The sequence below is a fragment of the Rhizobium mesosinicum genome, assembly GCF_019511345.1.
Taxonomy (GTDB): Bacteria; Pseudomonadota; Alphaproteobacteria; order Rhizobiales; family Rhizobiaceae; genus Rhizobium; species Rhizobium mesosinicum.
In genome coordinates, this window is record NZ_JAEUAK010000004.1 from 668479 (window position 1) to 712109 (window position 43631).

Genomic DNA, 43631 nt, shown 5'->3' on the forward strand with positions numbered 1-43631 from the left:
GGGCTGAACCTTCTTCCGTAACGCGCGGAAATCGAAAGTGACCGCCGTACCAATTGAGAAATAAGCGGGAATCGCTAGGACTGGCGTCGATATTGAGGCCTGAGGGGATGTTTGCATGTGCGGAATTGTAGGGATCGTCGGAAATGCGCCAGTTGCAGGCCGTCTTGTCGATGCGTTGAAGCGGCTGGAATATCGCGGTTACGATTCCGCCGGCGTCGCCACGATCCATGAGGGCGTCATGGATCGCCGCCGTGCCGAGGGTAAGCTCTTCAATCTGGAAAAGCGTCTCGATAGCGAGCCGCTGCCGGGAACGACCGGCATCGCCCATACACGCTGGGCAACCCATGGCGTGCCGAACGAGACCAACGCCCATCCGCATTTCGTCGAAGGCGTAGCCGTCGTCCACAATGGCATCATCGAGAACTTTTCTGAACTGCGCGATGAACTGAGCCGTGAAGGAGCGAGCTTCGAAAGCCAGACTGACACGGAAGTCGTTGCTCATCTGATGGCGAAGTATTTGCGCGAGGGTCTTTCTGCGCGCGAAGCCATGCTGAAGATGCTGAACCGCGTCACCGGCGCCTATGCGCTCGCCGTCATGCTGAAGAGCGATCCCGGCACCATCATGGCTGCGCGATCCGGCCCGCCGCTTGCTGTCGGCTACGGCAAGGGGGAGATGTTCCTTGGCTCGGACGCCATTGCGCTATCGCCCTTCACCAATGAGATTACCTATCTCGTCGATGGCGATTGGGCGATCATCACGCGTGATGGTGCGACCGTGCTCGATTTTTCCGGCAAGGTGGTTAAGCGTCCGCGCCAGATTTCGCAGGCGACCGTCTATGTCGTCGACAAGGGAAATCACCGCCATTTCATGGAAAAGGAAATCTACGAGCAGCCGGAGGTCATCTCCCACGCGCTGAGCCACTACGTGGACTTCGCTGCCAACACGATCAGCCCGAATGCATCTGCCATCGATTTCAAAGCCGCGACCGGCCTTGCTATCTCGGCCTGCGGCACGGCCTATCTTGCCGGCTTGATCGGCAAATACTGGTTCGAGCGCTATGCGCGCCTGCCTGTCGAAATCGATGTTGCCTCTGAGTTCCGCTACCGCGAAATGCCGCTGCAGCCGTCGCAGGCAGCGCTCTTCATCTCGCAGTCGGGCGAGACTGCCGATACTCTGGCGTCGCTTCGCTACTGCAAAGACAACGGCCTGAAGATCGGTGCAGTCGTCAACGTGCGGGAATCGACCATCGCCCGCGAATCCGACGCCGTCTTCCCGATCATGGCCGGGCCGGAAATCGGCGTCGCCTCCACCAAGGCCTTCACCTGCCAGCTTGCCGTGCTTGCTTCGCTCGCAATCGGCGCCGGCCGCGCCCGCGGCACCATAAGCGCCGACGACGAGAAGCCGATGGTGCGCCATCTGGCCGAAATGCCGCGCATCATGAGCCGGGTCCTGAACCTCATCCAACCGCAGATGGAAGGCCTGTCGCGCGAGCTCTCAAAGTGCAAGGACGTGCTTTACCTCGGCCGCGGCACCAGCTTCCCGCTTGCCATGGAAGGTGCGCTGAAGCTCAAGGAAATCTCCTATATCCACGCGGAAGGCTATGCCGCCGGCGAGCTGAAGCATGGGCCGATCGCGTTGATCGACGAAAACATGCCCGTCATCGTCATCGCACCCTATGACCGTTTCTTCGAAAAGACCGTCTCCAACATGCAGGAAGTCGCAGCCCGTGGCGGCCGGATCATCTTCATCACCGATGAGAACGGTGCAGCTGCTTCGAAACTGCCGACGATGGCGACGATCACGCTTCCGAATGTCGATGAGATCATCTCGCCGATGATCTTCTCGCTACCGATCCAACTGCTCGCCTACCATACGGCGGTCTTCATGGGCACGGACGTCGACCAACCACGGAATCTCGCAAAATCGGTGACTGTGGAGTAAGTCTTCACAAGCTGAAACAGGTTGTGTGGTAGCACGAATTCTGGCAATTTTGAGCCTGCAGACACAGGGGGAAGGCCGGTTGCCCCGGCCCGTCTAAAGACAGAAGCGGAGTTCATCAGGAAAGATGACCGAGAAGCCCCCCCGAGTGCCGGTCGCAATGCGGCTGAGGAATAATTTTCTCGCCGGCCTTATCATCTGCGCACCGATCGCGATCACCATCTGGCTGACCTGGACCTTCATCCATTGGTCGGACAGTTGGGTGCGACCCTATATCCCGGCGCGCTGGAATCCGGAAAGCTACATAAATTTCGCCATTCCCGGCTTCGGTCTGCTGACCGCGGTGATTATCATCACGATCGTTGGCTTCCTCGGCAAAAACCTCATCGGTCAGAGCATCGTCCGCTTCGGCGAATCTATCGTTCAGCGTATGCCGCTGGTGCGCACCATCTACAGAAGCGTGAAGCAGATATTCGAAACGGTGCTGAAGGAACAGTCGAATTCCTTCAAGAAGGTCGGCCTCATCGAGTATCCGGGGCCGGGGCTCTGGGCGCTCGTCTTCATCGCTACCGATGTCAAGGGTGAGGTCGCGTCGAAATTCAATGCGATGGGGCAGGATATGGTAGCCGTTTTCCTGCCGCCGACGCCGGTGCCGACAGCGGGTTTCCTTATCTTCGTGCCCCGCGAGAAGATCGTCATGCTCGACATGAACCCGGAGGATGCCGCCAAGTTCCTGATATCTGGCGGCCTCGTCGCTCCTGAACATCTGCCGGTCGTCCGCCCCAAACCAAAAGCAATATCCAAGGTCGACTAACCGGCTCTGAGGAACCGGATCGCTTCATCTCGACGGAAGAGGTAGAGCAGGGTGCGAACTGCCTCGCCGCGCTCGCTCGTCAGTTCCGGATCGCGCTCGATCAGATAGGCCGCGTCCCTGCGAGCGATTTCCAAGAGATCGGCATGCGCCTCGAGGCTTGCGATACGAAAGCCCGGCGTGCCCGATTGCCGCGTACCCAGAAGTTCACCTTCGCCGCGCAGCTTCAAGTCCTCTTCCGCAATCCGAAAGCCGTCTTCCGTCTCGCGCATGATGGAGAGCCGCGCATGCCCCGTCTCGCCGAGCGGTCCCTTGTAGAGTAGGATACAGGTCGAGGCCTCGTCGCCACGTCCGACACGCCCGCGAAGCTGGTGTAGCTGCGCCAACCCGAAACGCTCCGCATGTTCAATCACCATGATCGTCGCGTCAGGCACGTCGACTCCGACTTCCACGACGGTCGTCGCCACCAGCAGCCGCAATTCGCCGTTCTTGAAGGCAAGCATCACCGCATCCTTTTCCGGCCCGCTCATCCGTCCGTGAATAAGACCGATGCCGGGGCCGAGCGCCGAGACGAGCGTCGCATGTCGCTCCTCCACCGACATCAGATCGACTTCTTCGGATTCTTCGACCAGCGGGCAGATCCAGTAGGCCTTCTTGCCTTCCGAGAGCGCACTCTTCAGCCGGCCGACGATCTCACCGGTCCGCTCGGTCGGAATGGTGATGGTGGTGATTGGCTTTCGTCCGGCGGGTTTTTCGGTCAGCTTCGAGACATCCATATCGCCGAAGGCTGCCAGCACCAGCGTGCGCGGAATCGGCGTTGCCGTCATGACCAGCATATGCGGGGAGATGCCCTTTGCTGTCAGCCGCAGGCGCTGGTGTACGCCGAAACGATGCTGCTCGTCGACAACGGCCAGCATCAGGTTCTTGTAGTTGACACTATCTTGGAAGAGAGCGTGCGTGCCGATAATGATTTGTGCTTCGCCCGACGCAATACGTTCGAGAATATCTTCCCGCTCGCGGCCTTTGGTGCGGCCCGTCAGCACCTCGACGCCAAGGCCCGCGGCATCAGCGAATTTTGAGATCGTTGCATGATGCTGGCGGGCAAGAATTTCCGTCGGCGCCATCAGCACCGCCTGTCCGCCACTCTCGATGACGGCGGCCATCGATAGCAGCGCGACGAGAGTCTTGCCGGAGCCGACATCGCCTTGCAGCAGCCGCAGCATGCGCTCATCGCCGGCCATGTCCTTCAGGACGTCGGCAACAGCCTCCGTCTGGCTGCGAGTCGGTGAAAAAGGAAGGCTTTGCAATATCTTGCCGCTGACTTTTCCAGTGGGATGTACGGGTTGCCCGGCGACTTTGCGCAGTCGCTGGCGCACCAGCGCAAGCGACAGCTGGCCGGCCAGAAATTCGTCATAGGCTAGCCTGCGGCGGGCCGGGGTCTGCGGATCTATGTCAGAGGTATCCCGCGGCTCGTGCAGCATGTGGAAGCTGTCGCGGATCGACGGCAGGCCCTGTTTCTGCGCCAGTGAAAGGTCGATCCATTCCGGCAGCTCCGGCATGCGCGGCAGCGCCGCCTCAATGATCTTGCGCAGCATCTTCGGTGAAAGCCCCGCCGTCAGCGGATAGATCGGCTCGACCAGCGGCAGGTTCTCGCCCTCGCTCGCCTTGACGATATAATCCGGATGGACCATCGAGGCGCGGCCATTGAACCAGTCCACCTTGCCGCTGACAGTTACTTCCTCATCGATCGGCAACTGTTTTTCCAGCCATGCTGCCTGCCCGCGGAAGAAGACGAGGGTCAGCTCGCCGGTCTCGTCATGCAGGAAGACCCGGTAGGGAACGTTGCGATTGCCGCGCGGCGGTGCCTGATGCCGGTCCACGCGCGCTGTAATCGTCACAATGGCGCCTTGCGGCGCGCGGGCGATACCCGGCTGGTTGCGCCGGTCGATCAGCGAGGAGGGCGCATGGAACAGGAGATCGATGACCCGGCAATCTTCGGGCGTCTCGCGTCCGAGCAGCTTGACGAAGAGCTCCGAGATCTTTGGGCCGACGCCAGGAAGGCCCGAAACGGGGGAAAATAGCGGATCGAGAATGGCGGGGCGCATAGGCGCCAAAATGCGATGAACAATAGGGCCTTGGCAAGGCTGACAAGCCGCTTTTGAGAGTCTATAGAGGCGCATCAACAAAGAAGGTGAATGCCATGACAGGTGTAACGCTCACGAGCGCCGGTCTTGACCCGCGCCGCCGCCGGATTCTTTTCCGCTGCTGGCATCGCGGTATCAGAGAGATGGATCTTGTCTTCGGTCAGTTCGCTGAAAACGAACTTCCCACCATGAGCGAAGCCGAGCTCGACGAGTTCGAGACGATCATGGCCGAGGAGGACAATGATCTCGTGCGCTGGATCATGGGAACCTGGCCGACGCCCGAGCATTTAAAGACACCCATGTTTGCCCGCATCGCCGCCTATAAGCCCGATTTCGACACGCCCCGGATGCCTGAATGATCCCTGGTTTTGACGCCAAGAAGCTCGCAGCCGCCGCCGAGCCGCTGACGATCGGCAACGTGCCTGCGGGCATGGAACCGCTGCTGCTTGCCGAGCTCGCCCGCAACGGCGAACCCGTTGCCTATGTGCTGTCGGACGGTCATCGCATGGCCGACCTGGAGCAGATGCTGGGCTTCGTCGCTCCCGATATCCCGGTCCTGACACTGCCAGCCTGGGATTGTCTTCCCTATGACCGTGTGTCGCCGAGCGCTGATACCTCGGCACGCCGTCTGGCTGCACTCTCTGGTTTGATCGCGCACCGTAAGAAGCCGCATGCTGCAATCGTGCTGGTGACAGTCAATGCCATGTTGCAGAAGGTGGCGCCGCAGGACATCATCGAAAGCCTGACTTTCTCGGCGCGCCCTGGCAATCAGGTCCGCATGGACGATATTGCCGGCCGGCTGGAGCGCAACGGCTTCGAGCGCGTGGCAACCGTGCGCGAAGTCGGCGAATATGCCGTGCGCGGCGGCATTCTGGATGTGTTTGTTCCTGGGTCGGAAGAGCCCGTCCGCCTCGATTTCTTCGGTGATACGCTGGAGAGCATCCGCAGCTTCGATCCAGCCAGCCAGCGCACGATCGGCCAAGTCCGCTCCCTCGATCTCAACCCGATGAGCGAGGTGACGCTGACGCCGGATACGATCAGCCGATTTCGCAAGAACTACCTCTCCACCTTCGGTGCTGCCACCCGCGACGATGCGCTCTACCTCGCCGTATCAGAAGGTCGCCGCTATCCCGGCATGGAACACTGGCTGCCGCTGTTCTACGAGAAGCTGGATACGGTGTTTGACTACCTCTCCGGCTTCAGCATCGTCACCGATCATACCGTGCGTGAGGCGGCCGAAGAGCGTTCCAAGCTCGTCTATGACTACTATGATGCGCGCTTGAATTCCGGCCAGCCGGGCAAGGGCCAGATGGCGCAGGGCACGCCCTATAAGCCGGTCTCGCCCGGTCAGCTCTATCTCGACAGCAAGACCTTCGCGCGCACGCTCGATGCGATCAGCACTATTAGGGTCTCTCCCTTCAACGAGCATGAGGGCGAGGCACGCCACGTCGTTAATCTCGATGCGCGCCAGGGGCCGCGATGGGCGCGCTCCAATGCCGAAGGCGGCGGCGATGCCGAGCGCATCAACGTCTTCGACGTGGTCGTCAAGCACATCGCCGATAGACGTGCCGGCGGTGCGAAGATCGTCATCACCGCCTGGACCGAGGGGTCGCTCGAGCGCCTGCTGCAGGTGCTGAACGAACACGGTCTCGAACGCGTCAAGCCGGTTACCGCGCTGAAGGATGTTTCGGGCCTCGCGAAAGGCGAGGCGGCAGCAGCCGTTCTCAGCCTCGAATCCGGTTTCGAGACCGGCGATCTTATCATCATCGGCGAGCAGGATATTCTCGGCGACCGTATGGTGCGCCGCTCTCGCCGCAGGAAGCGTGCGGCAGACTTCATCTCCGAAGTCGCCGGCCTGGACGAAGGATCGATCGTCGTTCACGCCGAACACGGCATCGGCCGTTTCGTTGGCCTTCGCACCATCGAGGCCGCCGGTGCGCCGCATGCCTGCCTCGAGCTGCAATATGCAGATGATGCCAAGCTCTTCCTGCCGGTCGAAAACATCGATCTCCTGTCACGGTTTGGTGGTGAGGGCACGGAGGTCCAGCTCGATAAGCTCGGCGGCGGCGCATGGCAGATGCGCAAGGCCAAGCTCAAGCGCCGCCTGCTCGATATGGCCGACGCGCTGATTCGCATCGCCGCCGAGCGTCTGACGCGCCAAGCGCCGGTGCTGACGACGCCGGAGGGGCTCTATGACGAATTCGCTGCCCGTTTCCCCTATGACGAAACGGAAGATCAGGAGAACGCCATCGAGGCCGTGCGCGGAGATCTCGGTGCCGGCCGGCCGATGGATCGCCTCGTCTGCGGCGACGTCGGCTTCGGCAAGACCGAGGTTGCACTGCGCGCTGCCTTCGTTGCGGCCATGAATGGTGTGCAGGTCGCCGTCGTCGTGCCGACGACGCTGCTCTCCCGCCAACATTTCAAGACTTTCTCCGAGCGCTTCCGCGGTCTGCCGATCCGCATCCAGCAGGCCTCGCGCCTTGTCGGCTCCAAGGACCTGGCGCTGACGAAAAAGGAAGTGGCCGAAGGCAAGACGGATATCGTCGTCGGCACGCATGCGCTGCTCGGCGCCGGCATCAAGTTCGCCAACCTCGGCCTGCTGATCATTGACGAGGAGCAGCATTTCGGCGTCAAGCACAAGGAACGGCTGAAGGAGCTGAAGAGCGACGTGCACGTCCTGACGCTCTCGGCAACGCCGATCCCGCGCACGCTACAGCTTGCCATGACCGGCGTGCGCGAACTCTCGCTCATCACTACGCCGCCGGTCGACCGCATGGCGGTGCGCACGTTCATCTCGCCCTTCGACAGCCTCGTCATCCGCGAAACGCTGATGCGCGAGCACTATCGCGGCGGCCAGAGCTTCTATGTCTGCCCACGCCTCGCCGATCTGGAAGACGTTCACGCCTTTCTGCGGTCCGATGTGCCGGAATTGAAGGTTGCCGTCGCCCACGGCCAGATGCCGGCCAGCGAGCTGGAAGACATCATGAACGCCTTCTACGAAGGCCGCTACGATGTGCTGCTCTCGACGACCATCGTCGAATCCGGTCTCGATGTGCCGACGGCCAATACGCTGATCGTCCACCGCGCCGATATGTTCGGCCTCGCGCAGCTCTACCAGTTGCGCGGCCGTGTCGGACGCTCCAAGGTGCGCGCCTTCGCGCTCTTCACCCTGCCGGTCAACAAGGTGCTGACCGCAACTGCCGAGCGCCGCCTCAAGGTGCTGCAGTCGCTGGATACGCTCGGCGCCGGATTCCAGCTGGCAAGCCACGACCTTGATATCCGCGGTGCCGGCAACCTGCTCGGCGAGGAACAGTCCGGCCATATCAAGGAAGTCGGTTTCGAGCTTTACCAGCAGATGCTGGAAGAGGCGGTCGCCGAGGTAAAGGGTGTCGACGAGATCCAGGATACCGGCTGGTCGCCGCAGATATCCGTCGGCACGACCGTGATGATCCCGGAAGGTTACGTGCCCGACCTGCATCTGCGCATGGCGCTCTACCGCCGCCTTGGCGAACTCACGGATCTGAAGGAGATCGACGGCTTCGGTGCGGAGATGATCGACCGCTTCGGCCCGATGCCGGTAGAGGTCCAGCACCTGCTCAAGATCGTCTACATCAAGTCGCTCTGCCGTACTGCCAATGTCGAGAAACTCGATGCCGGCCCCAAGGGTGTCGTCGTGCAGTTTCGCAACAAGGAGTTCCCGAACCCGGCCAATCTCGTCGGTTATATCGGCAAGCAGGGTGCCATGGCGAAGATCCGCCCCGACCACAGCCTGTTCCTGACCCGCGACTTGCCAACCCCCGAGAAGCGCCTGCAAGGTGCTGCCGTGATTATGACGCAGCTTGCCGAGCTCGCGAAAAGCTGAGGGCAGTCCAGCAAAAACCGGACTGCCCCGACTGCGTTTTCAGTTTACCTATGATCACGCGCGTCAATTCATCCCGGCGCGTGCTTCGGCCTTCGCTGCGGCAATTTCCCTGAGAGCGCCTGCCAGCACATCCGGTGTCTGTGCGCCGCTGACGGCATACTGCTGGTCGAAGATGAAGAATGGCACGCCGTTGACGCCCATGCGCTGCGCTGCGTCGATTTCCGAGAGAATGACGCTGCTGTCGGCGTCCGAAGCGAGCAGCGCGGCAATGACGGGACGCTGCAGACCGGCCTTTTCGGCGATATCGAGCAACACGTCGTGATCGCCGACGTTGCGGCCCTCCTCGAAATTAGCCTTGAACAGCGCCGAGACGACGGCCTCCTGCTTCTGCCGGTCCTCGACACCAGCCCAGTGGATCAGGCGGTGCGCATCGAGCGTGTTCGGCCCTATCTTGATAGCCTCGAAATTGAACTTGATGCCGACGTCGCGGCCATAGCCGGTCAACATCTTGTGTGCTTCGGCCACGCGTTCTGCGCCACCGAGTTTCTGCTCCAGCATCTTTTTCTGGTCGACTCCTTCGGGCGGGTAATCCGGGTTGAGGCGATAGGGACGCCAGTTGATATCGACGCCGATTTCATCCTGCACCTCAGCGATCGCCAATTCCAACCGCGCCTTGCCGAGATAGCACCAGGGGCAGACGACATCGGAGACAACGTCGATGGTGATGCGTTCCATTGTAATTCCTTATTCTGCCATCCCTCAATGACGGTTGGCTCGATCGCATAGAAGATGTTCTCGACGACCTTTAGAGGAAGGTCGAGATAAGAGAAAGAAAATAGAAGGACGCATCTGATGATGTGATTATTGCGCGCTCGTATCCCACCATGTCTGCAGCTGATAGCCATAGAGCGGCACCGCATCCGGATGACCGATGCGCTTGTTGCGCGCAACCCACTGCTGATCGATGTGGTATAAAGGTAACACATAGTGATTGGAGATCAGCAGCCGATCAAAGGAGCGCACGGAAGCCGTGAAATCCTCGGCCGAACGCGCCCGCAACAGATGGTCGATCAACGTGTCGAGACCGGGATCATTGGCGCCAGCAAAGCTGTCTGTACCCTCGCGCGTGCGTGCGGCCGACGACCAGCGGCCAAGCTGCTCGTTCCCGGGCGACAGCGAGGAAGTATAGGCTTTCATGATCATGTCGTAGTCGAAACTGTTCGTCCGGCTCTGATATTGAGAATCGTCGACGGTGCGGATCGATGCCGCGACGCCGATCGTCTGTAGCGATCGCTGGTAGGCGACGGCGAGTTTTTCCTGATCGGGATTTTGCGTCATGATCTCGAAGGCAAGCTGCTTGCCGCTCGCATCCGCCATCTTGCCTCCCTGGATCGTATAGCCCCCTTGTTTGAGGAGGTCGACGGCCTGCTTCAGCACCTTGCGGTCGCGTCCCGAGCCGTCTGTCACCGGCAGCTTATAGCTGCCGTCGAGGATCGCGGGGTCGATCTGGTCCTTGATCGGCCCGAGCAGCGCCAGCTCACGCGCATCCGCCGGCACGCCAAAGCTCGATAGATCGGAATTCTGCCAGAAGCTCTGTGTGCGCTTATAGGCGCCGGAATAGAGGTTCTTGTTGGCCCATTCGAAATCGAAGACCAGCGACAGACCTTCGCGCACCTTGATATCGCTAAAGATCGGCCGCCGCGTATTGAAGACGAAGCCGAGCATGCCGCTCGGCAGTTTCGGCTTGAACACATCCTTCACGACCACGCCCGACGTTGCCGCCGGGAAATCATACGCGTTTGCCCAATGCCCCGGATTGCCTTCCAAATAGATATCAACGTCGCCTTTCTTGAAGGCCTCGAAAAGCGTTGTGTCCTGCAGGAAATACTGCACGGTAAGCCGGTCGTAATTGTCCATGCCGACCTTGGCCGGAATATCCTTGCCCCAATAGTTCGGGTCGCGCTCGTAGGTGATGCTTTCTCCCGGCTTCAGGCTCTTGATCTTGTAGGGACCGGAGCCGATGGGTGGCGTGAGCGTGCTGCGGTCGAAGCTATCGAGGTCGATCGCATGCTTCGGCAGGATCGGAAACAGGCCGAAGATCATCGGCGTTTCGCGGTCTGCCTTGTCGTTGAAGGTGAAACGCACGCTGTGATCTCCAACCTTTTCCATCTTGGAAACGAGATTGAGGCGGCTGGAGAACGGCACACGTCCCTTGTCGCGCAGCAGCTCGAAGGAAAAGATCACATCTTCGGGCGTAACCGGCTGCCCGTCCGACCACTTGGCTTTTGGATTGAGATTGAACTGAATGAAGGTGCGGTCTTCATCCCATTCCACCGTTTCCGCCAGCAGGCCGTAGAGTGTGAAGGGCTCGTCACTCGAACGCTGCAGCATGGATTCATAGACGAGGTTACCGAATTGCGGATCCCACATGCCGCGCGCCGTTGTGCGCATGCTTTTCAGGATAAAGGGATTCAGGCTGTCGAAAGTGCCGACCACGCCATAGGTGATTTTCCCGCCCTTCTTCACATCGGGATTGACGTAAGGGAAGTGCTTGTAGTCGGCAGGCAGCGCCGGCGTGCCGTGCATGGCAATACTATGCACGGGCTCTGCAACGGCGGCGCCGGCTATAAGCGTGAAAGCGGTGAGGAGGGTGATCCGAAGCATTCTGTAATTCCTCGATGCGTGGCGACGGGCACGATTCGCCGGAAGGGTAGCATGGGAGCACCCAATTCCAACCGCGGCCGCCGCTTTCTTTACCTATGTGCCAAAATGCCCGCGAAATTGCCAAAGAAATGCTGGATATCTTCAACGCTGCGATGTAACAGGTGACCCGAAGTTTTGGGGTCATGCATTTGCCTTAATTTTTTAAGAGGTGGAGTGCCGAACGACCCGGTGGTAGGGGCGGCCGAACGTAGCCCCGAAACGGATATCAGGAGACGGAATTCGTTATGATGTTCAAGTCTGAAAAGAAAATGCGGGCAGCACTGTCCGTTATGGCAGTGATCTTCGGCGCTTCGGCTCCGGTTTCGTCCTTCGCACAGGATGCAGCCGCCCAGGCTCCGGCAGCGTCGGCTGACGCGCCCGCACAGGCCGCAGGTGCACCGCGCCTCGGCTGGTACAAGACCTGCAGCAAGCAGGAAGACAACGACATCTGCGTTGTTCAGAACCTGGTTCTCGCCAATGGCGGCCAGCTGGTGACGGCTGTTGGTCTCATCTCGGTTTCCGGCAAGATCAACCGCAAAATCCTTCAGGTTTCTGTTCCGGCCGCACGCCTGATCCCGCCGGGCATCGCTATGCAGATTGACGGCGGCAAGGCTCAGAAGCTCGACTACGCCGTCTGCCTGCCGGACAAGTGCACGGCTGAGATCCCGCTGACGGACGCCATGGTCACAAGCCTCAAGAAGGGCACGGACGTGGTCTTCACCTCGATCAACTTCCGCCGCGCTCCGAACCCGATCAAGGTTTCGCTCGAAGGTTTCACCGGCGCTTATGACGGCGAACCGGTTTCCGAATCGAAGCTCGCCGAAAGCCAGCGCAGCCTGCAGGACAGCATGCAGAAGAAGGCCGAAGAAGCCCGCAAGAAGCTGGAAGACGCCCAGAAGGCGGCAAAGGCCCAGTAATCGGGCCTTTCATGAATTGACGAAAAACCCGGCTTCAGGCCGGGTTTTTTTGTCGCTAAAGCATGTCGCGCGAAAGTGTGCAGCGTTTTTGCGATAACATGTGAGAAAAGAAAGGGCCCCGACATGCGGGGCCTTTCCATGCCGGTTATGTGATCCGACTTAATGGGCGAAGCTCATCTTGGGTTTGAACTGGCCTGTCGGGCTGCGGTCGAAGATCTGCTCGACCTGCGGATTGCGAAGCGGCATATCGCTTTCGTCGCTTATCAGGTTCTGCTCGGAGACGTAGGCGACATATTCGCTATCGTCGTTTTCGGCAAGCAGATGGTAAAACGGCTGGTCTTTGCTGGGGCGGACTTCCGCGGGAATGGAATTCCACCATTCTTCCGTATTCGCGAACTCCGGATCAACGTCGAAGATGACACCGCGAAACGGAAAAACCTTGTGCCGGACCACTTCGCCTATACTGAACTTTGCAACTCTTTCTTTCATGGTACGACTTCCTTTCTCACCCAATTTGGTGATCGGCCCCCCGCAAATCAAGATTTTCGCAGGATTTCGTCACATGACTGTCATCTCTGCCCATCGGCCCTTATGGCCTCAGGATCGAAAAAAGCCCCGGCGAACCAGGGCTTTCAACTCTTGCCTTATGCCGAGTAGTACATGTCGTATTCGACCGGATGCGGCGTCATTTCGAAGCGCATCACTTCGGCCATCTTCAGTTCGATAAACGCATCGATCTGATCGTCATCGAAGACGCCGCCTGCCGTCAGGAACTTACGGTCCTTGTCGAGGCTTTCGAGCGCTTCGCGCAGAGAGCCGCAGACGGTCGGGATCTTCTTCAGTTCCTTCGGCGGCAGGTCGTAGAGATCCTTGTCCATGGCCTTGCCGGGATGAATCTTGTTCTTGATGCCGTCGAGGCCGGCCATCAGCATGGCGGCAAAGGCGAGATAGGGGTTTGCGGTCGGATCCGGGAAGCGGACTTCGACGCGCTTTGCCTTCGGGTTCGAGCCGAACGGAATGCGGCAGGAAGCCGAGCGATTGCGGGCGGAATAGGCGAGCAGCACGGGAGCTTCATAACCCGGGACGAGACGCTTGTAGGAGTTCGTCGACGGATTGGTGAAAGCGTTGATCGCCTTGGCGTGCTTGATGATGCCGCCGATATAGTAGAGGCAGGTTTCGGAAAGGCCTGCATATTCGTCGCCGGCGAAGGTCGGCTTGCCGCCCTTCCAGATCGACTGGTGCACGTGCATGCCCGAGCCGTTGTCGCCGAAGATCGGCTTCGGCATGAAGGTCGCCGTCTTGCCATAGGCGTTGGCGACCTGATGAACGACGTACTTGTAGATCTGCATCTTGTCGGCGTTGCGAACGAGCGTGTCGAACTTGATGCCGAGCTCATGCTGGGCAGCAGCCACTTCGTGGTGGTGCTTTTCGACGACGACGCCCATTTCCGAGAGAACCGTCAGCATTTCCGAACGCATATCCTGAGCGCTGTCGACAGGCGGAACCGGGAAATAGCCGCCCTTGACGCGCGGACGGTGACCAAGGTTGCCGGTCTCATAGTCGGTGTCGTCGTTCGACGGCAGTTCGGTCGAGTCAAGCTTGAAGCCGGTATTGTACGGATCGGCCTTGTACTTAACGTCGTCGAAGACGAAGAATTCGGCTTCCGGGCCGACGAAGATTGTGTCGCCGATGCCGGATGCTTTCAGATAGGCTTCGGCCTTTTTGGCGGTGCCGCGCGGATCGCGGTTATAGGCTTCACCGGAAACCGGATCGAGGATGTCGCAGACGATGACCATGGTCGACTGAGCGAAGAACGGGTCCATATGCACCGTTTCGGTGTCGGGCATCAGCACCATGTCGGACTCGTTGATCGCCTTCCAGCCGCCGATCGAGGAACCGTCGAACATGACGCCGTCGGCAAACATGTCTTCATCGACGCAGGATACGTCCATCGTTACGTGCTGCAGCTTGCCCTTGGGATCGGTGAAGCGCAGGTCGACGAACTTGACGTCGTTTTCCTTGATCTGCTTCAGGATTTCGCTTGCACTCGCCATAAGATGCTTCCTCTATTTTGTGATGACGTTAGGTTATGTACGATGAGGATGGGTGAGCTTCGCCGAAAGGCAAAGCCGGTCAGATGGCATCGATACCGGTTTCACCGGTGCGGATGCGGATGACCTCTTCGACATTGGAAACGAAAATCTTTCCGTCGCCGATGCGCCCCGTCTGCGCGGCCTTGCGGATCGCGTCGATGACGGCCTCCGCGTTTTCATCTGCGAGCACGACCTCAACCTTCACCTTCGGCAGGAAATCGACGACATATTCGGCGCCGCGGTAGAGTTCGGTATGGCCCTTCTGACGACCGAAGCCCTTCGCTTCCGTGACAGTGATACCCTGCAGACCGACTTCCTGAAGGGCTTCCTTCACCTCGTCCAGCTTGAAAGGCTTAATGATCGCTTCGATCTTTTTCATGAGAAAATGTCTCTCCGCTTCTCCCGTTACAGCAGGAACCTTCCCGCTCGCGGGATATGATGCAGATATCGTGCCAGTTTGAAATCCGTCTCGCGCAAAAAATCGCGGAATTTGGTGCGCGAGACCTTGTTTGTCCGCGATTCAGTGTCGTTTTGATGAAAGATGAGGTTAACTCCAGGGCGCTTTGATCAAAAATGACGCGAAAATTGAAAAAAGCCCGGGAGTCGTAATTTCCTTCGGTTCATGGCGGATGGTTTAGAAAATAGGCAAATGCATAATATTTGCTCTTTCATTTTGCTGATGATGCGGTTGTTTTTTAGGCGCTTTTTGAATTGAATAGGGGCATGAGCAAACGCCTCGCCGATTTTCTTCTGACACCTGCAGAAATGGCTGCCGCCGATTCGGCTGCAGCCGAATCCGGAATCAATTCCTATCGTCTCATGGAAAAAGCAGGTGCCGCGGTCGCCGCTGCGGCATTGCGTCTTTATCCCGGCGCACGACGTTTCGTAGTGTTCTGCGGCCCCGGCAACAATGGCGGTGACGGTTATATCGTTGCCCGACTCCTGCAGGAGAGTGGCGGACAGGTGGATATCTTCCACCTTGGCAACCCGGAAAAGCTGAAGGGCGATGCGGCCCGCGCCAGGGCGGCCTTTGTGCTGAAGGGGCAGGATATCGGTCGCTATGAGCCGCAGCGGGGCGACGTCGTCATCGACGGCCTCTTCGGAGCCGGCCTTGCACGTGATGTGCCATCCGAGGTCGCCGATCTGATCCACAAGGTCGGCAAGGCAGGAACTCCCGTCATCGCCATCGACCTGCCGTCTGGCCTCGACGGCCGCACCGGCGCCGTGCTCGGCGGCGCCTTCCGAGCGGCGCATACGGTGACCTTCATGACCCGCAAGCCCGGCCATCTGCTGATGCCGGGCAGGGAGCTTTGCGGCACACTAGAGGTCTTCGACATCGGTATCCCCGCACGCATCATCAGGGCGCAGACGGATGGTCGTGTCGATGAGAACACCCCTGCCGCGTGGCGCGCTGTCATTCCGACCGAGCAGGTGGAGACCCACAAATATAAGCGTGGCCACCTTGTTGTATTTTCGGGTGATGCGAGCAAGACAGGCGCCGCCCGCATGTCGGCCATGGCGGGGCTGAGGGCCGGGGCCGGGCTTGTCACCATCGCCGCGCCGAGCGAAGCGCTTTCCGCCAACAGCGCCCATCTGACCGCCATTATGCTGCACGCGATTGACGACGCGGCGACATTGAAGGGCTGGCTTGAAGATGCACGTCTTCAGACCTTCGTTCTCGGCCCTGGCTTCGGCATCGGAAAGAAGGCCCGCAAATTCGTTTCCCTACTGCGCGACCGTCATCTCGTTCTCGATGCTGACGGCATCAGCTCATTCAAGGATGACCCGCAGGCGCTGTTCGATCTGTTCAGGGGAGAGCCGCGCCTCGTTCTAACGCCACATGACGGCGAGTTTGCGCGCCTCTTTCCTGATATCGCAGCCGAGAAGAGGGCAGGAAAGGTGGATAAGGCACTGGCCGCCGCCGGTCGCTCTAATGCAGTGATCATCTACAAGGGTGCAGATACCGTCATCGCCTCCCCGGACGGACGGGCGCTGATCAACACCAACGCACCGGTCTGGCTCGCGACCGCCGGTTCCGGCGATGTGCTGGCAGGCATTATCGGCGGCTTGCTCGCCCAAGGCTTGCCGGCATTCGAGGCAGCGGCTGCCGGCGTCTGGTTGCATGGAGAGGCAGGCCATCGCGCCGGCAAAGGCCTGACGGCCGAAGATCTCGCCGCCCACGTGCTGCCCTACTGAGTTATTTGTCGACCCGCTTCTGCAGGGCGATCGCCCCATGCGGCGCATTGACTTTGCCCTCATGGATCATGAAAGCAAAGACGTCGCGCGGCTCGACCTTGACCTTCCTGTCTTTGTCGATCAACGGCAGGTCGTCAGGCACTTTTCCTTCGGCCCAGGTCTCAAGCCGTTTGGCCCAGTCCTTTAACTCCGGTTCCGGATAGCAGGTCGGAATGTTATCGGATCCCTTCTGAAGCCGCGTATAGACAAAATCCGCCGTCACATCGGCAATCATCGGATAGTCGAAATGCTCTGCGCAGACAGGCGCCACACCGTATTTTTCAAGCAGTGCGACGAATTCCGGCACCTTGAAGGAATCGTGCCTGACTTCGACGACATGGCGCAGCTTCAGTCCGTCCTGCTTCTCCGGCAGCAGCTTCAGGAACGCCTCGAAATCATCGGGTTCGAACCTCTTCGTCGGCGCAAACTGCCAGAGCAGGGGGCCGAGATGATCGCCGAGTTCGCTGATGCCGGATGAGAGGAATTTCTCCATCGATTCCCAGGCCTCGGCAAGCACACGGCGGTTCGTCGTGTAACGCGTCGCCTTCAGCGAAAAAACGAAGCCATCGGGCACATCAGCGGCCCATTTGGCAAAGACCGCCGGCTTCTGCGTGCTGTAGTAGGTGCCGTTGACTTCGATGACCTTCAGCTGGCGGCTGGCATAGTTCAGCTCGTCCTTCTGCTTGAGATCGGCGGGAAAGAAATGGCCGCGCCACGGCTCGAACGTCCAGCCGCCAATGCCCACGCGGATCGTGCCCGATTTACTCATCTGTTCCTCCTCGCGTGCGACCTCTCAGATCGCACCAACCTTTTTCATCATGTCGACAATGGTCCATCCTGGCCGATAGGGATTCGGTCGGCGACCCGTTTCCTGAAAACCGAAGGCGGAATAAAGCGCTATGTTTCGCTCCATCCGCGCATTGGTATAGAGCCGCATCTCAGGCGTTTCCCACTCCCGCGCCTTGTCCTCCAGCCAGCGCAGCATGGCTGCGCCATGCCCCGCTCCCTGGAAATCCGGTGATACCGCGATGCTGAAAAGCATAACGTGGTCGGCATGGTGCTCGACGACCAAGAGCCCCACCACGGTATCACCAGCCTCCCGCAGCCAGACTTCGCCGCGCTCAATCCGCGGCGCGTAATCTTCTGTCACCGGGATCGGCGGATAGCCGAGAAGATCCGTGTGGGGCTGATAGGCAGCCGTCGTCAGTGCCACGACCGCAGGCAGTTCCGCAATCGTGGCGAGCCGCATCGTCATTCCGCTGCTGCGACCGCCTTTTTGACCGGCCGCCGCTCCAGTAACTCCCTCAGGAACTGGCCGGTATAGGATCGCTTCTCCTTGACGATCGTCTCAGGCGTGCCGACAGCCACGATCTCGCCGCCGCCGTCACCACCTTCGGGGCCGAAATCGAGGATCCAGTCGGCGGTTTTGATGACTTCGAGATTGTGCTCGATGACAACGACCGAATTGCCTTGATTAACCAATTCGTGCAGCATTTCCAGTAGTTTGGCAACGTCATGGAAATGCAGGCCAGTCGTCGGCTCGTCGAGGATATAGAGCGTGCGGCCCGTCGAGCGCTTCGATAGTTCCTTGGCGAGCTTGACGCGCTGCGCCTCGCCACCCGAAAGCGTATTGGCCTGCTGGCCGACCTTGATATAGCCAAGCCCGACATCGAACAGAGACTGCAGCTTGTCGCGTACGGCCGGAACAGCTGCGAAGAACTCGACGCCTTCTTCCACCGTCATGTCCAGCACGTCGGAGATCGACTTGCCCTTGAAGGTGACATCGAGCGTTTCGCGGTTGTAACGCTTGCCGTGGCAGACGTCGCAGGTAACATAGACGTCAGGCAGGAAGTGCATCTCGATCTTGATGACGCCATCGCCCTGGCAGGCTTCACAACGGCCGCCCTTGACGTTGAAGGAGAAACGGCCCGGCTGATAGCCGCGTGCCTTTGCCTCCGGCAGGCCGGCAAACCAGTCACGAATCGGTGTGAAGGCGCCTGTATAGGTGGCCGGGTTCGAACGCGGCGTGCGGCCGATCGGCGACTGGTCGATGTCGATCACCTTGTCGATATGCTCAAAACCATCGATGCGGTCGTGATCGGCAGGGATTTCGCGCGCGCCCATGACGCGCCGTGCCGCCGACTTGTAGAGCGTTTCGATCAGGAAGGTGGACTTGCCACCGCCGGACACACCTGTCACCGCCGTGAAGACGCCAAGCGGGATTGCCGCCGTGACATTTTTCAGATTGTTTCCACGGGCGCCAACGACCTTGATCTCCTTGCCCTTCTTCGGCTTGCGCCGCTCGTCAGGCAGGGCCACGCCGAGCTCGCCCGACAGATATTTGCCGGTCAGTGACTTCGGATTGGCCATGATTTCCTGCGGCGTGCCATGCGCCACCACCTGGCCGCCATGCACGCCCGCCGCAGGGCCGATATCGACCACGTCATCTGCCGTCAGGATCGCATCTTCGTCATGCTCGACCACGATAACCGTGTTGCCGATGTCTCGCAGGTGTTTCAGCGTGTCGAGCAGGCGGGCGTTGTCGCGCTGATGCAGGCCGATCGACGGTTCGTCGAGCACGTAGAGAACGCCGGTCAGGCCCGATCCGATCTGCGAGGCAAGCCGGATACGCTGGCTCTCGCCGCCCGACAGCGTGCCGGAATTGCGCGACAGGCTGAGATATTCGAGACCCACATCATTGAGGAAACGCAATCGGTCGCGGATTTCCTTGAGAATGCGTACGGCAATCTCGTTCTGCTTGGCGTTGAATGTCGCCGGCAGTTCCTCGAACCAGTCGCGGGCGATGCGGATCGACATTTGCGTGACTTCGCCGATATGCAGCTTGTTGATCTTGACCGCGAGCGCTTCCGGCTTCAGGCGAAAACCGTTGCAGGCCGGGCAGGGGGCTGCCGACATGAAGCGCTCGATATCCTCGCGCGCCCAGGCGGAATCCGTTTCCTTCCAGCGCCGCTCGAGATTGGGTACGATGCCTTCGAAATTCTTCGAGGTCGTATAGGAGCGCGCACCATCGGCATAGTGGAATTCGATCCTCTCCTCGGTGCCGTTCAGGATGACATCCTTGGCTTTTTCGGGAAGGTCGTTCCAGCGGCTGCCGAGCTTGAAGCCGAAATGCTTGCCGAGCGCTTCCAGCGTCTGGTTGTAATAGGGCGAGGTCGACTTGGCCCAGGGCGCGATCGCACCGTCGCGCAGTGTACGCTCCGGCTCGGGTACAATCAGGTCAGGGTCGATCTTCTGCTGCGAGCCGAGACCGTCGCAGGTCGGACACGCGCCGAAAGGATTGTTGAACGAAAAGAGCCGCGGTTCGATCTCCGGAATCGTGAAGCCGGAAACCGGGCAGGCAAACTTCTCCGAAAACAGCACCCGCTCGTGCGTCTCGTTGAGCGACTTGTTGGCCGAGCCGCCGGCCGAGGTTTCCTCAGGCGGCAGCGGCTTGTCGGCGAATTCGGCAACGGCTAGGCCATCGGCAAGCTTCAGCGCTGTTTCGAAACTGTCGGCCAGACGCGACGCCATGTCGGGTCGCACGACGATACGGTCGATGACCACGTCGATATCGTGTTTGTATTTCTTGTCGAGCGTGGGGGCATCGGCGATCTCGTAGAACTGGCCGTCCACTTTGACGCGCTGGAAGCCCTTTTTCATGAGCTCAGCTAGTTCCTTCTTATACTCCCCCTTTCGGCCGCGGATCATCGGCGCCAGGACATAAAGACGCGTGCCTTCCTCGAAGGCCAGCACACGGTCGACCATCTGGCTCACCGTCTGGCTTTCGATCGGCAAGCCCGTTGCGGGCGAATAGGGAACGCCGACGCGCGCAAACAACAGGCGCATATAGTCGTAGATTTCGGTGACGGTGCCGACGGTCGAGCGCGGATTGCGCGAGGTCGTCTTCTGCTCGATCGAGATTGCCGGCGACAGGCCGTCGATCTGGTCGACATCAGGCTTCTGCATCATTTCCAGGAACTGGCGCGCATAGGCCGAAAGGCTTTCGACATAGCGGCGCTGGCCCTCGGCATATATCGTATCGAACGCGAGCGAGGATTTGCCGGAGCCGGAAAGGCCGGTCATGACGATCAGCTTGTTGCGCGGCAGATCGAGGTCGATGCCCTTCAGATTATGCTCACGCGCGCCACGGATGGAGATCGTCTTCAGTTCGCTCATCGTCTCTGCTTCAAGTGGTTTGGGGATCACAGCCCTTATTTAGTGATGCCTGCGGGCGAGTCGAGGCTGAATGTCCGGAACAACTAAGGTTTTCGATTCTGTTGACAGGATCATAGCGAATAATTAGAACAAATAAAGAACAAAATTCCTTGTGGATTAAGAGGGCCTGGATGCGCATCGCTTGTCCTCTATGGTTTAAGGTGCGCCGATGATTTTTGAGCGCCGCCGGTCAGGGCGGCAGTAAGGTGAGCGATATGGCTGGCAGTGTGAACAAGGTAATTCTTATCGGAAACGTGGGCGCCGACCCCGAAATCCGGCGCACGCAAGATGGCCGGCCGATCGCCAATCTTCGCATCGCGACCTCGGAAACCTGGCGTGACCGCAACTCCGGCGAGCGCCGCGAGAAGACCGAATGGCACACCGTCGTCGTCTTCAACGAAGGCCTCTGCAAGGTCGTCGAACAATATGTGAAGAAGGGCGCCAAGCTCTATATCGAGGGCGCTCTGCAGACTCGCAAATGGCAGGATCAGAACGGCAACGACCGCTACTCGACGGAAATCGTGCTGCAAGGCTTCAATTCGACGCTGACGATGCTTGATGGTCGTGGCGAAGGCGGCGGCGCAAGCTCCAGCTTCGGCGGCGGTCGCGGCGGCGATGATTTCGGGGACGACGACTACGGCGCTGGTCCGTCGTCGGGCGGTGGACGCAGCAGCGGTGGCGCCCGTGGCGGCAGCGGCAGCGGTGGCGGCAACTTCTCGCGCGATCTCGACGACGATATCCCGTTTTGATCGATCGTAACCGATGGTTTGAGGATTGCGCTCTAACTTTCTGAATCCACACATCGGCCCGTAAATCGATTTCCGATTTTCGGGCCGATGTGTAAGTGCCGTTTTCAGGTCGGCGTCGCGCTGATCAGGTTGAGGGCGGATTTCGCACCGTCCACGACGAACTGGGCGGCAAGAGCCGCCAGGATGACGCCGAGAAGACGGGTCAGGATCGCCCGGCCAGTGACGCCGAGGAAGCGGTCAAGCCGGTCGGCGAGGAACAGCACCACCAGCGTGATCAGCAGGCAGCCGGCAATGACGCCGATCAGCTGCGCACGTTCGACGGTGGAGGGCAGGGTGCCTCCTAGCAGGATCGTCGCCGAAATGGCCCCTGGTCCGGCGATCAGCGGCAGTGCCAGCGGGAAGACGGCGATATTCTCGATATGATCCTTGGTTATCGCCACTTCCGTGGTCTTTTCCTTGCGGTCCTGCCGACGCTCGAAGACCATTTCGAAGGCTATCCAAAAAAGCAGCAGTCCGCCCGCCAGCCGGAAAGCGCCGATCGAAATGCCGAGCACGCCGAGCACGCCGGAGCCGAACAGCGCGAACACGGCAAGGATGATGAAGGCGATCGTGATGCCGCGCAGCGCCACCTGCTTTCGCTCCGGGCGGCTCATGCCGACAGTGAGGCCGAGAAAGAGCGGGGCAAGCCCTGGCGGATCGATGGTGACGAGCAGCGTCGTGAACGCGTTGATCAGTTGGTCGGCGCTTGCCATCGCTTCTCCAAAACCCCATATAGATGCTTGTTTTTCATGATTGTGCTGTGCCGATTCCGATTTGGCAAATGCATGATTGGTGATTGTCTTCCTACTACGGGCAAATACCGTGATTTGCCCTCTTTCGACCGCAAAAGCCTGTTCAAAACCCTCGGCCAAATTGGCATGGGAACAGGCTTTCCGCTATAAATCTTCGAGTGATTCTAGAAGAGAACGTGAACCGTTTTGACTGAGCAAACACCCCCCGGCGGCGGGAAGCTCCCGCCAGGCATCGAGCCCATCTCCATTATGGAGGAAATGCAGCGGTCCTATCTCGATTACGCCATGAGCGTGATCGTGTCGCGCGCGCTGCCCGACGTGCGCGATGGCCTGAAGCCCGTGCATCGGCGCATCCTTTACGGCATGTCCGAGCTCGGCATCGACTGGAACAAGAAATACGTCAAATGCGCCCGCGTTACCGGGGACGTGATGGGTAAATACCATCCGCACGGCAATGCCGCGATTTATGACGCTTTGGCTCGTATGGCGCAGGATTGGTCGCTCCGACTGCCGCTGATCGACGGTCAGGGCAATTTCGGCTCCGTCGACGGTGACCCACCGGCGGCCGAGCGTTACACCGAATGCCGCCTGCAGAAGGCCGCCCATTCGCTGCTCGACGATCTCGACAAGGAAACAGTCGACTTCCGCGACAACTATGACGGCACGCTCTCCGAGCCGGTTGTCGTTCCCGCCAAGTTCCCGAACCTGCTGGTCAACGGTGCGGGCGGCATCGCCGTCGGCATGGCGACCAATATTCCGCCGCATAACCTGTCTGAGGTCATCGACGGCTGTATTGCGCTGATCAATGATCCGGCAATCGAACTGCCGGAACTGATGCAGATCATTCCCGGCCCCGATTTCCCGACCGGGGCCAAGATTCTCGGTCGCGCTGGCATCCGCTCGGCCTACGAAACCGGCCGCGGTTCTGTCGTTATGCGCGGCGTTGCCGCAATAGAGCCGATGCGGGGTGATCGCGAACAGATCATTATCACCGAAATTCCCTATCAGGTGAACAAGGCGACGATGATCGAGAAGATGGCCGAACTGGTGCGCGAGAAGCGCATCGAAGGCATCTCCGACTTGCGCGATGAATCCGACCGTCAGGGCTATCGCGTCGTCGTCGAATTGAAGCGTGACGCCAATGCCGACGTCATCCTGAACCAGCTTTATCGATACACACCGCTGCAGACCTCCTTCGGCTGCAACATGGTGGCGCTGAACGGCGGCAAGCCCGAACAGCTGACGCTGCTCGACATGCTCCGCGCTTTCGTCTCCTTCCGTGAGGAGGTCGTTAGCCGGAGAACGAAATTCCTGCTTCGCAAGGCGCGTGAACGCGCCCACGTCTTGGTCGGTCTCGCGATTGCTGTCGCCAATATCGACGAAGTCATTCGCGTCATTCGCCAGGCGCCGGATCCGCAGTCTGCCCGCGAAGAGCTGATGACCCGTCGTTGGCCGGCGGAAGATGTCGAAAGCCTGATCCGTCTGATCGACGATCCCCGCCATCGCATCAATGACGACCTGACCTATAACCTCTCCGAAGAGCAGGCCCGCGCCATCCTCGAGCTTCGTCTCGCCCGTTTGACGGCCCTCGGTCGTGACGAAATTGGCGATGAACTCAACAAGATAGGCGAGGAAATCAAGGATTACCTCGATATTCTGTCATCGCGCGTCCGTATCCAGACGATCGTCAAGGACGAGCTCGCTGCGATCCGCGACGAGTTCGGCACGCCGCGCCGCACCGAGATTGTCGACGGCGGCCTCGAAATGGACGATGAGGACCTCATCGCTCGCGAAGATATGGTCGTGACCGTCTCGCATCTCGGCTACATCAAGCGTGTCCCGCTGACGACTTATCGTGCGCAGCGCCGCGGCGGCAAGGGCCGTTCGGGCATGACCACTCGTGACGAGGATTTTGTTAGCCGGCTATTCGTCCTCAATACCCATACGCCTGTTCTTTTCTTCTCCTCGCGCGGCATCGTCTACAAGGAAAAGGTCTGGCGCCTGCCGATCGGCACCCCGACCTCGCGCGGCAAGGCGCTGATCAACATGCTGCCGCTGGCGTCAGGTGAACGCATCACCACCATCCTGCCGTTGCCTGAGGATGAGGGCAGCTGGGATAATCTCGATGTCATGTTCTCCACGACGCGTGGCACTGTCCGCCGTAACAAGCTCAGCGACTTCGTCCAGGTGAACCGCAACGGCAAGATCGCCATGAAGCTGGAAGAGGAGGGGGATGAAATCCTCTCCGTCGAGACCTGCACGGATCGGGACGACGTTCTGCTGACGACGGCGCTCGGCCAGTGCATCCGCTTCCCGGTCGATGACGTCCGCGTTTTTGCCGGCCGCAACTCGATCGGTGTGCGCGGCATCAATCTCGGCGATGGTGACCGCATCATTTCAATGACGATTGTCGGCCATGTCGATGCCGAGCCGTGGGAGCGCGCCGCTTATCTCAAGCGCTCCGCCGCCGAACGTCGTGCGACGGGCGTGGACGAAGAGGATATCGCTCTGGTCGGTGAAGAAGTCACCGAAGAGGGACAGCTCTCCGACGAACGTTACGAAGAGCTGAAGGCACGCGAGCAATTCGTGCTGACGGTTTCTGAAAAGGGCTTCGGCAAGCGCTCGTCTTCCTACGATTTTCGCATCTCCGGCCGCGGCGGCAAGGGTATCCGCGCCACCGATACGTCAAAAACAGGTGAAATCGGTGAACTCGTCGCCGCCTTCCCGATCGACGATGGCGATCAGATCATGCTCGTTTCCGATGGCGGCCAGCTGATCCGAGTACCGGTGGGCGGTATCCGCATCGCCAGCCGTGCGACCAAGGGCGTCACGATCTTCTCCACCGCCAAGGATGAGAAGGTCGTCTCGGTGGAGCGCATCAGCGAGCCGGAAGAGGAAGAGACGGCGGAAAACGGTGAAGAAACCGTGGTTTCTGAAGGCGAAGCTCCTGCAGCGGGCGAAGCTGACGAAGCCCCATCGGCTGAATAATTCACCACTTTCTCATTGCAGACCGGGCGGCCCCTGCCGCCCGGTTTTTTATTGCGCTATGAAGAGCTTGCCGATTCATCCGGAGGGGGAATGTTGTGGGCAGCTGGACAAGGCGAGGGGTGCTGACCGGTATTTCGGCCGCAGCCGGTATGGCGGCGGGGCGTCTTTTGCTTCAGCCGCAAAGTGATCCCGGACCAGCCTTTCCAGCGGAACTTCCCATTGAAGATGGCGCGACCATTCTCAATGACGCCGGAGAACTGACACCGACCCGGGTTGCTGCACATCTGACGGTCAAGGAGCCGCCGCAGGATGACATGATTGGTCGGTTGCGCACGGTGCTCGCTGAAGCCGTCAAGGCGAACAGGCCCTTCATCGCCAGTGCCGCGCGCCATTCGATGGGCGGCCAGAGCCTTGCCGAAAATGGCGCGGCGCTGACGCTCGATCAGGACTGGCTGGAGGCAGATACGGCCGCCAAGACCTATCGTGTCGCCGCCGGCACGCGCTGGTCGACGATCATTTCCAAGCTCGATGCGATCGGCTTTTCGCCCGCCGTCATGCAGTCCAACAACGATTTCGGCGTCGCCAGCACCTTTTCGGTCAATGCGCATGGCTGGCCGGTTCCTTTCAGCGCCTGCGGTAGTACCGTTCGTTCCATCAGGCTGATGACGGCGGACGGCAACCTGTTGACCTGCTCGCGCACGGAAAATGCCGAGCTTTTCAATCACGCCATGGGCGGATACGGGCTTTTCGGCGTCATTACCGAACTTGAGCTCGACATGGTGCCGAACGTGCTTCTGCAGCCGACCTTCGAGCATCTGGCGGGTAAGGATCTCGGCCGGCGCTTTGCCGAAGTTCTGGCGAGCGATAGCACGATCAGCATGGCCTATGGCCGTATGGATGTTTCGCTCGATCGTTTCTTTGAAGGGGCGCTGCTGATCACCTATCGCGCCGCTCCGGAACAGACGAAAATACCTGCGGCCTCCGGTTCCGGTTTTATCAGCCACGTGTCTCGTGAAATCTTTCGGGCGCAGCTCGGTTCGGATACGGCCAAACATCTTCGCTGGTGGACCGAGGCTGTCGTCAATCCATCGATTGCGGCGCAGGCGACGCGCAACAGCCTGATGAATGAACCCGTCATCACGCTCGATGACCGCGATCCATCCCGCACGGATATCCTGCACGAATATTTCGTCTCGCCGTCTCGCTTCGCTGATTTCGTTGCAGCCTGCCAGGATGTCATTCCGGCCTCCTATCAGCAGCTCCTCAACATCACGCTGCGCTATGTCGATACCGATCGCGACAGCGTGTTGGCTTACGCCACAGAACCCCGCATTGCCGCGGTCATGCTCTTCTCGCAGGAAAAGACTATCAGAGGCGAGGCCGACATGCAGCGCATGACTGAAGCGCTGATAGAGCGCGTGCTCGCAATCGGTGGCAGCTACTATCTGCCGTACCGGCCGCATGCCCGGCTGGATCAGTTTACCCGTGCCTATCCCCGCGCCGGGGAATTTGCAGCGGCCAAGCGCCGCTTAGATCCCGGCCTTACCTTCCGCAATCATTTCTGGGATCGCTATCTCGGAAGCCTCTAGGGAAATCATGATGTCCAGGCTTCGGCTGATTACCGCGCTTTATACGGTGGCTCTGCTCTTTGCGGCCGCATTGAATTACATTCCGGGACTGACGGATGCGGAGGGGCGCGCCTTCGGGATTTTCGCGCTCGATATCTATGACGACAGCCTGCATCTGGCCTCGGCCGCCTGGGCCGGCATCGCAGCCTTCCTGTCTGCCCGCGCATCCCGAACCTTCCTTTTCTATTTCGGCCTGCTCTATTTCAGCGATGGTCTGCTCGGGCTGGTCACCGGATCGGGTTACCTTGATCTCGGCATAGTCAATTACGGCATTCAGGAGCTTCCCTTTGGGTTCAAGATCCTCGCCAACCTGCCGCATCTCTTTCTTGGCGGCGTGGGGCTCGCATCCAGCTATATCTTCCGCCGTGAGGCCCCGTGATGCGGCGCCTTCTGAAGATTATCGGCTGGCTCCTGGCGGTTCTCGTCGTCGCCGTCCTGCTGCTGCTCGGCCCCGTTGCCTATGTCGAGGCCTTCTGTCATGCCGACCCCGAACCCGACAGCAACAAGCCGCTGATATCGGATCCCGAATTCCGCCGGCAGGAGGCCAATACCTATCTCACTTATCCGGAGTGGCATATCGTCTATGCCTATGACGGCCTCGCCGAAACCCTGAAGACGGGCGATGAATATGGCTTCGGCTATGTCTCCAGTATGAGGGATTTCTGGGTCGCAGACTGTGCGCTGACCCGCATTGCCGATCGCCACGGCGGTGCTGACAGAGAGACGCGAATGATGATCGCCACCATCGGTGTCAGCTTCACCCTCGAAATGGGCCTGAAGGCGGCCTATGAGGAAACGGTCGGCCGGCTTTTTGCACTCTGGCGCGGCAGCGAAAAGACGCCACAGGATATCGTCGCCCGCGATATGGCGATCGATTATGCCGCCTTCCTGCGCCAGACCCCATGGTACAAATATCCCTTCCAGCCCTGGATCGACAGGCTTTGGGCCGCACCGGTGGAAGAGCCGCTGCGTGGCTGGGAGCGTCGTCTGGCGCTCGGCGGCGAGTGGCGTGCAAAGATCGCCTATGCCGGCATGATCGCCAGAGCTGTCGCCGCAACGGGAGAGGCGAAGCTCACGATCCGATCGGTCATATCAGGCCTGCCGGCGAACAGGCTTTCGACAATTCCTGATGTATCGGTCATTTCAGAAAGTGCCGATGGTGTACTGATCGAAACGCCGCGCTACGACCGCTTCACCCATATCCTTGCGGAGATCGCGAAGGCCGGCGGCACAATCGGCGAGATTGCCGGCAATGACGAAATCATGGTGTCGCTGACCATGCCGTCAGGGATGGAGCAAGGCAATCTGGCCGGCGAGGTGATCGCCCGCCTGCCTCGCACCGGTTTCGACAGCGACCGCCTGCTTCTGTCAGTCAGGATGGCTGATCTGGCGCCGCTGCTCAAAGACCGGCCGATTGCCGATCCCGGCCTTGAGCATATATTCGATTTCTGAACCATCGGATGGGTCGCTCTTTGATCAGACGCTTGGCACGCAGGACAGGCACTTCGATTGCGGTCGTTGCTGCAGTCTTCGTGCTGTTTGCTGTCGTCTTTGCGGCAACGGGCGAGGCGCCAGCTGCCATGGTCTTTCCCGCCGTCAGCATTGAACCCGGCTCATTGCCCGAAGGTGTCTCCATCCTGCGGTGGGGCAGGGGCTTTGCTGTCGTCACAAGCGAACGCAGCGACTACGTGCGTGCGCTCTATGGCAAGGGGGCGCTTCTTGTTCTGCCGCTGCGTAAGAGCGGCTGTCTGGCGCTACGGCCTGCATCTTCGCCATGAGAAAAGCCGGATGCAGAACATCCGGCTTGCATTCAGGCTTCGCTGCAGGAGCGGCTTTAGAAAGCGCTATGCTTTTTGTTGAGCGATTTCACTTCCTCGCTTTCACGGCGTAGCGCGGAAATCGTCGAAGTAACGGACACTATGAACATGATACTGATGAGTGCTGTGAGAACTGTCAGGATCGTGAACATGGCCGTTCCTTTCTATAGGGAATTGCGTTAATGCCCCTTAGTACTGGCCGAGTACGCTGACGGTGCGTGCCGAAGCGAATGGGCCATAGACTTTGGAAGCATCAACCTTCTGGTTGTCATAGAGAGCGATTGTGGCAGCCAGCATGCCCGTAATCATTACCATCCAAAGCATGTTGATCATGGTGATCTTGCCAGGCATCTTAATTCCCTTCCTGCCGCGTTGCCGCTTCTCGTATGTGTCGATCATGTGAACGCATCCGTCTTTAAAAGGTTCCCGCCGGATGTTGACGGGGGTTTACCAACGGTGTTCTGAAGCGACCTTGAATGTCGTGTTCATCTACCGTTCAGAATTCAAATCGATTAGAACGCATGCGTCCGAGCTGTCGCATGATGGCCGCATGTTCATTGACTGCCGGCCGTACCCATCCAAGCTGATGCCGATCTGCGAAGTAACCGTAGAAAAGCTCTGCAAATACTGAAAAAATCACGGCTGTTGCGATGAGGATGATCAGCATGAGGGTCTTTCCGGGGATGACGCTACCGGGACCGGTAGCTTCTGTGTCGATGATCTGAGTAAAGCAGATCGCATCTGAGCGGGCCTTGAACGTGCCGTTCATTCATCGTTCAGCCTCATCTGACGGCATGGCTAATTGACTTGCGAGAAAACGGCTTCCATGACAAAAGGCGTCAAACGGACGGCCGGACCACATGACCACAGCTTTCTATCCGGGGTCTTTCGACCCGATCACCAACGGACACGTCGACGTGCTGGTCCAGGCGCTCAACGTCGCCGAAAAGGTGATTGTCGCAATCGGTATCCACCCCGGGAAGACAGCGCTCTTTTCGTTCGACGAGAAAGCCGAACTGATCCGCGCGTCGCTCGCTGAAGTGCTGCCGGAAAAGAGCGCGCTTATCGATGTCGTCTCCTTCGATAATCTCGTCGTCGATGCTGCGCGCGCGCATGGCGCAAGCCTGCTTATCCGCGGCCTGCGTGACGGCACCGATCTCGATTATGAAATGCAGATGGCCGGGATGAACCGGCAGATGGCGCCCGATATCCAGACCATCTTTTTGCCGGCAGGCACAGCCTCGCGGCCCATTACCGCCACATTAGTGCGCCAGATCGCGGCCATGGGCGGAGATGTCAGCGCCTTCGTACCGGTGGCCGTGTTGAAAGCCCTGAAATCCAAGCGCAAAGACTAGGCGGAGACCGCCTCTATGGAGCCCACATGAAACTCTTCTATCTTGCATTTGCCGGCGTGCTGTATATTGCCTCTTTCGCGGGGGACGCCTTTGCGCAGGCTGCCGATCACTACGTCACCATTCAGTTGAAGAGCGGCCCGGTCGTGATCCAGCTCCTGCCTGACGTCGCGCCAAAGCACGTTGCGCAGATCGAAGCGCTGGTGAAGAAGGGTGAATACGATAATGTCGCCTTCCACCGTGTCATCCCCGGCTTCATGGCCCAGACCGGCGACGTGAAATACGGCAACATGGAAAAGAACTTCGATGCGAGCCAGGCCGGCACCGGCGGCTCCGATCTGCCTGACCTTCCGGCAGAATTTTCTAAGACACCCTTCGTTCGCGGCACGGTCGGCATGGCGCGCGCCCAGGATCCGAATTCCGCCAACTCGCAATTCTTTATCATGTTCGCTGACGGCTCCTTCCTGAACGGCCAGTACACGGTCGTTGGCAAGGTTGTCTCCGGCATGGAAAACGTCGACAAGATCAAGAAGGGCGAAGGCCAGAACGGCGAAGTCAGCAATCCCGACCGCATGATCAAGGTCACGCTGGGCAAGAAGTAAGTTCGAGACAACAAGGAGAACGACAATGGCCGAGATCAAGGATCCGGAAAACACCATCATTCTGGAAACGACCAAGGGCAAGGTTGTCATCCAGCTTCTGCCGCAAGTGGCCCCCGAGCATGTCAAGCGCATCAAGGAACTCGCCCGCGAGAAGGCCTATGACGGTGTCGTTTTCCACCGCGTCATCGCCGATTTCATGGCGCAGACGGGTGACGTGCAGTTCGGCAAGAAAGGCGGCGAGAATTTCAACCCTGGCCGCGCCGGCATGGGCGGTTCTTCGAAGGACGATCTCAAGGCTGAATTCTCGGCAACGCCGCATGTCCGCGGCACCTGCTCGATGGCTCGTTCGCAGAGCCCTAATTCGGCCAACTCCCAGTTCTTCATCTGCTTCACCGATGCTCCGTGGCTGAACAAGCAGTATTCCGTCTGGGGTCAGGTCGTCGAAGGCATGGACAATATCGACAAGATCAAGAAGGGCGAACCCGTCTCCGATCCGGATTCGATCGTCTCCATGCGGGTTGCCGCCGACGTCTGATTGTGATTTCTGCTGAAACCCGCCCTTGCGCGAGAGCGCGGGGCGGGTTTCGCTTTGCCTGGAAGTGCTTTGATGCGCGTAGACCTCTTCGATTTCGACCTGCCGGATGAACGCATTGCGCTGCGGCCCGCTGATCCGCGCGACAGCGCGCGGCTGCTTGTCGTCGATCCGAACGGGCAGCCGGTTCTTTCCGATCATCGCGTCTTCGACCTGCCGTCCTTCCTGCGCGCTGGCGATGCACTGGTCTTCAACGATACCAAGGTCATCCCGGCGCAGCTCGAAGGCATCCGCCACCGCGAGGGTGCGGGCGGCCAACAGGTTTCGGCCACGCTGCATATGCGTATCGGCGCCAACAAGTGGAAAGCCTTCGCCAAACCCGGCAAGCGTATCAAGGAAGGCGATCGTATCGCCTTCGGCCATGGTGGCGAAAGCTGCATGATCGGCTCGCTCGATGCGACCGTCGAGGACAAGGGCGACGCGGGCGAGGTGACGCTCTCCTTCGACCTTTCCGGCCCTGCGCTCGATGAGGCCATTGCCAGCGTCGGCCATATTCCGCTGCCGCCCTATATCGCCGCCAAGCGTCCGGAGGACGAACGAGACCGCGCCGACTACCAGACCATCTATGCACGGGAGGAGGGCGCTGTCGCTGCCCCGACCGCCGGCCTTCATTTCACACCTGATCTGTTCGAGGCGCTCGAAAAAGCTGGCATCGAACGGCATTTCGTGACGCTTCACGTTGGCGCCGGCACCTTCCTCCCGGTCAAGGCCGACGATACCGACGATCATAAGATGCATCTCGAAAGCGGCTATGTCAGCGCCGAGATCGCTGCGAAGCTGAATGCCGTTAAGGCAAGGGGCGGGCGCATCGTCTGCGTCGGCACGACCTCGCTGCGGCTGATCGAGAGCGCCGCAGAGGAAAGCGGTGAGATCAAGCCCTGGGCCGGCGCAACCGGCATCTTCATCACGCCCGGATACCGTTTCAAGGCGGTCGATATCCTGATGACGAATTTCCACCTGCCGCGTTCGACACTGTTCATGCTGGTCTCGGCCTTCGCCGGCTTCGACACCATGCACGCGGCCTATAAACATGCCATTTCGACAGGCTACCGCTTCTATTCTTACGGCGACGCGAGCCTTCTTTTCCGGAAAGACCGATGACGACTGAGAACTTCCAGTTCACCCTCAAGAAGACTGATGGCGGCGCTCGCCTCGGTGAAGTTTCCATGCCGCGCGGCGTAATCCGCACACCGGCCTTCATGCCGGTTGGTACGGTCGGCACGGTCAAGGCCATGTATCTCGACCAGGTGCGCGAGACGGGTGCCGACATCATCCTCGGCAATACCTATCACCTGATGTTGCGCCCGACGGCGGAGCGTGTCGCCCGCCTCGGCGGCCTGCACAAGCTCATCCGCTGGGAGCATCCGATCCTGACGGATTCCGGTGGCTTTCAGGTCATGTCTCTGTCCGGCCTGCGCAAGCTCGATGAGCAGGGCGTCACCTTCAAGTCGCATGTCGACGGCAGCCTGCACCATATGTCACCGGAGCGCTCCATCGAAATCCAGGGGCTGCTCGGCTCCGATATCCAGATGCAGCTCGATGAATGCGTGGCATTGCCGGCCGAGCCCAAGGAAATCGAGCGCGCCATGGAGCTCTCGTTGCGTTGGGCCGAGCGCTGCAAGGTCGCTTTCGGCAACCAGCCGGGCAAGGCCATGTTCGGTATCGTCCAGGGTGGCGACGTGCCGGCCCTGCGTGTCCGCTCCGCTGAAGAACTCGCCAAACTCGATCTCAAGGGCTATGCCGTCGGCGGCCTTGCAGTTGGCGAGCCACAAGATGTGATGCTGAAGATGCTCGAAGAAACACTTCCGGTCCTGCCCGGTGAAAAACCGCGCTACCTGATGGGTGTCGGCACACCTGACGATATCTTGAAATCCGTTGCCCGCGGCATCGATATGTTCGACTGCGTAATGCCAACCCGCTCGGGCCGCCATGGCCTGGCTTTCACTCGCCGCGGCAAGGTCAATATCCGCAACGCCCGCCACGCAGAAGACATGCGCCCGCTCGACGAACAATCGAATTGCCCGGCGACACGCGATTATTCGCGCGCCTATCTCCACCATCTCGTACGCGCCAACGAGGCACTCGGCGGCATGCTGCTCTCCTGGCATAATCTGAACTACTATCAGGAACTGATGCAGGGCATCCGCAAGGCGATTGCCGAAGGTCGTTTCGCCGATTTCATGGCCGAGACGATCGAGGAATGGGCGAGGGGTGATCTCGAACCGGTGTGATCAAATGCCCTTGCTGTCGGCATTCGGCACGATCTGTACGCCATTGATCTTGAAGCTGCCGTCCGGCTGACGAGCGACCTGATAGATCGCCGTCCAGTCCTTGCCATCCCGGCCGGAAATCAGCACTTCCTGATAGATCATCGCGCCATCATCGATCGATCTGCTGCGCCCGAAGGCATAATTGCCGGGATGGTAGACCGGCTCGTAGCTCTTCTTCACCATGGCGAAGAAGACATCCTTGTCTGGATACATGGCCTTGATGCCGGGTGCAGCGAAGGAATAGGCGGTATCCGCATCGTCCTTGAGGAATGCCCTGATCTGCTCCTCGATCATCGTCTGTGTTGTCTGCACAGGATCCTCGGCATGGGCCGCCATGGCTGACATTAGGGATACGGCACACAGAACCAGCACTGCGAAGAAAGCGCGCATGGGATGATCTCCGGCTATATCAGCAGAAGTGTAGGCTATTTTGCGCGCAAGGAAAGAGCCGCTCAGGACCAGCGACGGAAGAGCGCGCTGGCATTGACGCCGCCGAAACCGAAGCCATTGGTGATCGCATATTCCATCGCCACCTTGCGCGCCACCTTGCCCACGAGATCGATGCCTTCGGCCGCCGGATCGGCCGTTTCCAGATTGCGCGTCGGCGGAGCGATCTGATCGCGCAGCGCGAGAATCGTGAAGATCGCTTCAAGCCCACCTGCAGCACCCAGGAGATGACCCGTCGCCGACTTGGTAGCGCTGACGGCAATGCCGCCGTCGCGGCCGAAAACAGTACCGATTGCAGCGATCTCACCCTTGTCACCAACCGGTGTCGAGGTCGCATGCGCATTGAGATGCTTGACCTCCGAGGCAGGTATCCTGGCCTGCCGTAATGCCGCTTCCATCGCCCGGCGTGCACCGTCGCCATCTTCTGGTCCAGCCGTCATGTGGTAGGCATCGGCGGCCGTGCCGTAACCGACGAGTTCGGCAAGAGGCGTCGCGCCGCGCGCCAGCGCATGCTCAAGTGTTTCGATGACAAGAATGCCGGCCCCTTCGCCCATCACGAAACCATCGCGCGCCGTGTCGAAGGGACGTGATGCCAGTTCGGCCCGGTCATTGAAGCCGCTTGAGAGTGCGCGGGCTGCCGCAAAGCCGCCGAGGCTCACCTTGTCGATGCAGGCTTCGGCGCCGCCGCAGATAGCGACGTCAGCTTCACCGGAGCGGATCAGCCGCGCCGCGTCGCCGATGGCTTGAACGCTTGCCGCGCAGGCCGTTACCGGCGCCCCGAGCGGCCCTTTGAAGCCGTAGCGGATACTCACCTGGCCCGCCGCCAGGTTGACGAGGAAGGAAGGCACGGTGAAGGGCGAGAGCCGCCTCACGCCGCGCGTCTCAGCCGTGCGCACCGCATCCGCAATCGCCGGAAAGCCGCCGACGCCGGAGGCGATGATCGTCGCCGTCCGCTCGCGCGCATCGACGCTCTCAGGCATCCAGCCGGCCTGGCGCACCGCTTCGTCTGACGCCATCATGGCGAACTGGATGAAGCGGTCCATCTTCTTCTGGTCCTTGGGCGGCACGGCGCGATCGGGATCGAAACCGGCTTCGGCATCCTCCTCGATGGAGGGAACGACCCCACCGACCTTGGCGGCGAGATCGCCGACCATATCTTCGGGGAGAACGCGCAGGCCTGAACCGCCAGCGACGAGCCGGTTCCATGCGGTCTCGACGCCAACGCCAAGCGGCGAAACGAGTCCCATGCCGGTGACAACAATGCGTTCCATGGATTTGTCCTTTCTAAAGCAATTCGAGCAACAGTGCGGAGCTGGTTTGCGTTCGGAACTGCGTAAAAACAAAAAGATAGAGCACTGGAAATGCTCTACGCGTCGATGCCGAGATAGTAGGCGCGCATGCGGGCGATCCGGTCGCGGTCGCCTTCGTCCGCAGCCGGTCCCGGTAGCAGGCAGGTGTTTTCGGGTTTCAGTTCTTCGCCGCTGGCTGCATCCACCAGCACGGGCTGGCGTTCCTCGCCGGAGGCGGCATTGCCGAGCAGGAAGGCAAGATCCTCTTGCGGAACGTGCCGGCGTCCCCAGGAAAACAGCGCCATCAGGACGGGAAAGAAATCGCGTCCCTTGGCGGTCAGCACATATTCGTAACGGGGAGGGCGCTCGTTGTAGAGGCGTTTCTCGAACAATCCTTCATCGATCAGATGCGCGAGCCGCCGCGTGAGGATGTTGGGCGCAACGCCAAGGCTCTTCTGGAATTCGTCGAAGCGTGTCAGCCCGTGAAAGGCATCGCGAAGGATCATCATGCTCCACCCGTCGCCGAAGCTGTCGAGCGCGCGGGCGGCCGGGCATTTGAAATTGACGAAGCTTGTTCTTTGCATGATTCAAGGCACTACAGAAGTTACTTGCATGATGCAAGTCACTTGCGATGCGTGAGTGGCATGTCAGGTGTTGTGCCGGTCGAAGATCCGCGCCAGAAGAACACCGGTTACAAGAACGCCTGCCGCAACAAAAACGGTATCCAGGGCAATCCTTCTTCAGCTGATGGGTTCTGCTGACAATGTTGTGCAGGGCCGGCACGGGGAACAAAGGGGTTCCGGAAAGGAGCCCCATCTAGGACCGCCGCTTGAAGACGTCAGGTTCGGATGTCAAACGAATAGGAAATCGTCGTAATGAAGCGCCGCCAGATTGGAGAGTGTCGCGATCTGTACGGCCGCGCCACCCCCGCTGCCGTCTGCGTCGTAGAAAAGCTTTCCCGTGGTCTGGTCGTAAATCAAACGGTCGTTTGAATCCAAGGCCTTGGTGCCGAGTACGAAGTTTCTCTCGGAAAAATTCGACGGATCGATGGCCGTGAAAATCTCGTGGTCGAGCACGATCTTGTCACTGGCGCTTTCCGCGAAATCTTCGATCTTGTCGATGTTGTTGTAAGTGCTGGGTTTGAAGTCGAAGACGAAATGGTCGGCTCCGGCTCCGCCATTCAGTATATCGTTGCCCTTGCCGCCGATGAGCTGGTCGTTTCCTGTCCCGCCCGAAAGCATGTTGCTTGCGATATTGCCAGTCAATACGTTGTTTTCGCCGTTACCCGTTCCATTAATCGCTGACGAACCAGTGAGCGTCAAATTTTCGACCGTTCCGAGAGCATTCTCCAGATAGTAGGAAATGGATGCACTAACGGTGTCGTTGCCACCGCCGCCCGTCTCGTCGACGATGTCGCCTGCCGAATCCACTTTGTACGTGTCACTGCCAAGGGCGCCGATCATTCGGTCTTCTCCTCTGCCGCCATCGAAGTTGTTGTCGCCAGAATTGCCCGTGAGAACGTTGTTCATGACGTTGCCGGTCGCATTGATATTATCGCTGCCCGACAGGACGAGGTTCTCGACAGTTCCCGTCACATGGTCCTTGTCCATCAAGCTGAGCGAGACAGAGGACTTGATGGTATCCTTGCCGGAGCCGCCAGCTTCGATCACCACATCATAGATGCTGTCGACGATATAGCTGTCGTCGCCACCTCCGCCCTTCATGCTGTCTGCGCCCGCGCCGCCATCCATAACGTTGGCTCCGTAATTGCCGACGAGAATGTTGGCGAGTTGATTGCCAGTCGCGTTGATGTTGGCGTTGCCGGTCAGCGTCAGGTTCTCGATGGCGCCGATCGCATGGGTAGTATCCGCGAGGCTGAAGCTGATCGAGGACATGACGGTATCTGTCCCGCCGCCGCGGCTTTCATCAACGATATCGGTCGGGGAGGTGACCGTAAAGGTGTCGTCTCCCGTGCCGCCATAGATGTGGCCGGGTTCAGCACGGGCGCTGGTGCCTGCCGCTATGTTGATAATGATGGGATGGTCGACCACATCCACGTTGAGGGAGGAGATGTTGCTGAAGCTTTTGATCGGCACGTTGCCCGTCAACGGGTCGTAGACCTGCACCGTCCCGAAAGCTCCGCCCAGATTCACGTTGACGCTGGTCGTCGCCGCCTGGATCGCGGTGTCGGTCGCCTGGTTCCAGATATCGGGTTCGTTCCAGATGATGATCTGATAGCTTCCGTCGGATTTCTCCGTCAGATAGCTGCGCGCGGTGGAAGGTAGCCCGTTGATGGTGTAATCGAGCGTCCCCGGGTTGAACGTCGCCTGCGTCGCGCCGTCATCTTCGAGAATGTCGGTCAGATTGTGGATCGCCGTTGCCGCCGGCTTAGGGGTGTAATCCAGCCGAAACAGTCCGAAATGCTTTTCCTGGTCGGCACCTCCCGGATCGGAATAGGCATCGAGAAGCTGGTAGATGAAGGTCCCCTCCGATCCGAGAAAGGCACCGTCCATCAACGTGTTAAGAAGCAGTTTTGCCTGCGTCGTCTCGTCGACGCCTTCCCATCCACCGTTGGTATCGGCGGTCAGTGACGTGTGATAGCCGATCTCTGTGATGGTCAGTGGCTTGCCGGGATCCGCTCGCATCTGGTCGCCGGATTCGCGCGAGAGCCAGGAGAAGGGCTGGTCGCCTTCTTTCGCGTAAGTGTGGATCGTCGTGTAATCGTTGGAAGAGGCGACCGTGTAACCGGTAAAGCCGAGGACCGGAATGTCCTTCAACAGTGGATCGGCATTCACCGCATTGAATAGATCCTTTTGATAGGCGAGTGCAGCAGCCTCTCCCGAAAGCCCCTTATACGACACCGGCCAGTTGTTGACCTCGTTCGGACCCTCAATGCCGACGATCGAGCCGGGATGCGCTTCCACAAAGGCGTGCAGTCGTTGGACCACCGTCGCAGGAGTATCGTCCCGCCCGGAGACGAAAACGAACTTGATGCCGGCGTCTGCAGCATCCCCAAGGTGGCCTTGGCCATAAGGGTCAGAGGCGGGAGTGGGCGCATGGTCGCGAACTGTGTCAAGGCCGAGATAACCCAGGGCTTTCACAACTTCCGCGATGTTAGAATATTTCCCATCGGTATAGTCGATATGTGTATCAATCCCGAATGAATCGATAACATTTGTAATTCGAGTGGCTTGGGTCATTTCAAAATCCTCCCTTGGAAGTAGAAAAGATTACTTCCATCGTATAGTGATTCCATCAAACGCAACCCTGCTTCACAGTAGAATCCGCCAAAGTTATGATTGTGTTAACTATATTGAATTGTTCCACAGATAATTGCGGCTGATGCTTTGGCATTAATCCGATATTGTACGGACGTCGCGCGCTGCCAGTGGAGGGATCGGGAAACCTCGCTGATAAAGCGAGAACGCGTGGTCGCCAACGGACACGCTATAGTGACTGCTTGCACTCAGAGAGAAGATCGACGTCCGCTTTGGCGCCACCAATTATAGGATGACATCGCAAATGCAGGCAAAGTCGCATCGATTTGCGAGGGATGTCTTGACGGGCCCGCAGCGGCGCAGGGCACTGCCCGTATGAGCCAGAAGCGGCGAGCCTCGAAAACTCAGTATGGGGGAGGGGCGACTGACCCCGATAGGAAATGCCGGGACGTTTCCGCCCCGGCACATCGTACCGATCAGGCCGCCTTGGCGATTGTGCCATGCGGATCGAGAACGAATTTCGTCGCCGCACCCTGGTCAAAGCTCTCATAGCCCTGGGCGGCATCCTCAAGCGAAATCACCTTCGCATTAACGATGTCGGCGATCGGAAGCCGGTCATGCAGGATCGCCTGCATGAGCTGGCGGTTATATTTGAGCACCGGCGTCTGACCGGTATGGAACGATTGGGCTTTGGCCCAGCCGAGGCCGAAACGCAGCGAGAGGCTGCCATGCTTGGCCGCATTGTCCACTGCGCCAGGATCTTCCGTGACGTAGAGGCCAGGAATGCCGATGGAGCCGGCGGCGCGGGTGATCTCCATCATCTGGTTCAGCACGATCGCCGGCTGTTCGCCGCCAGAATGTCCACGGGCTTCGAAGCCGACGGCATCGATGGCGCTGTCCACTTCATTGGTGCCGACCACCTGCGCGATCATATCTCCGAGCCGGTCGCTCTTCGAGAGATCAATGGCTTCGAAGCCGACACGGCTGGCATGGGCGAGGCGTTCCTTGTTGAAATCGCCGATCATCACGACGGCCGCACCGAGGATACGGGCGGATGCCGCCGCTGCAAGACCGACCGGGCCTGCACCTGCGACGTACACGGTAGAGCCGACGCCGACGCCGGCTCTGACCGCGCCGTGGAAACCCGTCGGCAGGATATCGGAGAGCATGGTGAGATCACGGATCTTGGCCATCGCCTTGTCGCGGTCGGGGATTTTCAAGAGGTTGAAATCGGCGTAGGGGATCGTGACATAACGAGCCTGGCCACCGATCCAGCCGCCCATGTCGACATAGCCGTAGGCGCCGCCGGCACGTGACGGATTGACCGTCAAGCAGACGCCGGTGTCCTGTGATTTGCAGCAGCGGCAGCGCCCGCAGGCCACATTGAAAGGCACGGACACGATGTCTCCGACGTCGAGCATTTCCACATCGATGCCTTTTTCAATGATTTCACCGGTAATCTCGTGTCCCAACACGAGGCCCGGCATCGCCGTAGTGCGGCCGCGCACCATGTGCTGATCTGAGCCGCAGATATTGGTGGAGATGACTTTCAGGATAACGCCATGTTCGATGCGGCGGCCATCCGGCGCCTCGAGTCTCGGATCCTCGATGTCGCGGACTTCCACTTTTCCGGGCCGCAAATAGACGACGCCACGGTTCTTGCTCATTTCCGTCTCCTCCGTTGAAATCAAGGCAACGCGCCACAGCTCCTCCCGCAGCGATTGCTTGCCATAGAGTAGACCAGAAAGATCCGAGCGCCGTCCCGAAAGCGACGCCCTGCAGGCGGAAACCAGCAAGACCGGACCACGCCGTCGCCTTTAAAGCTCGCAGTGGCTATCGTACCGCGGCCGGCAGCACTTCGAATTTCCAGAATTTATCCGGCTGGAAATAGGTCATGGCAAACCGGCGGATATCATCGACGGTGACTTTGTCGTAGCCGCCGAGATTGTCACGTATCCGTTCCAAACGGCGGGGGTCGGTTTGAGCGCCGTTCAGATACTGCACCCAATATTCGTTACTCTGCTGCTGATGCTTCAATGTTTCGATGATCGGAGCCCGGGCCCTGACCAGCTCGTCCGGCGGGACATCGTTTGACCTGAGATCATCAGCGATCTTGTCCACGAGCGCATAGAAATTCTCGACCTTGTCCGGCGTCGTCTCGACATAGAGATAGGCGTAGCCATAGCCAGGAATGTCCCACGACAGGTCCATGGCGCCCTGCGGACTATAGGTCGCGCCTTCGGCAATGCGGAACTGGTCGATCAGCCTGTTTTCGAAGATTTGGCCGGCGACGTTGGCGGTAAAGCCCCGCTGAATATCCGAGAGCATATCGCCAACGGGGGCGGCGACAATCGCCGCGGCGTTATCGCTCCGGCCGTTATGGGTCCGCATGACGGGTTTTTCGGTGGGGGCGGGGAAACGCACATTGTTTGCAACATTGTCTATTGTCGCGTCCGGGCGAGCCGGCAAAGCCCCGAAGGTTTCAGCCGTCAGGCGGATTGCCTCGTCCGCCCCTATGTCGCCGACAATGGTGACATCGATCGGGCCTGCGGAAATTTGCGGCCGGAACAGCGCTTCGAAATCTTCCAGTTTCGTGGCGGACAATTGCGCCTTATCAGGGAAAGTCCAGCGCGGGTCGCCGGAATGCACGAGGCCTGCGAAATCGCGGCCGATGACGGCCCCTGGCGTCGCCTCATATTGATCGAGGTTGTTCAAATAGGCTTGTCGGACGCGCTTGAAAACTTCCGGTCGGTAGGTGGGATCGGAAGTGTAAGCTGCCATGATCTGCAATTGCGTCGCAAGATCCCCCGTCTGTGTCTGGCCGGTGAACTGGAAGGAGCTGTCATCCACCGAGAAATCGATGCCGGCGATTTTGGCGGCCAGCGCTTTCTGTAAATCTGGGTAATCCATTGCCTTGGTGCCCGACAGGACGACGGCCGGCGATGTCCAGATCGCCAGGGGATGGTCGTTCGGCAGTCCCAGCCGGCCGCGACCAATATCCTCGCGTACCAGCACTTCGTTGGCGCGCAGCTTGGTCGGCTTGATGGTCAGCCGCACGCCGTTGGCAAAGCGCACCATTGTCAGGCCAAGATCCTCGACAACGCGACGTTCGACGACAGCACCCGGTTCGCCGAAATGGGTATAGGGCCAGACGACCGCTGCCGCAGTAGACGGCGCGGTGACTGGAACGGCATGGGAGGCGTCGTATGCCTGCCTAACGTCGCTGGCGCCGCCCTTTGGCGCTTGAGCGGTCTGCAGGACGAGCTGCGGGCCGTTCCCGGAAAAGACACGTGCGACAACCTCGTTGACCTCGGCCGCTGTCAGGTCCTTGGTGATCGTCTCGAACATCGAAAGATTTTCCGCGGGGGAGGTGAAGACCTGATTGTCATCCACGCTGCTCGCCAGCATGGAAGCGATGTCGGTGCTTGTGCGTGTCGCAGCACCGGCGGCGGCTGCTGCAAGGAGAGAGCGATATTCGACGATTTCCCGATCAAGTTCGGTCTGCTCGGCGCCGAATTCTTGGAAACGGCGCTGCTCCTGATCGATAGCCGCGAGCGCCTGCTGCCATTTGTCCGTCTCGGAATTTGCCGTGATGACAACAATATGGGCCGAGTCGAACAGATCCTGAGAGCCTACGGCAGCGCTGATGAAGGGTGCATCGGCCCTGTTGGCCATGGCGCCTAGCCGACGTTTGAGTACCAGGAGACCGAGATCTTCGACCAGTTGCTGGCGACGCTTGGCAAAAGTGTCAGGCAAAGCATCATAGGGCCGCGTCCAGGCGATCTGGACATTTGTTGTGCCGCCCGGAACGGTGATGACCTCGGCGCTTTCGCCTTTCGGCTTCAGCGTGCCTAGATCGGGCTTTTGCGGGGCAGGGGTAGCGACCTTCCAATCGCCGAAGCGCTGCCTGATTTCCAGTTCCATGGCGGTGGGATCGACATCGCCCACCACGATGAGCGTGGTGCGATCGGGCCGATAGTTCGCATGGTAAAAATCACGCAACAGATCGACAGGCGCATTGCTGATAGTGTCGATCTTGCCGATCGGCGCGCGCGTCGTCACGCGCTGGCCGGCGAGCATGGAATTCGTGACGCCGATCGCCGCGCGATATTGCGGCGTGTCGCGCAGCCGCTCTTCAGACAGGATGACGCCACGCTCGCGGTCGAAGGCGCCGGCATCCAACGTCAGCTCGCTCGCAGTCTCGCGCATCAGCATCAGGCCGGTCGAGAGCGTGTCCGCATCGACCTCTGGAAGATCGAGCGAATAGACGGTCTCGTCATAGGAGGTGTTGGCATTGGTGTCCGGCCCGAAGGCCAGGCCCTTGCGCTGCAGGATGCGGATCATCTCGTCCTGGGCGACATGCGTCGAGCCCTTGAAGGCCATATGTTCGAGGAAATGCGCCAGCCCCTGCTGATCATCCCGCTCGTCGAGCGACCCGGCGCCGATCCGGAAACGGATCGCCGCCTGTCCCGGCGGCGTGGCGTTGCGCATGATCGCAAACCGCATGCCGTTTTCGAGCGTGCCGAAGCGGATGCCGGGTTCGGCCGGCAGGTCGCTAAGCGTCTGCGCCCAGGGTGCGGGCGAGTTTTCTGCGTGGGCCGGCAGCCGTGACGTGCAGGCTGCAGCAAGCGCGAACGCTGCCAGGAATCGGAGAAAAATAGGGAATTTCATATGTTTAACGGCATTCTGTTCTGATGGTGAGCATGAAGAGAGTATGTGACGTTGCGCGAACTATCAGACAGGTTGCATCTCACATCAACGTCTATTTACGGGATGGCTGCGTCGCTACAATCATCGCCATGCCCGAAGGCGAGGGCAAGCTGCGTATAGCATTGTGAATTGATGCTGAACCGCGACTTTTGTGCTCATCAAGCTAACCGGCATGCCTGATCTGTGCGAGCAGTTTCTTGCGAAAGACTTCGGCCGGTGTTCGGTAGCCGAGGCATTTGCGTGGTGTCTCGTTGAGACG

General features: G+C 59.6%; 36 protein-coding genes (1 of these 36 running past the window's edge). 18 read left to right on the top strand and 18 right to left on the bottom strand.

Annotated features, from left to right (window positions below):
• The 3 genes from glmU to JNB85_RS14285 form a co-directional block, all read left to right on the top strand.
• A protein-coding gene (gene glmU / locus JNB85_RS14275; protein WP_220334923.1) for a bifunctional UDP-N-acetylglucosamine diphosphorylase/glucosamine-1-phosphate N-acetyltransferase GlmU crosses the window boundary here: on the top strand, positions 1-7 show its 3' end. It extends 1355 nt beyond the left edge of the window; 7 of the gene's 1362 nt are visible here — the last part of the coding sequence; its start codon lies off the left edge, out of view; the stop codon is at positions 5-7.
• A 108-nt stretch (positions 8-115) separates the two neighbouring features.
• The gene (glmS, locus tag JNB85_RS14280) at positions 116-1942 is read left to right on the top strand and encodes a glutamine--fructose-6-phosphate transaminase (isomerizing) (RefSeq protein WP_220334924.1); all 1827 of its coding nucleotides are present in this window, start codon (positions 116-118) and stop codon (positions 1940-1942) included.
• 124 nt (positions 1943-2066) lie between these two features.
• On the top strand, positions 2067-2753 hold the full coding sequence (locus JNB85_RS14285) for a DUF502 domain-containing protein (RefSeq protein WP_220334925.1): 687 nt from the start codon (positions 2067-2069) through the stop codon (positions 2751-2753).
• Here JNB85_RS14285 and recG read toward each other — a convergent pair.
• Positions 2750-4855: an ATP-dependent DNA helicase RecG gene (gene recG, locus JNB85_RS14290; RefSeq protein ID WP_220334926.1), complete on the bottom strand. Its 2106-nt coding sequence runs from the start codon at positions 4853-4855 to the stop codon at positions 2750-2752. The two genes, JNB85_RS14285 and recG, sit on opposite strands and share 4 nt — an antisense overlap.
• Positions 4856-4950: 95 nt before the next feature.
• On the opposite strand from recG, the gene JNB85_RS14295 reads away from it, so the two are divergent.
• Both JNB85_RS14295 and mfd read left to right on the top strand, forming a co-directional pair.
• Positions 4951-5253, top strand: coding sequence for an FAD assembly factor SdhE (locus JNB85_RS14295; RefSeq protein WP_007811944.1), 303 nt, complete (start codon positions 4951-4953; stop codon positions 5251-5253).
• Positions 5250-8756, top strand: coding sequence for a transcription-repair coupling factor (mfd, locus tag JNB85_RS14300; protein ID WP_220334927.1), 3507 nt, complete (start codon positions 5250-5252; stop codon positions 8754-8756). Before JNB85_RS14295 ends, mfd begins: the two co-directional genes overlap by 4 nt.
• Positions 8757-8819: 63 nt before the next feature.
• Here the strand turns inward: mfd and JNB85_RS14305 are convergent, their stop codons facing one another.
• Positions 8820-9491, bottom strand: a complete 672-nt coding sequence (locus JNB85_RS14305) for a DsbA family oxidoreductase (RefSeq protein ID WP_220334928.1) — start codon at positions 9489-9491, stop codon at positions 8820-8822.
• A gap of 126 nt (positions 9492-9617) precedes the next feature.
• Positions 9618-11420 (bottom strand): extracellular solute-binding protein, encoded by a 1803-nt coding sequence (locus tag JNB85_RS14310; RefSeq protein WP_220334929.1) that lies wholly within the window; start codon positions 11418-11420, stop codon positions 9618-9620.
• Between the two features lie 284 nt (positions 11421-11704).
• Here JNB85_RS14310 and JNB85_RS14315 point away from each other — a divergent pair, with 284 nt between their 5' ends.
• Positions 11705-12376 (top strand): invasion associated locus B family protein, encoded by a 672-nt coding sequence (locus JNB85_RS14315; RefSeq protein WP_220334930.1) that lies wholly within the window; start codon positions 11705-11707, stop codon positions 12374-12376.
• Positions 12377-12535: 159 nt separating this feature from the next.
• On the opposite strand, the gene hspQ is transcribed toward JNB85_RS14315, so the two are convergent.
• From hspQ to JNB85_RS14330, 3 genes are all read right to left on the bottom strand, one after another.
• Entirely contained in the window at positions 12536-12865 is a 330-nt protein-coding gene (gene hspQ, locus JNB85_RS14320; RefSeq protein WP_183747279.1) for a heat shock protein HspQ, read from the bottom strand.
• Positions 12866-13020: 155 nt separating this feature from the next.
• Positions 13021-14430 (bottom strand): type I glutamate--ammonia ligase, encoded by a 1410-nt coding sequence (glnA, locus tag JNB85_RS14325; RefSeq protein WP_220334931.1) that lies wholly within the window; start codon positions 14428-14430, stop codon positions 13021-13023.
• A gap of 79 nt (positions 14431-14509) precedes the next feature.
• Positions 14510-14848: a P-II family nitrogen regulator gene (locus JNB85_RS14330; protein ID WP_003539626.1), complete on the bottom strand. Its 339-nt coding sequence runs from the start codon at positions 14846-14848 to the stop codon at positions 14510-14512.
• A 344-nt stretch (positions 14849-15192) separates the two neighbouring features.
• Between JNB85_RS14330 and JNB85_RS14335 the strand changes: the two genes are divergently transcribed.
• The gene (locus tag JNB85_RS14335; protein WP_220334932.1) at positions 15193-16665 is read left to right on the top strand and encodes an NAD(P)H-hydrate dehydratase; all 1473 of its coding nucleotides are present in this window, start codon (positions 15193-15195) and stop codon (positions 16663-16665) included.
• Between the two features lies 1 nt (position 16666).
• On the opposite strand, the gene JNB85_RS14340 is transcribed toward JNB85_RS14335, so the two are convergent.
• From JNB85_RS14340 to uvrA, 3 genes are read right to left on the bottom strand one after another with little or no spacing between them, the layout of a single operon-like run.
• A complete protein-coding gene (locus JNB85_RS14340) occupies positions 16667-17473 on the bottom strand; it encodes a DUF72 domain-containing protein (RefSeq protein WP_220334933.1) in 807 nt (268 codons plus the stop codon).
• A gap of 24 nt (positions 17474-17497) precedes the next feature.
• Positions 17498-17959: a GNAT family N-acetyltransferase gene (locus tag JNB85_RS14345; protein WP_220334934.1), complete on the bottom strand. Its 462-nt coding sequence runs from the start codon at positions 17957-17959 to the stop codon at positions 17498-17500.
• A complete protein-coding gene (gene uvrA / locus JNB85_RS14350) occupies positions 17956-20880 on the bottom strand; it encodes an excinuclease ABC subunit UvrA (protein WP_220334935.1) in 2925 nt (974 codons plus the stop codon). The genes JNB85_RS14345 and uvrA overlap by 4 nt, the downstream gene beginning before the upstream one ends.
• Before the next feature lie 254 nt (positions 20881-21134).
• On the opposite strand from uvrA, the gene JNB85_RS14355 reads away from it, so the two are divergent.
• Positions 21135-21668, top strand: coding sequence for a single-stranded DNA-binding protein (locus JNB85_RS14355; protein WP_220334936.1), 534 nt, complete (start codon positions 21135-21137; stop codon positions 21666-21668).
• 104 nt (positions 21669-21772) lie between these two features.
• Here the strand turns inward: JNB85_RS14355 and JNB85_RS14360 are convergent, their stop codons facing one another.
• Complete coding sequence (locus JNB85_RS14360) at positions 21773-22420, bottom strand: MarC family protein (protein ID WP_183747259.1); 648 nt, start codon at positions 22418-22420, stop codon at positions 21773-21775.
• Positions 22421-22645: 225 nt separating this feature from the next.
• Between JNB85_RS14360 and gyrA the strand changes: the two genes are divergently transcribed.
• From gyrA to JNB85_RS14385, 5 genes are all read left to right on the top strand, one after another.
• Positions 22646-25447, top strand: a complete 2802-nt coding sequence (gene gyrA, locus JNB85_RS14365; RefSeq protein ID WP_220334937.1) for a DNA gyrase subunit A — start codon at positions 22646-22648, stop codon at positions 25445-25447.
• A gap of 95 nt (positions 25448-25542) precedes the next feature.
• Positions 25543-27036, top strand: a complete 1494-nt coding sequence (locus JNB85_RS14370; protein ID WP_220334938.1) for an FAD-binding protein — start codon at positions 25543-25545, stop codon at positions 27034-27036.
• A gap of 10 nt (positions 27037-27046) precedes the next feature.
• A complete protein-coding gene (locus JNB85_RS14375; RefSeq protein WP_220334939.1) occupies positions 27047-27454 on the top strand; it encodes a hypothetical protein in 408 nt (135 codons plus the stop codon).
• Positions 27454-28527, top strand: a complete 1074-nt coding sequence (locus JNB85_RS14380) for a hypothetical protein (RefSeq protein WP_220334940.1) — start codon at positions 27454-27456, stop codon at positions 28525-28527. The genes JNB85_RS14375 and JNB85_RS14380 overlap by 1 nt, the downstream gene beginning before the upstream one ends.
• 32 nt (positions 28528-28559) lie before the next feature.
• Positions 28560-28853 (top strand): hypothetical protein, encoded by a 294-nt coding sequence (locus JNB85_RS14385; protein ID WP_223216498.1) that lies wholly within the window; start codon positions 28560-28562, stop codon positions 28851-28853.
• Between the two features lie 228 nt (positions 28854-29081).
• Here JNB85_RS14385 and JNB85_RS14390 read toward each other — a convergent pair whose 3' ends face one another.
• Both JNB85_RS14390 and JNB85_RS14395 read right to left on the bottom strand, forming a co-directional pair.
• Positions 29082-29291, bottom strand: a complete 210-nt coding sequence (locus JNB85_RS14390; protein ID WP_220334977.1) for a hypothetical protein — start codon at positions 29289-29291, stop codon at positions 29082-29084.
• Between the two features lie 97 nt (positions 29292-29388).
• On the bottom strand, positions 29389-29661 hold the full coding sequence (locus JNB85_RS14395) for a hypothetical protein (protein ID WP_220334942.1): 273 nt from the start codon (positions 29659-29661) through the stop codon (positions 29389-29391).
• 91 nt (positions 29662-29752) lie between these two features.
• On the opposite strand from JNB85_RS14395, the gene coaD reads away from it, so the two are divergent.
• From coaD to tgt, 5 genes are all read left to right on the top strand, one after another.
• Positions 29753-30247, top strand: a complete 495-nt coding sequence (gene coaD / locus JNB85_RS14400) for a pantetheine-phosphate adenylyltransferase (RefSeq protein WP_220334943.1) — start codon at positions 29753-29755, stop codon at positions 30245-30247.
• Between the two features lie 26 nt (positions 30248-30273).
• Complete coding sequence (locus tag JNB85_RS14405; RefSeq protein WP_220334944.1) at positions 30274-30846, top strand: peptidylprolyl isomerase; 573 nt, start codon at positions 30274-30276, stop codon at positions 30844-30846.
• 25 nt (positions 30847-30871) lie between these two features.
• A complete protein-coding gene (locus tag JNB85_RS14410; RefSeq protein WP_220334945.1) occupies positions 30872-31381 on the top strand; it encodes a peptidylprolyl isomerase in 510 nt (169 codons plus the stop codon).
• 72 nt (positions 31382-31453) lie between these two features.
• The gene (queA, locus tag JNB85_RS14415; RefSeq protein ID WP_220334946.1) at positions 31454-32539 is read left to right on the top strand and encodes a tRNA preQ1(34) S-adenosylmethionine ribosyltransferase-isomerase QueA; all 1086 of its coding nucleotides are present in this window, start codon (positions 31454-31456) and stop codon (positions 32537-32539) included.
• Positions 32536-33669, top strand: coding sequence for a tRNA guanosine(34) transglycosylase Tgt (gene tgt / locus JNB85_RS14420; protein ID WP_220334947.1), 1134 nt, complete (start codon positions 32536-32538; stop codon positions 33667-33669). The genes queA and tgt overlap by 4 nt, the downstream gene beginning before the upstream one ends.
• On the opposite strand, the gene JNB85_RS14425 is transcribed toward tgt, so the two are convergent.
• The 6 genes from JNB85_RS14425 to JNB85_RS14450 all read right to left on the bottom strand — a co-directional run bounded on the left by JNB85_RS14425 (position 33670) and on the right by JNB85_RS14450 (position 43333).
• Positions 33670-34098, bottom strand: coding sequence for a DUF4864 domain-containing protein (locus JNB85_RS14425; RefSeq protein WP_220334948.1), 429 nt, complete (start codon positions 34096-34098; stop codon positions 33670-33672).
• A gap of 62 nt (positions 34099-34160) precedes the next feature.
• Positions 34161-35426, bottom strand: a complete 1266-nt coding sequence (fabF, locus tag JNB85_RS14430; RefSeq protein ID WP_220334949.1) for a beta-ketoacyl-ACP synthase II — start codon at positions 35424-35426, stop codon at positions 34161-34163.
• A gap of 95 nt (positions 35427-35521) precedes the next feature.
• Positions 35522-36028, bottom strand: coding sequence for a winged helix-turn-helix transcriptional regulator (locus tag JNB85_RS14435; RefSeq protein WP_220334950.1), 507 nt, complete (start codon positions 36026-36028; stop codon positions 35522-35524).
• Between the two features lie 267 nt (positions 36029-36295).
• The gene (locus JNB85_RS14440; RefSeq protein WP_220334951.1) at positions 36296-38644 is read right to left on the bottom strand and encodes a calcium-binding protein; all 2349 of its coding nucleotides are present in this window, start codon (positions 38642-38644) and stop codon (positions 36296-36298) included.
• A 494-nt stretch (positions 38645-39138) separates the two neighbouring features.
• Entirely contained in the window at positions 39139-40329 is a 1191-nt protein-coding gene (fdhA, locus tag JNB85_RS14445; protein ID WP_220334952.1) for a formaldehyde dehydrogenase, glutathione-independent, read from the bottom strand.
• Between the two features lie 166 nt (positions 40330-40495).
• Positions 40496-43333 (bottom strand): M16 family metallopeptidase, encoded by a 2838-nt coding sequence (locus JNB85_RS14450; RefSeq protein WP_220334953.1) that lies wholly within the window; start codon positions 43331-43333, stop codon positions 40496-40498.
• Between the last annotated feature and the right edge of the window lie 298 nt (positions 43334-43631).

Coding starts and splice junctions, on each gene's coding strand:
- JNB85_RS14440 (WP_220334951.1), bottom strand. CDS start 38,644: ATGACCCAAGCCACTCGAATTACAAATGTTATCGATTCATTCGGGATT.
- JNB85_RS14390 (WP_220334977.1), bottom strand. CDS start 29,291: ATGATCGACACATACGAGAAGCGGCAACGCGGCAGGAAGGGAATTAAG.
- JNB85_RS14335 (WP_220334932.1), top strand. CDS start 15,193: ATGAGCAAACGCCTCGCCGATTTTCTTCTGACACCTGCAGAAATGGCT.
- JNB85_RS14375 (WP_220334939.1), top strand. CDS start 27,047: ATGTCCAGGCTTCGGCTGATTACCGCGCTTTATACGGTGGCTCTGCTC.
- JNB85_RS14310 (WP_220334929.1), bottom strand. CDS start 11,420: ATGCTTCGGATCACCCTCCTCACCGCTTTCACGCTTATAGCCGGCGCC.
- tgt (WP_220334947.1), top strand. CDS start 32,536: ATGACGACTGAGAACTTCCAGTTCACCCTCAAGAAGACTGATGGCGGC.
- JNB85_RS14405 (WP_220334944.1), top strand. CDS start 30,274: ATGAAACTCTTCTATCTTGCATTTGCCGGCGTGCTGTATATTGCCTCT.
- JNB85_RS14410 (WP_220334945.1), top strand. CDS start 30,872: ATGGCCGAGATCAAGGATCCGGAAAACACCATCATTCTGGAAACGACC.
- JNB85_RS14315 (WP_220334930.1), top strand. CDS start 11,705: ATGATGTTCAAGTCTGAAAAGAAAATGCGGGCAGCACTGTCCGTTATG.
- coaD (WP_220334943.1), top strand. CDS start 29,753: ATGACCACAGCTTTCTATCCGGGGTCTTTCGACCCGATCACCAACGGA.
- JNB85_RS14380 (WP_220334940.1), top strand. CDS start 27,454: ATGCGGCGCCTTCTGAAGATTATCGGCTGGCTCCTGGCGGTTCTCGTC.
- JNB85_RS14345 (WP_220334934.1), bottom strand. CDS start 17,959: ATGACGATGCGGCTCGCCACGATTGCGGAACTGCCTGCGGTCGTGGCA.
- JNB85_RS14285 (WP_220334925.1), top strand. CDS start 2,067: ATGACCGAGAAGCCCCCCCGAGTGCCGGTCGCAATGCGGCTGAGGAAT.
- JNB85_RS14340 (WP_220334933.1), bottom strand. CDS start 17,473: ATGAGTAAATCGGGCACGATCCGCGTGGGCATTGGCGGCTGGACGTTC.
- mfd (WP_220334927.1), top strand. CDS start 5,250: ATGATCCCTGGTTTTGACGCCAAGAAGCTCGCAGCCGCCGCCGAGCCG.
- fabF (WP_220334949.1), bottom strand. CDS start 35,426: ATGGAACGCATTGTTGTCACCGGCATGGGACTCGTTTCGCCGCTTGGC.
- recG (WP_220334926.1), bottom strand. CDS start 4,855: ATGCGCCCCGCCATTCTCGATCCGCTATTTTCCCCCGTTTCGGGCCTT.
- uvrA (WP_220334935.1), bottom strand. CDS start 20,880: ATGAGCGAACTGAAGACGATCTCCATCCGTGGCGCGCGTGAGCATAAT.
- JNB85_RS14355 (WP_220334936.1), top strand. CDS start 21,135: ATGGCTGGCAGTGTGAACAAGGTAATTCTTATCGGAAACGTGGGCGCC.
- JNB85_RS14360 (WP_183747259.1), bottom strand. CDS start 22,420: ATGGCAAGCGCCGACCAACTGATCAACGCGTTCACGACGCTGCTCGTC.
- JNB85_RS14330 (WP_003539626.1), bottom strand. CDS start 14,848: ATGAAAAAGATCGAAGCGATCATTAAGCCTTTCAAGCTGGACGAGGTG.
- JNB85_RS14425 (WP_220334948.1), bottom strand. CDS start 34,098: ATGCGCGCTTTCTTCGCAGTGCTGGTTCTGTGTGCCGTATCCCTAATG.
- JNB85_RS14295 (WP_007811944.1), top strand. CDS start 4,951: ATGACAGGTGTAACGCTCACGAGCGCCGGTCTTGACCCGCGCCGCCGC.
- JNB85_RS14450 (WP_220334953.1), bottom strand. CDS start 43,333: ATGAAATTCCCTATTTTTCTCCGATTCCTGGCAGCGTTCGCGCTTGCT.
- JNB85_RS14395 (WP_220334942.1), bottom strand. CDS start 29,661: ATGAACGGCACGTTCAAGGCCCGCTCAGATGCGATCTGCTTTACTCAG.
- hspQ (WP_183747279.1), bottom strand. CDS start 12,865: ATGAAAGAAAGAGTTGCAAAGTTCAGTATAGGCGAAGTGGTCCGGCAC.
- glnA (WP_220334931.1), bottom strand. CDS start 14,430: ATGGCGAGTGCAAGCGAAATCCTGAAGCAGATCAAGGAAAACGACGTC.
- queA (WP_220334946.1), top strand. CDS start 31,454: ATGCGCGTAGACCTCTTCGATTTCGACCTGCCGGATGAACGCATTGCG.
- fdhA (WP_220334952.1), bottom strand. CDS start 40,329: ATGAGCAAGAACCGTGGCGTCGTCTATTTGCGGCCCGGAAAAGTGGAA.
- JNB85_RS14435 (WP_220334950.1), bottom strand. CDS start 36,028: ATGCAAAGAACAAGCTTCGTCAATTTCAAATGCCCGGCCGCCCGCGCG.
- glmS (WP_220334924.1), top strand. CDS start 116: ATGTGCGGAATTGTAGGGATCGTCGGAAATGCGCCAGTTGCAGGCCGT.
- JNB85_RS14305 (WP_220334928.1), bottom strand. CDS start 9,491: ATGGAACGCATCACCATCGACGTTGTCTCCGATGTCGTCTGCCCCTGG.